This is a genomic window from Halobaculum halobium (assembly GCF_030127145.1).
In the GTDB taxonomy this organism is placed as follows: domain Archaea; phylum Halobacteriota; class Halobacteria; order Halobacteriales; family Haloferacaceae; genus Halobaculum; species Halobaculum halobium.
Window position 1 is genome coordinate 230,686 of sequence record NZ_CP126159.1, and the last position, 57,671, is coordinate 288,356.

The following is a 57,671-nucleotide window of genomic DNA, read 5'->3' on the forward strand; positions in this document are numbered from 1 at the left end:
GAACGACGTGACAAGTTCATACTGTTGATGTATGCGATCTCACGGATAAACTGTGTCAAACCTACTGGATTTTTGCGACCGGCAGTTTCAGCCCATTTCGTGCCCGAAGAATCGTATTTCAACAGAGTCGGGGAGGGAGACCTTTTGAGAAAGGGCTTTAGTCGATGATCGAAACACATAGGTATGCATATTCTCTGCGTCGATGACGACGCGAATTTCTTGGATCTCACGACAACATTTTTACAACGTAACCTTCCTGCGGCAACGATACACACTGCCACCCGCGTCGGAGACGCACAGACGCTCATCGAAACAGAGCCGATCGTGTGCGTCGTGAGTGATTACGAGATGCCGGACCAGAACGGGCTGGAGTTCTTACAGTCCGTCCGTGAGACGCATGCGGAGCTGCCGTTTATTCTCTTCACTGGAAAGGGCTCAGAAGAGATCGCCAGCGACGCCATCTCTGTCGGAGTAACTGATTACCTCCAGAAACGTGGCCCCGAACAGTACGAGCGGCTTGCCGAGCGCATTCGTCATGCGGTTACCGAGTACCAAACCCAGCACGAACTTCAAGAACGAGTGAAGGAACTCACTGCGATTCAAACCATTAGCGATCTACTCACCGCCAGTGACGATCAGTCGGACGAGCAACTCCAGCAAATCGCAACCTACCTTCCAAAGGCGCTGCAGTTCCCTGAGGCGGCAGTTTCTTCGATCTCCCTCGATGAGACTGAATTCAGGTCTCCCGAGTACGAAGCACCGGTGGATCAACTCACCGTCCAAGACGTGACCACCGCTGGCAACGAACTCGAACTTACGATCGGCTACACGGATCACTCCGTGGCTGAGACCGACGGTGACGCGTTTCTGCCTGAAGAACGTGAGCTACTCACAACGATTCTGCAGCTCATCACGGGGTACCTTGACCGCAAACACGTCCTCTCGGATCTCCAAGAGGCGGACCGCCGTCTCAACCTCATTCTCAACAATACGACTGCAGTGATGTATCTGAAAGATACTGATGGGCGATACGTGTTCGTGAATGCCGAATACGAGCGCTTAGTAGACGCGGACAACACGGAGATCGTTGGAAGCAGTGATGAGGACATTCACCCACCGGACGTCGCTGCGGCTGTCCAAGCGAACGACCGCCGCGTCGTTGAGACGGGCGAACCGATCGAGGTCGAAGAGCGACTCACGGTGAACGGTGCTGAGCGAACGTATCTCTCATTAAAAGTTCCCGCACTGGGTGGCGCTGGCAACGTGGAAGGCGTGTTCGGCGTGTCTACAGAAATAACACAGCGAAAAGAACGCGAACGGCAACTCGAAGCGCTCAACCGGGAGATCTCACAGTTCTTGTCTGCCGAGACGGCTGAGGACGTCGCCGAACGAGGGGTCGTCGCCGCTCGTGAGATATTGGACTTACAGGCGAACTCCATCCATTTGTACGACGCCGAAACCGATGAGTTGGTGCCTGCTGCGTACACTGATGCTGTGCTGGAGCTTATCGGTACCCCCCCGTCGTTTCATGACGGAGAGAGTATCGCGTGGCGGGTGTTCGAGGACGGAACTGCAACGGCGATCGATGATGTCCAGACTGACCCGGATATCTATAACCCGGAGACGCCGATCCGCAGCGAGTTGCATCTCCCGCTGGGCGAGTACGGGACGCTGCTAGCCGGATCACCAACCCCCTCGCAGTTCGATTCACAAGACGTCGTGATCGGTGAACTACTCGCTACGCATCTAACCACTGCGCTTTCAAAAGTCAATACCGAGCAAGCGTTACGGGAGCGAGAAGCGGAGTTAGAGTCTCAAAATGAGCGGCTTGAACAGTTCGCCAGTATGGTTTCACACGATCTTCGCAATCCGCTCTCAGTCGCGTCCGGGCATCTCGAACGCTATCAGCAAACCGGCGAGGAATCACACCTCGACACGATCGACACCTCCCTTACTCGAATCCAGGAACTCATCACTGACCTCACGACGCTCGCACGTCACGGCATCCCTGACGAAAACCACGAGCCGGTTTCGGTCGCTGAGGTGGCCCACGACGCATGGGAACTGGTCGACACACGGTCGGCAACCCTGTCGACGGATCCGTGTACAGTGAATGGAGACGAAAGCCAGATCTTGGCACTCTTCGAGAATCTCTTCCGGAACGCGGTCGGGCACGGCGGCGACGACGTCACTGTTCGCGTCGGGCCACTTGAGGACGGCTTCTACGTCGAAGACACCGGCGACGGTATTCCGGCTGACGAACGTGACTCCGTGTTCGAGCACGGCTACACGACAGGCTACAGCGGGAGCGGTATCGGCCTCACGATTGTCTCTCGCATCGCCCAAGGTCACGATTGGGACGTTACCCTCACAGACAGCACTGAAGGCGGTGCACGCTTTGAGTTCCGAGAGACAGGGTCAGCAGAACCTGCCGATTGTTGACTCGCAACAGCAGCTATTGTCCGATGTGGAGGCTTTCAACGGAGCTCACGAACTGCGACCGAATCAGTTCCTCTGGTGGATACTTCGAGACAACCTCTCTCGTTCCGAAGGACGAGGGGGCGGTACCCCCGACAACGCATCCACCTACGACACCCTCGCTGTGGATGTAACACACCACAGCTCGTTATCGTACGTGTGCCCACGCCGACTTGCTGCCAAGACGGATTTGATCATCCCTTGCAACACACGGTTCGAAAGAGCGGTCGAAACATGTTCGCCAGCGTCCCCGAGGAGCCGGAACCGCGGACGGACTAACCCGGCTGACGGGAGTATCGCCGACCGGCATGAAGGTAACCAGACGAACCCTGGCGAAGGCGCTCGTCGTGGCCTTCGTCGTGAACCTCGTCGTGATGGGCGCCGGCGCCGCGTTGGCCTACGAGGAGGCGCCGCCCATCCCCGACCGGATCGTCGGGCCGGACGGGGAGACGATCGCCACGGGCGACGACGTACAGGCCGGCAAGGCGGCGTTCCAGCGTGACGGGCTCATGAATCACGGGTCGATCCTGGGCAACGGGGCGTACTTCGGCCCCGACTACACCGCCGACGCGCTCGACCTGAAGACCGAGGCGATGCGCGAGTACTACGCCGAGAAGCGCTATGGCGACGCGTACGACGACCTCTCAGAGGCGGAGCGCGCCGCCGTCGACGCGCGCGTGAAGTCCGACCTCGACGACGGATCGCCCGGCGACGGCGTCATCGAGTACTCCGCCGCGGAGGCGTACGCCCACGAGCAGGTCCGTGAGACGTACGTCGAGCGCTACCACGAGGGCTCCGACGCGCGCGGCGTTCCGGTGGACATGATCGACTCGGAGGAGGACGCGCGGCGCTTCGCGGACTTCGCGCTGTGGACCGCGTGGTTCTCACACACCGATCGGCCGGGCGCGGAACACAGCTACACGAACGACTGGCCGCCCGCCCCCGCCGCCGGAAACACCCCCGGCGCGTCCGCGATGACGTGGAGCGTTATCGCGATGGTGCTGCTCGTCGCGGGCGCCGGCGTCGGCATCTGGCTGTACTCGTCGATCGATCTCCCCGAGCCGTCGGCCGAGGGCGTCGACGTGCCCCACCCTGACGACATCGACCTCCTCCCGAGTCAGTCGGCCGCGCTGTGGTTCGTTCCCGTCGCGGCGCTGCTGTTCCTCGCGCAGACGCTGCTCGGGGGACTGCTCGCCCACTACTACATCGAGCGACACGCGTTCTTCGGGCTGGAGACGATACCCGGGTTGGGCGTCGACGTCCTCCAGGTGCTGCCGTTCGCGATGGCGAAGACGTGGCACATCGACCTTGGGATCCTCTGGATCGCCACGCTGTGGCTCGGCGCGGGGCTGTTCCTCCCGCCGCTACTCACCGGATACGAGCCCGATAACCAAGCGCAGTACGTGAAGGGACTACTCGTCGCGCTCGTCGTCGTCGTGGTCGGCGGACTCTCGGGCATTTGGCTCGGCGCCCACGGTTACTTCGACGGCGACCTGTGGTGGATCCTCGGCAACGAGGGACTGGAGTACTTGGAAGTCGGGAAGCTCTGGCAGGCCGGCCTGCTCGCCGGCTTCATTGGGTGGGCCGCGCTCGCCGCGCGCGGACTGAAGCCGCTGTTGAAGCGGGAGACGCCGTACGGGCTCGCGCACATGATCCTCTATGCGGGCGGATCCATCGCGCTGCTGTTCACCGCGGGGTTCATGTTCACGCCGCAGACGAACATCGCGGTGACGGAGTTCTGGCGCTGGTGGGTCGTCCACATGTGGGTCGAGGGCGCCTTCGAGTTCTTCATCGTCGCCGTCGTCGCGATGACGCTGGTGTCGATGAACCTCCTGCGGCGACGCTCGGCGGAGAAGGCGGTCTTGCTGGAGGCGCTACTCGTGATGGGTACGGGTGTCATCGGCGTCAGCCACCACTACTGGTGGATCGGGATGCCCGACATCTGGGTGCCCATCGGGAGCGTGTTCTCGACGCTGGAGCTGATCCCGCTCGTCTTCATCCTCTTCGAGGCGATCAACGAGTACCGGGCGCTCGCCGGCAGCGGCGAGTCGTTCCCGTACACGCTGCCGTTCATGTTCATCATCGCCTCCGGCGTGTGGAACTTCGTCGGCGCGGGCGTGCTCGGCTTCTTCATCAACCTCCCGCTGATCAACTACTACGAGCACGGCACCTACCTCACGGTCGGTCACGCCCACGCCGCGATGTTCGGCGCGTTCGGCTTCCTCGCCATCGGCATGGCAACCTACGTCCTCCGGTTCACCGTCTCGGACTGGAGCGGTCGACGCCTCCGGTGGGCGTTCTGGCTGTGGAACGTCGGCCTCGCGCTGATGGTGTTCGTCTCCGTCCTCCCGGTCGGGTTCGTCCAACTGGAGGTGTCGTTCACCGAGGGGTACGACGCCGCGCGCTCGCTGGCGTTCTACAACCGGCCGCTCATCCAGTCGCTGTTCTGGGCGCGGCTCCCCGGCGACACGCTCATCATCCTCGGGACGGCGCTGTTCACCTACGACGTGGCCGCGAAGCTGACCGCGCGCCGCGTCGCCGACGACCCCGAGCGCGTCCCCAGCGGGGCGGTTCGGCCGTTCCTCGAAGACGACGACTAACCGGGAGCCTCCCGGATTCGCTGGTTCTCTTTTACCTCCCACGCGAACCAGTTCGGTCGAGTCCCGCACCGTCGGGAACCACGAACTCGGTTGATGTGGTGTCCACCCATACGTGCAACTGCGAGGTGCCCACTGATGCCCACGACGCGACGCACGACGCTGAAGGCGCTCGGAACCGGTGCGGGCGGGGCTGCCCTCGCCGGGTGTGCGGCCGACGCGCCGACCGACGAACAGACTGAGACTGCGCGGCAGACGACGGAGAAGGCGAGCGGAAAGCCGACGTCGAGCCGCGTCGCGGCCGACCCGACCGATGTCCCGGCGCCGATCGACCGTGACACCTCGGAGACGGTCGAGGTCGACCTGACCGCGAGGGAGGTGCGCGCCGAGATCGAAGACGGCGTCGTCTACGACTACATGACGTTCGACGGGCAGATCCCCGGGCCGATGATCCGGGTCCGCCGCGGCGACACCGTCCGGGTGACCTTGACGAACGCCGAGGAGAACGCGATGCCGCACAACGTCGACTTCCACGCGTGTTACGGGCCCGGCGGCGGCGCCGAAGACACCACCGTCGCGCCCGGCGAGTCGGCGACGATCCAGTTCCGCGCGGAGTACCCGGGCGCGTTCATCTACCACTGCGCCGTCGCGAACATGGACTACCACATCGCTTCGGGGATGTTCGGCATGATCCTCGTCGAGCCGGAGGGCGGGCTCCCCGAGGTCGACCGGGAGTTCTACGTCGGTCAACACGAGATCTACACGGACAAACCCGCAGGCGAGAAGGGGCGACACAGCTTCGACCTCGCGTCGATGAAGGCGGAAGACCCCACGTACGTCGTACTCAACGGCCAGAAATACGGGCTCACGCCCGACCGATTCGGTGCGATGAGCGCCGAGACCGGCGAGACCGCACGCGTGTTCATGGTCACGGGCGGACCGAACCTCAACAGTAACTTCCACCCGATCGGCAACGTCTGGACCGACGCCTATCGAGACGGCGCGCTCGCGAGTGACCCCGAGCACTTCGTCCAGACGATGAACGTCCCGCCGGGCAGCTGTATGGTCGGCACGATGGACTTCCCGGTGCCCGAGAACATCAAACTCGTCGACCACGCGCTCTCGCGCGTCGCGCGCAAGGGCATGCTCGGAATCGTCTCGGTCGACGGCGAAGAGAACCCCGAGGTGTTCGATCCCTCGCCGTAGCGCCGCAACACCGGCAGTTACGAACGCGCCGCAGGAAGTCTGACCGTCGCCTCGCCGTCGCCGTCGGGACTCGTTCCGACGGTCAGCGAGCCGCCGTGAAACTCGATCACCCACTTCGAGAGCCACAGTCCGAGGCCGCTGCTGTGGCGCAGTTGCGTCTCGATCTCGTCGCCGTTGATCAGCGTGCGCTCGTCGTCCGGGAACCCGTCCCCGTCGTCGAGCACGCGGAGTTCGACTTCGTCGCCGACACGGCGTTCCGAGACCCGCACGTCTCCCGGGTCGCCGCCGTGCTCTATCGCGTTCTCGACCAGCTCGACGACCGCGTTCACGACGTAGTCGCCGCCGCGGACCGCTGGCTCGCCGTCCGAGTCGATCCGCAGCGAGGCGTCCGGATACTCGTCGCGCAGTGACCCCCGGCGGTCGTCGAGCGCGGCGCTCACCACCACCGAGGAGTCGGTGTCGGCATCGCCCTCAAGTAGCTCGTCGATGACTTTGACCCGCGACTGCGTCTCGCTCAGCTCCCGCCCGATCGACGCGATTTGCGCTGCCACCTCGTCGTTGCTCTCGGGGGTGTTCCCCGCGCCGGTCCCTCCGTCTCGGATGCGATCGCTGTACCCGACCAGCATCTGCGCGGCGTGGCGGAGGTCGTGACGGACGAACCGGTTCACGACGGCCGCCTTCCGCTGCTGGTCGGCGACCGTCCGCGCGCGGATCCGCCGCACGTCGTTGACCCCGATCAACACGTGAGCGAAGGCGCTCACGCCGACGATCACCGCGCCCGACAGCAGCGGCGCGGCGACGCGTCCGCCCTCGGCGAGTTGAAACGCGCTGACCAGCGCGAGCACGGCGACCGTCACTACCACGCCGAGCGTGTTCCAGGCGGCGACCCGAAGGAGGTGGTCGGAGGTAACCGAACTCCGATACAGCGCCGGTCCCGAAACCGCGAACGCGACGCCGAGCACGAGCACAGCACCGACGATGATTCCGCTCGAGATGCCTGACACGCCCCGAGACAAGTACGTTCCGCCGACTCCGACCAGGCCGAATCCAGTGACGCTGATCAACGCCGCCGCCATCCCCCGTCGCAAATCCATTAGACTGGGCACTCCAGCGAGCGTAAAAACGGCGTTGGTTTCGGTAGTCGAGACTGCGCGAACGAACACATTCGGGGATAGACCGACCCGAACGCCGCCAGTACTATTTCCCGATGAGCGTCGACACCGACCAGAGGGACGAGGAGACAGAGGGTGACACGGCGACAGCTTCCACCGAAACGGACGACGATGTCCACGACACCTCGTGGTCCGCGAAGCTGGAGGAGCCGAGGCACGCCGACGACAGAGCCGTCGTGGTGGCGGAGGCGATCGACGCCGTCGAACGGACGGCCGACGGCGTCCACGTGAATCTCGTCACGCACGGCGACCACGGCCACCCCGAGACGTACCTGTTCCCCGCGCTGGCCGAGCGGTTCGGCGACACCGCCGACTGTGAGTTCGTCGACCGCTGCGGGTGCGGCGGCTACGTCACGCGCGTCCGACGGTAACCGAGCAGTCGCGTTCGGCGGTTCGATAGCGTTCAACCTCAGCCGCTTCCGTACGCCGGGTAGTGTCCAGGATGACGGGTTCTCAACTGAGCGATCGGGTACCACCGATATCGTGAGCTACCCTTGGCGTCCTCGTTGACAGAATCCACCAGAGAGCGGCTGACCAGCGCGCTGCTCAGTCTTCGGTGGCCGCGAGTGGGGAGCGTTCGGGGTCGACGTCGAGCGTGTCTTCCGCGAACCGCTTGATCACCTTCCCCTCGGCGCGGTGGAGCCGCTCGCTCGCGGTCGACTTCGCGATCCCTTGCTTGTCAGCCAGTTCGGTCAGCGTCGTTTCCCGCGGGGTGTCGTAGTAGCCCGTCCGGATCGCCGCGGCGAGCAGCGTTCGCTGGCCCTCCGTGAGGAGGTCTTCTGCGTCGATGGCGTCGTGGACGTAGTCGACGACGTAGTCCATCCCCATCGTCTCCAAGGCGGTCGCGAACGCCGAGAGCCGGTCGCGCGATCCGGCGACGGTGAGCCGGGCGGTCCCGCCCGTGACCTCGACGGGATACTCGACGGGAAGCCGTGAGTCACGGAGCGGCAACAGGAGCCTGGGATCGGTCGTCTCGACTCGGATGATCGCCTCACGGACGTCCTCGGCCGCCCGCTGGAGTTCGACCTCCCCGACGCTATCGGCGGCTTCGATGTCGCGAACGACCGTCGGGGCGTCGTCGTCACGAAGCGCGACGAGCGCGACCCCGCCCTGTTCGGTCGGCAGGACCGATAGCACCGACAGCGTCGCATCCGGATGCGAACGGGTCACCTCAGCGACCCACACGTCCTCCGGGAGCGTCACCTCAAGCCGCGCGCGAGCCACACCGGATCACCTCTCCCCGTCGTGTTGCGTCGATGCCGGTCGACTCCCGCCGTCGGTTCGATATCCGACCTGCCCGGGTCCGTCGTCATCCTCGCCGAACAGGAGGACGAACAGCCCGAACACGAGCGGCGACAGCGCCGCGCCGATCCCCCCACCGAGCAGCAGCAGCGCGGGAGCGTCACCGGCGCCTCCGCCCCCGTCGGATCCGCCGCTCGCACCGCCGGCTGCCGACTCGTTCGTCTCGCCGCCAGCGTCCGTCGCGGTCGACGTCTCGGTACCGCCTGTCTCGGTGGCTCCGCCGTCGTCGCCCGATGCGCCGACCTCCGCGTCGCCGACGACGATGGCGCCCTTCATGCCCAGCGCCTTGTGCGGGGTACAGGCGTATCGGTAGACGCCCGCCTCCTCGGCGGTGTACTCGAACGTGTGCCCGGCCTCACCGACCAGCTCCGATTCGAAGGAGGCGTCGCCCTCGGCGACGACGTTGTGCGAACCGCCGTTCCCGGTCCACTCGAACGTGACGGTCGCTCCGGGGTCGACGCGGACTGCCGCAGGGCCGAAGCCGTACGCCCCGCCGTTGGCCTCCGTCCCGACTTCGACGGTCACTGCGTCGGCACCCGTCTCGTCGACGACGCCGTCGTAGTTGCTCACGTTCGAGAACCACTCCTCGAGTTCCCCCGACGATTGCGCGGCCGCCGGCGTCGTGGCGGCCCCGCCGACCGCTGCCGCGGTTCCGCCAGCGAGTGCGGTTCGAAGGACAGTCCGCCGTGACACCGAGCATGTTCCGGAGTCTGCCATACATGTTCGGCTTGTGCTCCGGTGGTAAAGTGGGGCCACGCTGGATCCCAACGACTGGGAACAACCGGTACGGGGCCCCGCTAACTCAGATTCGCCACGACGCCGCCCGGACGTCGCCGCGATCGCGACTCGCCGACCCGCCCCCTCGAGCGAGGCGAGTACACACGAGTTTAAACCCGTAGGCCGATCAGAACAGGTATGCGTGGAAACGATCCCGAGCGACGGGACCGACCAGCGGGAAGCGGCTCCGAACACGACGGACCGGCGGCAACGAGGTCGGGCCGATGAATCCGAACCGCGTCGACTCCTTCGTCGACTTGACGTACGGCCTCCTGATCGCGTTGGCTGTCGGGCTCATTCTCGTGCTCGGCACGGAGGTGGGTGTCGCGTTCGGACTGGGCGTTATCGTCTCGTTCGTCATTCACATCGCCTGGAAGATGGCCCGGTTCGACCCTCAGTGGATGACCACCGAAGTCCAGCAGACGGTGGAGAAGACGGTCGCGGACACCGTTGACGAGACCGTCCAAGAGGTCGAGCAGTCGGTCGCCGAGACCGTCGACGAGTCCGTCGGCGAGACGGTCGAGCAGACGGTCGCGGACACGGTAGACAAGACGGTAGAGGAGAAGGTCGGAGAGACGGTGGAGAAGACGGTCGGCGAAACCGTCGAGGAGACGGTCGAAAAGACGGTCGGAGAGACGGTGGAGAAGACGGTGGAAGAGAAGGTCGGAGAGACGGTGGAGAAGACGGTCGACGAGACGGTCGACGAGACGGTGGAGGAGAAGGTCGGAGAGACGGTGGAGAAGACGGTCGAGGAGACAGTCGACGAAACGGTCGGTGAGACGGTGGAGAAGACCGTGGAGAAGACGATGGAGGAGAAGGTCGGAGAGACGGTTGAAGAGGCGGTCGAACGCTCCGTCGGCGAACAACTCGGCGAGGGTGGAGAGGGTACGGACCCCGACGCCGAATCCGATGGCAACGTCACCGCGGTGAGCGGCGACTTCGATCGCGACCCTGATGATGACTCCGAGGGCGATTCCGAGAGCGACTCCGAGGAAGACGAAGACGATCAGTCGGCCGACGCCTGACCACGAGAGAACAAGGTCTTAGGGGTGGGCACAGTAGTATAGATACCTATGGTCGAGCTACTCCTTCTCATCGGTGTGGTCGTTTCGATGTTCGTCGGCTACAATATCGGGGGGTCAACGACGGGCCCCGCATTCGGACCGGCGGTCGGCGCCGGCGCGGTGTCGAAGTCGACCGCGGCCGCGCTGATGACGACGTTCTTCTTCATTGGCGCGTGGACGATCGGCAGACGAGTCGTCGATACGCTCGGCTCCGACCTAGTCACGTCGTCGGGCGTGTTCACGTTGGAGACGAGTATCGGCGTCCTGTTTTTCATCGGATTGGCGCTGTTCGTAGGCAACGTCTTCGGGGTCCCCGCGTCGACATCGATGACCGCCGTGGGAGCGATCGCCGGGTTGGGCGTCGCGAACAACGCGCTCGACTGGGCGGTCATGGGCGGGATCGTGATCTGGTGGGTCGTTGCGCCGGTCATCGGCTTCTGGGTGTCGCTGATCATCGGCCGCTACTTCTACGCTCGACTCGACGGCATGCTGGCGATGGGCCAAACCGAGGGCGCGGTACTCGACGTCGACCGAACGGACGGAGTCATCCCGAGCGTGTCTATCAACGACGACGCGAGTCGCCGGGAAGCGATCGGGGTCGCGGCAGTCATCGTGATCGGCTGTCTGATGGCGTTCAGTTCGGGGACGAGCAACATTGCCAACGCCATCGCGCCGCTGGTCGGCGCAGGTGCGCTGGAAATGAACCCCGGTATCATCATCGGCGGGTTGGCCGTCGGGGTCGGCTCGTTCACGATCGCCCGCCGAACGCTCGACACGATGGGCAGCGACATCACCGAGCTCCCGCTGACGGCAGCCATCATCGTGGCGACGGTGTCGGCGGCGCTTGTCGTGTTCCTCTCGTTCATCGGCATTCCCGCGAGCTTCGTGGTCATCGCCACGATGTCGATCATCGGGCTGGGGTGGGGACGCGCGACCCGACCGATCACCGTCTCGGACGCCGTTAGGGGTGAGGCCGACGAGACGCCGCCGGTGTCCGTCCACGCCCTCGCTGCCGACGGCGACGGGGAGTCCGCCCCGCCGATCGGCGAGGAGGACCCGGCGGACATCCCGTCACCCGGCGAGCTATTCGATCCCGCGACGACCGCTCGCGTCGTCGTCATGCAGAACGTCGTCCCGCTCATCTCGACGGTCGGCGCCTTCCTCACCTTCCGGTACGCGCCGTTCTTCTGACCGGAACCGCCAGCTTTCGGCAAGCCTAAAAACCTCCGGCGATAGCGACTGGTATGGACCAACGGTCGTACGACTTGGACGACGTGAGTGTCGTCATGGGGGCGTACAACGAAGCGGAGGCGATCGGCCCGGTGCTCGACGACATCGAGGCGGCGACGGACGGCCGCGCCGAGGTCGTCGTGGTCGACAGTTCCGACGACGGAACCGGCGACATCGCCCGGGAGAGCGGCGCCCGTGTCGTCGACCAGCCCCCCAGCGGCTACGGTGCGGCGGTTCGGCGCGCGCTGTACGAGGCGAGCAACCCTGTCCGGATCACCACCGACTGCGACGGCACTTACCCGATGGATCGGATCCCGGACTTCCTCGCGCTCATCAACGACGGGTACGACGTAGTCAGCGGGGACCGCCTGTACCACGGCGCAGACACGATGCCGGCGATGAACCGGCTCGGCAACCGCGCGTTCGCCGCGGTCGCGAGCGCGCTCGGCGGCCACACCCTCCACGACGTGACGACCGGCATGCGCGCGTACCACGAGGACGTGATACAGTCGATCCAGTGGACGGAGAACACCGGCCTGTCCGCGGAACTGCTGATCCGCCCCGCGATGCGCGGCTACCGGATCCGTCAAGAGCCCATCGAGTACGACGAGCGACTCGGCGAGACGAAACTCGACCCCTTCTCCGGCGGCGCCGAGATCGGCAAGTCGATCCTGAAGTGTTGTCTCGAGGAGCGGGTCCGGAACCGTCGATAACGGGGAGGAACCTGACAGTCGGCTTCCTCACTCGCAGGTGGAACCGGGGCGGCCGTGTCGCCATCCGAGAGAAACGTTGTTGCCGCTGTGAATCCATAGTGCACGCAGCGATAGGTATCTTCGTGTTGTCGGCCCGATAGGTGAACCCGAGTGCCCCTGCACGCGGTCGAAGACGTGGACGACGCGTACCGAGCGACGAAGGCCCTGCTGTGGCCCGTCGATCGCAGCGTGTGGCTGAAACTCGCCGTCGTGGTCCTGTTCGCCGCCGGCCCCGGCGGTGGATTCTCCGGCGCACAAACGTCCGCACCGATCGAGGGCGGCGGATCGGGGGGGTCCCCGGGAATGGGGCTTCCCGGCGGGATCCAGTCGCCGGGGGCGATCGGCGGCGCGGAGTGGCTCGTCATCGCCGCGATCGTCGGCATCATCTCGATCATCGTGCTCGGATCGCTGTTCGTCGGGTCGGTCATGGAGTTCGTCCTCGTCGAGTCGATACGCACGGAGACGGTCTCCCTGCGCGAGTACTGGGGACGCCGGTGGCCACAGGGGGTACGGCTGTTCGGCTTCCGGCTGCTGCTCGGTCTGGTGGGACTCGGCGGCCTCGCGCTCGTCGCGGCGCTGATCGTCGTCCCGCTGGTCCTCGATGTCGGAGGCGGAATCGGAGCCCCGATCCTCTCGCTGCTTGCGGTGTTGCCACTCCTCGCGGTGTTGGCACTTCTCACCGGCCTGATCGACGGCTTCACGACCGTGTTCGTGGTCCCGATCATGATCCGCGAAGAGCGAACGCTGCTCGGCGCCTGGGGTCGACTCTGGCCGACGATCACCGCCGAGCCGTGGCAGTACCTCGCGTACGTCGCGGTGAGCGTCGTGTTGTCCGTCGTCGGCGGGATCGTCTCTGCGCTGGCCGTCGGCGTCGGCGCGGTGGCGCTGTTGGTCCCCTTCGGGCTGCTCGCGGCGGGTGGCGTGTTCGTCGCGACGGCGGTCGAGCCGCTGGGCATCGGGATCGTCGTGTTCGCCGCGCTGTTGTTCGGACTCGCCCTGATCGCGGTCGCGGCTCTCGTGCAAGTGCCGATCGTCGTCTATCTCAGATACTACGCGCTGTTCGTCCTCGGGGACATCGAGGGGTCGCTCGACCTGATCACCGACCGCCGCGCGGCCGTTCGAGTCGCCGACGGCGGCACTGCTGGCGAGCGCCCCGGGAATGCCGCCGCCGACACAGACGACGGAGGGGCTGACACAGACGAGACTGAGTAAGCGTCGCGGTCGGCGACGCCGAAGCGATCACTCACGCCTCCGACGACAGCGTCACCTCGGCACCGCGGTCGACCGGCTGCTCGCCGACGCCGACCGGGACACAGCGAGTGGGGACGGGACACCGCTCGACGGTCGCCGTCAGCGCACGCGCGGTCCCGTCGATCCGCTCGTACGGGAACGACAGGCGGTAGCTGTACCCGCTCGCGGGGCCGGTGGAGACGAACACCTCCACGTCTATCTCGTCGCCGTCGTCCAGCGACAGGACGGCGCCACCGCCGTCACCCTGCCCGCCGCCGACGGTGAGGTTCTCCCCGCGGACCCGGAGTTCACCGTCGTCGACGACCATCGACAGCGACAGCGGGCCGCCGGAGTCGGTCGCAACGAGGTACGTCGACCCGCGGTCCCCGGTCACGCGGACGGTCGTTGACTCGACGGACTCCGGACGTTCCAGCGTCGCGTTCAGATAGATCCGCTCGCCGGCGACCCGTTCGACGGGCCGCACCACTCCACGGACCGTGGAATCGTCCGTCGGCACCCACGATCCGGCGTACACGTAGCGGTACAGATCTCGGTCTGGGTACGTGCGTGCGACCTCCAGTTCCCGCGTGCCCGCCAGGGCGTACACCCGGGGGCCGTCGTGGCGGGGGTCGTTGCGAAGCGCCTGGAACGGGTGGTTGAGCCACGGGCCGTACGGCGTGGGGACGAACACGACCGAGCCCGGGGGCACCGCCGCGCCGGGGTCGCCGTCGGCGACGAGCGGCCCGTAGCCGGCGCGTAGTTCCTCCGTCACTGCCTCGTTGCGTTCGACGGTGTCACCGACGGCGCCGGTGGCGACGCCGCCCGCGGCCGCGCCGGCGACGAGGAGCGTGGCCGTCGCGACCGCACGCGCGTGGCGCGGGTCGATTTCGTCCGCGCGCTCCGCGAGGAGGCCGCGCCCCCGCGCAGTCCGTCCGCGAGCGCGACGCACGCGACCGCCGCGAACACCGCCGTCGGGACGATGAGATCGTAGTGGTAGTACGGACCGAGGTAGTAGATCAGGCCGTCGGTGCGCACCTCCAGCGCGCCGAGGACGTTGAAGTTCCCCCAGAAGGCGACGTTGCCGGCGGCGACCGTGAGGAACGTCCCCGCCAGCAGCCCGCGGCGGACGCGCCTGCCGTGGAGCGCGCCGGCTTCGCGATGCGTGTCGGCGTCGCCGCCCGCGTTGCGGGCGCCCGGGACTCCACGACCGACGAGCGCGAGCCCCACGCCGGCGGCGGCCACAGTCGCGCCAAGCGACCCCGCGACGACCCAGTCGGTGAACAGCGTCTCCAGCACCAGCCGGTTCGCCTCGATTCCCAGTTCCGGCGTGTAGTCGACCTCGTGTCCGAGAATCGCGCGCTCGCCGAAGCCGATTCCGTCCTCGGGAGCGAACGCGAGATACGGGAACACGAACGGGTCGCCGGTGACGAACGCGTTGTACCCGAGCGCGGCGAGCACGCCCGCGGTTCCCAGTGTTGCGGTGATCAGACGGCGGGCGAACAGTCGACGGGCGGGTTCGGCGGCCGGTCCGTTCACGAGTCCCGCGATCGCCGGCGGAACCCGCCACGCCCCGGACCGGCTGAGCGTGACGACCGCGTGCCCGACGAACGGGAGCGCGAACAACACCGCGGTGTACGGCCGAGAAAAGAAGGCGAGGCCGACGGCCGCGCCCGCGAGCGTCGCGTCGCGGCGGCTCTCGCGTCGCTCTCCCCGCAGATACCAGACGGCGAACGCGACGTTCAGCGCTGCCGTGAGCGCGTACGGGAGGAAGACGCCGCTGTGGACGACGAACAGCGGCGTCGCGAGCAGCAGCACCCCCGCGAGCGCCCCGACGCGCGCGTCGAACAGTTCGCGGCCCAGCGCGACGGTGCCAGCGACCAATCCGGCGGCGATCCCCGCGAGCGCGACCGTGTACCCGCCCAGCAGCTTCCCGAGCGCGAACACCGTCGACGGGACGGGCGCGTACTTCGAGTAGAGGCCGCGCTCGCTCTCGACGAAGAACCACGGTCGGAACGCGTCCTCGACCGGTGGCCGGAGGAAGACCTGCCCGGACAGGAGCATGTCAGCCTGCTGGAGGTAGACGCCCTCGTCGTGGTTGAGCGAGCGAAACGGGAACACGCCGGCTGCGACCGCGAACGCGACGGCGGCGCCGACGAACGCGAGGACGATCGCGGCGACGCGGCCGGCGTCGAATCGATCTCGGAGTGTCGGCGCGTCGGTCATCTACTCGGCGGGATACCACGCGAGCGCGTGGTCGGCGACGAGCGTCACCGCGACGGGTTCGCCCACGTCGAACTCCTCAGTGTGGTTGTGGAGGCAGCGCAGGACAGTCCCGTCGTTGAGCTTCACGTGGTACACGAACGATGGGCCGGTGTACTGTCGGCGGACCACCTCGCCGTCGGCGTCGCCGTCGGCGACCGGGGTGGCGCGGAGGTCGTCCGGTCGAACCAGCACGTCGACGTGGCTGCCGACGTAGCCGTCGCCCAGTCCCTTCAGCAGGTCGCTGTCGTACGATCCGACGGTCGTCTCGATCTGGCGTTCGCCGACCCGTGCGGGGAGGAAACTCGCCTGTCCGAGGAACGAGGCGACGAACCGGGAGGTCGGGTGTTCGAACACCTCGCCCGGGTCGCCGACCTGCTCGACCGTACCGTCGTTGACGACGGCGACGCGGTCGGAGATTGACAGCGCCTCCTCCTGATCGTGGGTGACCGAGACGGCGGTCACGCCCGTCTCGTCGAGGATCCGTTTCACCTCCTCGCGCATCCGAACCCGAAGGCTCACGTCGAGGTTCGAGAACGGTTCGTCGAGCAGCAACACGTCCGGCTCCGGGGCGAGCGACCGCGCGAGGGCAACCCGCTGGCGTTGCCCGCCCGACAGATCTGTCACCGAGCGATCGCCGTAGTCACCGAGCCCGACCAGATCCAGTAGGTCCGCCACCCGATCGTCGGCGGTCTCGGAGTCCGGGTCGTCGAGCCCGAACGCGATATTCTCGGCGACAGTGAGGTGCGGGAACAGCGCGAACTCTTGGAACACGAGTCCCACGTCGCGCTCCTCGGGCGGGGTCGCCGCCCCGTCGCCCGCCACCACGTCGCCGGCGACGGAGATTGTGCCGTCGGAGGGCGTCTCCAGCCCGGCGATCATTCGCAGCGTCGTCGTCTTGCCACAGCCGGACGGGCCAAGCAGGGTGACAAGTTCGCCCTCACGGACGGTCAGATCGAGGCCCGAGACCGCCGTCTCTGAGCCGTACCGCTTGACAACGTTCTCGAGTTCCAAGACCGGCTTTCCCGTCGGTCCGGCCGCGTCGCTGACGGCGTCACCGACGACGGGGTCTGACGATTCGTCGCCGCTCGAACTCGGTGCAGCGCCGTCGGGCGCGCCCACGGCCGTCCCGCCGTCGGCTCGCTCGGGTCGGCTGGCGTCTCGATCGGCGTCGTGTGTGTCGTCATGCATCGTCTGAACGGGTGAGCAGCGGTACCATCGAAAGGCCGGAGACGGCCACTAACACGAGCGCCGGCAGGGCGGCGCGACCGTAGTACCCGGCTTCCTGAACACGCCAGATGTAGGTCACTATCGTTGTAAACCCTGTCGGATGCAGAATGAGCGTCGTGTCCAACTCCTTCATCGTCGTGAGGAACACGAGCGCGGCCCCCGCGACCAGCCCCGGGGAGATGAGCGGCAGCGTCACCCGACGGAACGCGCCGCGGGGGTCCTCGCCCAGCAATCGGGCGGCGCCGACGAGGTCGCGGTCGACGCCGAGCACGGACGACCGCGTCGACCCGACCGCCTGCGGGAGGAACCGGACGACGTACGCGAACACTAACAGCGGCAGCGACTGGTACACCACCCGGGCCGCGTTGGCGCCGAACGTCTCCAGCAGCCACCGGCTGGAGAAGAACACGAGCGCCAGCCCGAGGACGACCCCGGGCATCGCGTACCCGAGGTACGTCGCGCGATCGACCGCCTTCGCCAACAGCGAGTTCGACCGCCCGGCGTAGTAGGCGACCGGAAGCGCGAGCACCACCGTAGCGGCCGCCGTCAGGACGGCGACGTACGCCGAGTTCGTCGCGAACTCGGGCCGGAACGCGAGGCCACCCCCGCTGTACCCCGGCCCGGAGCGCACGAGCCACATCGTGAGGATGCCTACCGGGAGCGCCAGCGTGAACAGACTCACGAACGCGGGGACGGCCGCCGCGAGCCAGCGGAACGGGCCCAGCGAGACGACCGTCTTCACCGACGAGGGCGTCCCGTACCCCGCGGCGGTGTCGCCGCTGACGCGCGATTCCAGCGAGAGGATCACCGCAGTGACGGCGAGGAGCTGTATCGACAGCATCGTCGCGTTCGACCGCCCGACGCCGAAACTGTTCAACTCGACGTAGATCACGCGGGTGAACACGTCGAGGCGCATGATCGCGGGCGTTCCGAAGTCCGAGAGCGTGTACAGCGCGACCAACAGCGCGCCCGCGGTCACCCCCGGCGCGATCTGCGGCAGGATCACCCGCCGGAACGCCTGCGGATAGCTGTGGTTGAGCGTGCGGGCCGCCTCCAGCTGCGTCGTGTCGAACGAGAGCAGCGACGCGCGCGTCGTGAGGAACACGTACGGGTACGTGAACAGCGTCAACACGAGCGTCGTGCCGCCGAGCCCGTACACCGTCGGGATGTAGGGATTCACGAACCCAAGTCCGTACTGAGCGAACAGATCCGGCAGCGCGCCGCTGGGGCCGAACGCCGAGACGTACGCGAACGCTCCGATGTAGCTGGGGACGACCAGCGGGAGCGCCGCGAGCACGGTCCAGAACCGCCTGAACGGGAGGTCGGTCTGAACCGTCAACACTGCCAGCGGCACGCCCAACGCGATCGAGGCGCCGGTCACCAGCCCGACGAGCGCGAGGCTGTTGACGAGCACCTCCGTGGTCGTCTCCGAGGTCAACAGTGAGAGGGCGTCGGCGAGGGCCAGCTCCGAGGCGCTGATGAACAGCCACAACAGCGGCGAGAGCACCGCGGCCGCGACGCCCGCAGCCAACAGGACGACCGCCACGCTGGGCTGATCGTCGTCGCTGGCGAACAGTCCGCGGACCCGACCGAAGCCCTCGCCGGGGGCCATCTCAGACCGCCTCCCGCATCACAGCACCCCGACGTCGCGCATCAGATCGAGGGTCGGCTGGATGTTCGACAGTTCGCGCAGGTCGATGCTCGGCGGGTCCAGCTCAGACACCGGCGGCAGTCCGCCCACGGGCGGGATCTCCCCGACCATCGGGTAGCCGTACGTCCGGGTGGCGAAGAACTCCTGGGCTTCGGCCGACAGCAGGTGGCGAACGAAGTTGAACGCGAGCTCCTGGTTCTGGCTCGCCGACAGCACCGACGCGCCCGCGACGTTGATCAGCCCGCCGGCGTCACCGCTCGTGAACGCGAGGTCGATCGGCGCGTTCGGCCGGGCGGCCTGCACGCGCAGCGCGTAGTAGTGGTTCGCGAACCCGCCGTTGAGCGCGCCGTCGGCGACGGCGTTCGACACGAGGAACTCGTTGTTGAACTCGGTGACGCCCGCATCGAGCATCCCCTGGAGCCACTCGCGGGTGGCCTCCTCGCCCTCGATCAGCCGCATCGCGGTGATGAACGACTGGAAGGCGCCGTAGGTGGGCGCCCACCCGATCGCGTCCTGGAACCCCTCGAACTCCGGGAACTCCATCACGTCGTCGGGAATGTCGTCCTCGGACAGTTCGTCGGTGTTGTACGGGACCGCCCGGGCACGCCCGGCAGTGCCGACCCACGTGTCGTCGGGGTGGAACTCCTCGGGGACGGGGTCGACAACCTCCGAGGGCAGTTCCGCCGCGAGCCCCTCGGCGGAGACGGCCGCCAGCGACCCCGCGTCGACCGACCAGAACACGTCCGCCGGCGTCGCCGGCCCCTCGCTGATGATCGTGTTCGCCGCGTCGGCGGTTCCCGACTCCCGCGGCGTCGCGGTGAAGTCGGGGTAGATGTTCTCGAACTTCGCGAGCAGGTCGCGGTAGAGTCCCCCCTCGCCGCCGCCGAGGTAAATCGTCAACTCGCCGCTGAGGTTCGGAAGGTCGCCGATACGGGTGCCACCGATGTCGGAGCGCCCCTGCGCCAGCGGACCGGAGCCCCGGAAGTCGTCGAACGCGGCGTTGATCCGGTCGTCGCCGCCGCCCGTTGCGCCCCCACCGCCGCCGCCACTGTCGTCGCCGCCACCGTCGCCGGCGTCACTTTCGCTGTCGCCGCCGAGGCCGCCACAGCCCGCAAGTCCGGCCGCGCCGGCCGCACCCAGCCCCGCGAGTACCTTTCGCCGCCGATACGTCCGCCGTGCGTCCGTGGTGTCGTCGTTGGTCATGTTGTCAGTCATCCGCGGGTACCTCCGGTGCCTCCGTCACAGCCCCACGTGTCGCCGCGCCCTCGACGCGGTTGAGGCACTCGATCCAGTCGCGCATGTACGCTCCGCAGTGGTTCAGGAACGCCCCGTTGTTCCATTCGTCGAAGTCGCCCTCTGCGAGGGCGTCAGCCATCTCGGCGAACGCCGCTTCGAAGGAGCCGGCGTCCTCGGCGACGCCGTCGAGCACCTCCCAGACGTGTTCGTTCAACTCCAGCCCCGCGACCTCGTTCGCCAGGTCGTCGAACGTCGACCGGGGCGCCTTGTTGTGCTCGCACAGCGGGCCGCCGTTGTACACCTGCTTGCCGAGTTCGTCCGCGGCGCGCTTGAGGAACAGCCCCGACCAGATGTCGTCGAAGCGGCCGACCTCCCACTCGTTGTCGTCCATCGGGAGCTGGTAGAACGCCGGGATCACTTCGCGCCTGAACGCGAGGTTCATCGAACAGACGGTGAGGTACTGCCCCTCGGCGGCGACGAAGTCGCGCTCGAAGTCGCTCGTCTCGGTCAGCGTCTGGGCCTGCCCCTGTAAGTCGCCGTCCATGAGGATGCGGACGGCGTCGAGGTCGGGCACGTTCGTCCACAGCCCCTGGGAGGCGACCACCTCGTCTACGTGCTCGGTGTCGGTCTCGACCGACTCGTCCATCGCGGCGTACGGGTAGCCGCGCGGGTACAGGTCGGTGTCCGACTGGTAGAGGACGTTCACCCACGACTCGTCCGAGCGGACGGACTCGATCTCTCCCTCGTGCGCGAGGTTGCGCATGTGGGTGCCGAAGAAGTCCGCCTCGGCGTGCGGGAGCGTATCGTCGTCGATGAAGACGCCGTACTCGAAGCGCTCGTGCGCCCACATGTACAGCAGCCCGAAGGATGTCTGCGCGTGGCTGGCTGCGGGGATCAGGTGCGAGAACTCCGCGGCGTCGTGCTCGGCGAACCACTTCCCGCGCTCGGTGCCGTCGAAGACGACGCCCTCGACGCCCTCCTCGTCGAGCATCGATTCCATCGCGTCGGTGTCACAGAAGTCCTCGGTGACGAGGACGAAGAACAGCCTATCCGTGTCGAAGCCGTGGTTGCGGGCGTTCGCGACGTACTCGCGGACGCACTCGTACTCCCGAATTGTCGGGATGACGACACAGATGTCCTGTGGTGAACTCATTCACTACATCGATCTGATTAGGGCGGCCTAAAGAGTGTCGATATTTCGGCCGGCCAAAAACGACGGTCGGAGAGCGCGGCGTGTCCGCTTCCGGATCGACACAACCCGCGGGTCGAGGCCGCGGGGCAGCTTGCGACGGCCTCCGGCTACGAGCCGACCCGGTCCTCGATTTGATCCTCGTGTTCTCGAAGCAGTTCCTCGCCGGCCCGTGTGGTGTAGTATCCCTTGTCGGTCTGCTGAAGGAATCCGTTGCGCGTCAACTGCCGGAGAGCGGGATCGACTCCCGCCTCGGCCGTCGGGTCGTCGTGGAGTTCGACGATTCGTTCTTTGATCTCGACCCCCGTGTTTCCCTCCCCTCGATCGATGCTGTACAGCAGAGTGAGCTGGAAGTCGTTCGGTTCGTTCGTCTGCCCGTTCGCCGTCCGCGATTGCGTGGATTCGCGAGACTGCGACGGTTCGCGTGACCGTGTCGACCCCGGGGGCTCACTCGCCCCACGTGAGTCGGTCGACCGGGATCCCGGGGCCTCGGTGTCGGGATCCAGATCTGCCTCGGGGTCGCTCTCGATGACCTTCCCGAGGGCGAGTACCGAGAGGGACGCGGTCGCGAGGAGCGCGGTCGCCGCGGGTACCACCAGCACCGTCTCGAACCCGACGTACGCGAGGAGGAGGTTCTCGTCGCCGACGGCACCCAGCACCAGCAGACTCGCGAGCCAGACGTTCGCGCCCAGTCCGACGGTCACTACGACGCCGCCCACGCGACCGAGCAGATCGCTACTCGGGACGGGTTCGGGACTCGGAAGCAGGTCGGCGAGTCCGAGCGAGGCAACCTCGGACGGTCTCCCGTCGAGGGTATTCTCCAAGAACAGCCTCCGCTGCCGGACTCGGTGATCGACGCGGGCTCCCTCGAACGCCAGTCGGCCGGCCACCCGCCTGCTCCAGAGCCCGGCCACAAGTGCGATGACGAGGAGCCCCGAGGCGGGGTCGACAGCGCCTTGGATCGTCGCTCCGACAGCCGCGACACCGAGCAGCGCCGGCGCGATGAGACCGCCGCCGTTGGACGCGGTCGAGATCCCGTCCTCGCTCGCCCCGATCCAGCGGGCGTACCACAGCGCGGCCACGGCGGTCCCCCCGACGCCGATCGCGTCTTGGAGCCCGTCCCCGATCGGGAGCAACGTCGTTGCCAGCGCAACGCCGAGAAGCACGACCGAGGCGAACAACACGCCCGCAGTGATGCGTGTGGCATCCCCCACGAGTGCCCCCGGCGCAGCGCGCACAGTCTCACCGAACGAGCGGCCGGAGTCGTACTCGAACGTCCCCGTGTCGACTGCGTGTTCGATCTGTGCGTGAATGTTCTCCGCCGGCTTCGGGGCGTCGTCATAGCGAAGGGTTCCGTCGACGATTGCGGCGTCGTACTCGCCGCCGGCGTGCCTGTAGGTGACCGTTACCGCGGGGATCTCTTCCTCCTCGATGACACGCCGGTACACACCACCGTCGGTCTCCGGGTTCTCCCGCTCTCGCTCGCTTACAGTGCCGTCCTGACTAGATATCCAGTCGCGAGGAACGCGCTCGGTGTCGACTTCGACGGCCGTGTCCACGTCGAACACGAGCTCGCCGCTCACCGCGTGAACGACCTCGCCGACGCCCTTGCACTGGTCACATGTCACCGTTCCGTGCTCGTTGCAGTCGGTACAGTGGACAACGCCGGTTTCCTCACAGGCGTCGCAGGGTTCCGTGCCCGAACCGGTACACGCGTCACACGAGAGCGTCGCGGTCCCACCGCACGCGTCGCAGCGTTCGGTTCCGGTTCCGTCGCAACTGCTACAGCCGAGCGACTCCCGGCCGCCACACCTCGAACAGTCGATCCACCTGTCGTCGACGCCGTCCCCGTCACAGCGCGGGCAGTCCACGGTCGACTCGCCACCACAGGTGTCGCATTCGCCGCCCTCGCCGTCGCAGTCCTTGCAGTTGATCCAGCCGTCGCCCTCACAGCGCGGACACTGCGCGGTTTCGGTGTGGCCGCCCGTCCCCTCACACTCCGGGCAGTCCTCGGACGCGCTTCCGCCACACGAGGAACACGGCTGTGTCCCGTCCTCGCAGGCGTCACACTCGCTGACCGGGTCACCGTCACAGACCGAACACGTCGTCTTCCCGTCGCCGTGGCACGTTCGACAGTCGGCCTCCTTGTCGCCCCCGCATCTGGTGCAGGTCGTGCGTTCGGTTCCGTCACAACCGGGACAGGTCTGGACCGGTCGACCCGTCTCGACATACGGGACACGCTTCGTCCCCATGCCCTCCGGCGCGGCGTCGTACCGGTCGGCGTACGCGACCCGCTCGTCGCACTGTCGCTTGTACGTCCCGGGCAGAATCCAGCGCCGCTTCGCGTTCCCATCGCTGGCCGTGAGAATCCGCTCTGTCCGACGCCGCGCACGTTCCCGGTGTGTCTCGACTACTGTCGCGTCCACGACGCCGTCGTCCACGCTGGTCTTGGCGGCCAACTGCTCCAGCACGTCGTCGGCATCGGGCCGCTGGTCGGCTCCCCAGTCGGCGCTGGCGGGGTCGCTAGCCATCCGAGATCACCCGACCCGACAGGGCTCTGCACAGATACATGTTGACTGTTCGCAAATTCATCAGGAAGGTAATAAAGCTACCACTCGGTGACTAACCTGTATAGAACTGATCGACAACAGGGTTGGGTAGGGGTACTTTCGCCGGCCTACAACCGCTCGGCGATGTGCTCGGCCGCCTTCAGCGACAGCGCGGCGATTGTGAGCGTCGGGTTCATCGCGCCGGCGGTGACGAACACCGAACTCCCCGCGATCGTGAGGTTCCCGAGGTCGTGGGTCCGAAGCTGCGGGTCGACGACGCTCTCGTCGGGGTCCGTCCCCATCCGGGTCGTCCCCATGTGGTGATATGCGGGCCCGGTCTCGTCGGGGCCGACGGTCCACCCGACGTCGACGCCGAGCTCCTCCAGCACCTCCCGCTGGATCTCGTTGGCGCGCTCGATAGTCCGTCGGGTCCTCGCGTCCAGACTCCACACCACGTCAGGGACGGGATTCCCGTGGTCGTCCGTGCGTGTGGGGTCGAGTCGGATCCGATTCTCCTTGCGGGGCAACTGTTCGACGAGCGCGCCCATCGCGACGTGTTGGCCGTACCCGTCTCGGATCTCCGCGAGCAACTCGTCGCCGAAGCTGTCCGCGGTGAGGGCCACGTCCGCCGGCGCCGGCCCGGCGTAGTTGAGGAACTCCAGCTTGATCGCCGTCCGGGAGTCGTCGGGTCGGTCGTAGAACTGGTGGCTCTCGGTGGTGTTGAACCCGACGTGCTTCTGGCGCGTCGGCTCGTCGAGCGTCCCGCCCATCCCCGCGAACAGGTGGTCCATGAAGTACCGCCCCACGAGTCCCGAGGAGTTGGCGAGGCCGTCCGGGTACGTCTCACTCTCTGAGAGGAGGAGCAGCCGCGGGGTCTCCACGCCGCCGGCGGCGACGACGAACTCGCGGGCCTCCTGTTTGTGTTCCTCGCCCTCGGGCGTCGCGTACACCGCGGCCGTCACCCGGTCGCCGGCATCGTCGTGTTCGAGTCGCTGAACGGGCACCCGATCCAGGACGCGCGCCCTGTTCGCCTCCGCGACGTCGACGTGGCGGGTCGCGTCGTACTTCGCGCCGGACGGACAGACGGGCTTGCAGGTGCCGTAGCCGACGCAGGCGCTCGCCTCCTCGGTCGGCTCGGAGTTGCGCGCGTTTGGAACCGAGTGGGTCGCGAGCCCGACCTCCTCGCACGCCTCCGCGAACAGCGAGTCCGAGTACGACGGCGGGAACGCCGGCAGCGGGTGCGGTTCCTCCCGCGGCGGCGCGAAGGGGTTGTCCGAGGCGCCCGAGACCGACAGCTCCTCCTCTGCGGTGGCGTAGTACGGCCGGAGGTCGTCGTAAGCGATGGGCCAGTCGTCGCCGAGTCCGACCGACGAACCCAACTCGAAGTCCTGTTCGTGCATTCGCATCACCATCCCCTGCCAGTGGAGCGTGCTCCCGCCGATCCCCTTCACGCGGGCGGCGTTGAGCGGGTAGTACCGCTCGCCGGTGCTGCTGTAGGCGTCGCGCTCGGGGTCGGTGTCCCACACCGGAGCGTCGGCACCCGGTCGGAGGTGTCGCTCCATCCGTTCGGTGCGGTCGTCGGGATCGAACCGCTCCCCGGCGTCGAGGACGACGACGTCGTGGCCGGCCGCCGACAGTTCCGCGGCGACGAGCGCGCCCGCCGGTCCCGCGCCGACGACGCACACATCGACACGAGGCGACGGGGTCCGGTCGACGTCTGCGGTCTCGGCGTCGTCAACGCGATCCGTCCCGCCCGCTCCGCCCGCGGTCATCGGTTGGGTCCCTCCCGATACGACTCGATGCCGCCGGGATGGCCCGGCGGGTTTTCCAGTCCCGCCAGCGACGCGCCGGTCGGCGAGGTGTACAGCGCGTACAGCAGTTCGTTGACGAGGAAGTGGCGCACCCGCTGGGGCGCAGTGCCAGCGGGGTCGGGGTCGACCACGTCGACGCTCATCACGTCCAACGCTTCGGCTCGGTCCGTGCCCCCGAGATCGACGTACTGTGCATCGTACAGGCCCTCCGTGTAGTCGTCGAGGGTCGCCACCGCCTCGGCGACACCGCGGGCGTACGCGTCGTCGCCGTCGACGCGGCCGCCGGTGTAGGTACGGACGAACTCAGCGATCCCGTCGACCTCGGACGGGTACACGACGTGCGCCACCGCGATCAGCGTCGACAGCTCGTGATCACCGACGGCGTCGTCGTCAGGATTCTCACTCGCAGCTTCCTCGTCTGTCATGCCGTCGTCGTCGCTGGCGGCCGGTGCCTCACAGCCGGCCAGCGCTCCGACGCCCGCAGCCGACAACGCGGCCAACGCGTCGCGACGGGAGAGATCCATTCGGAATTCGATTAGGCAAACCTAAACAAGAGCGTTGCGCTCTCGCACCGTGAGCGGCGCTCGGTCGTCTGGAGGGGACGAGCGGCAGTCGCGTGAGTCTGACGGGCGACGACTCCGCCGACTCACGGCGTTGACGTTGACAGACCGACAGCGAGTGAGACCGCGGTACCCTTCCCGTTGTAGCGGGCCCCCTGGCTCACTCGTCGACCAGCACGTCGACGAGCGACTCCGTGGAATACGACGACAACGCGCGCGCATCGTCGTACAGCGTCTCGATGACGTACGTGGAGTTCGTCCGCTCGACCGCGGGAATGCCCTCGAACTCGCGCAGCAGGCGTCCGACCGCCTTGTCATCGGGGAGGTGCGCGACGGCGACGAAGTCCGTTTCGCCCATCGTCGACAGCAGGGTCGTCACGCCCTCGATCTCGGTGATCGTTGACGCAACGTCCGCGTGCTCCCCGGCGTAGTCGGCGAGCACCTCGACGAGCACGGTCACGCCCAACCCGAGCGCGTCGAGGTCCAGGTCGTACAGGTCGTTCGTGATCACGCCGGCCTCTCGGAGGTTGTTCAGGCGGTAGTGGATGGTCGAGACGGGAATTCCGGTCTCCTCGTTGATCCGTTCCGGGCTGCCGGTCCCTAGGTCGCCGATCGCCTTGAGGATGCGAACGTCGCGCTCATCCATACGCGACTTCCCGGGGGCCGGCCTGAAAGTTCCAACTGCTCCGACTCTCGGTTATCGATCCGATCCTCGTTCGAAATTGGCGACAGTTCGTGAGAGACAACTATCGACAAAGCCGATCCGAGTAGAAGTGCTTATCAATTCTAATCCATTAACCCGGAATAGATTCAATGAACTTCAGCTCTATTTGGAGACGTGCGCCGACGACCGGCGCGTTATTCGTTCTCCTTGCGACGCTGTGGGGCGGGTCGTTCGTCGCCATCGAGGCCGGCGTGAAGGAGTGGCCGCCGTTACTGTTCGCGGCGATCAGATACGACCTCGCCGGGGTGCTCGTGCTGGCAGTCGCCGTTGTGGGTGGCGGGCGATCGCTCCCGCGGACCCGCGGTGATCTCGGGGCCGTCGCTAGCGTCGCGGTGTTCGTTATCTTCGCTCATCACGCGCTGTTGTACGTCGGACAGGAGACGGTTCCCGGCCCCGTCGCGTCGGCGGTCATCGCGCTCTCGCCGGTTGTGACCGCGCTGCTTGCCCCGTACGTGCTCGGCGCCGGCGAACTCGAACCCGTCCAGTATCTCGGCGTTGCGGTCGGGTTCCTGGGCGTCATCGCGGTGACCGATCCCGGGGGATCGGGCGGCATCCCGGTGACGGGGACGCTGTTGGTGTTCGGCGCGACAGTCGCGTTCGCGCTCGGGACGATCCTGCTGCGACGCGTCCAGACGACGGTTTCTGCCGCCGGGCTGCAGGGGTGGGGGATGGTTGCGGGCGCCGGCTTACTCCACCTGGGGAGCCGCGCGCTCGGCGAGCAGCAGGCGCTCGTCGTTTCCCCGGCCGGACTGGCGACGCTCGCGTTCCTGGTCGTGGGACCCGGTGTGATCGCGTTCGTCCTGTATTTCCGACTGCTCGATTCGGTGGGGGCAACACGCACGATGCTCGTGGGCTACCTCGAACCGATCGCCGCCGCCGGGCTCTCGTTCGCGGTATTCGGCTACGTGCCGACTGAGGGCGCCGTGCTCGGATTCCTCCTCGTGCTCGGGGGATTCACGCTCGTCGAGGGACACACCCTGCGCGCCGCCGCCGGGGATGTCCTCGGGCGGCTCCGAACTGCGCTTCCGTGATGGGTGTCCTTCGCCGGACTCCGTGGTAGGGCGACCGACGTTTTCGGCCGTCGCCACGAAACGCGTTTATAACTTTGCGTCCGCCCTGCGGGAACACGGTATGAACACTCCTGACAGCCCCACCGAGTTCGCAGACGAACCCACGGGGCTGCCGCAGCTGGAGCGATCACTCCGGCGCGCACTCGCGACTGCGGCGTCTGTCGAGGCTCGCTACCATCTTCGGACCGCGCTTCAGTACCTCGCCGTAGGTCGCGGGACGATGGGGGAGGCCACCTCGTCGGCTCGACCGTCCGAGCAACGGTAACGTTCGCCGGCGATCGAGTATGACCGACGAAACCACTGTGGTACCTCCGAGCGTGCATCAACGCACACCGGATGCTGTCGACCCGCGGAGTCGGTGGCTTCTCGTGTCCGAACAGGTACTGTTGTTGCTCGAGCGCCTCGACGTCGATTCCGAGGACCAGCTGTCCTCACTGTATGATTCGGTCGACCCGGACGCGCTAAACGCGCTCACGTCGACGGGGACCACGACGGTGTCGTTCGAGTTGTGGCGCCACTGGGTCCGAGTCACACCGGACGTTATCGAAGTGTACACACCGCCTCGCCCGTAGCGCGGTCTCGGGCGTCGTCTGCCACGACAGCGGTGTCACGGCGCAGTGAGACGTGAGGAGGTGTCCGACGTCGGTGGCAGCTGAACTGGTGCTCACCGGTCCGGCTCAGATCTGTGCCCGTGCCACCACAGCAAGAACGGTTCGCGGATGATCGGTGCAGTCGTGTCGCTGTACAGACGGCGCGGTGAGAAGTGCGCAGAAGGGTCGAGCGACGGGACTCCGTCCCGAGAACCCGACGCTGATCCGATCTATCGGTGCGACGTGACGACGAGTTCCCCGTCGGACGATGCTCGGACGGTCACGGAGTCGTACGCGAATGAGACTTCTACGCCGGCGTCAGACTCCCGCAGGAGCGTATCGAGAGCGTCTCCGTCGACATACTCGTTGAGCACCGGCAACTGATCTGTGTCGACGTCGATCGCTTCCGCGACGGCGACCACGACAGCGGTACTCGGTCGTTCGAACTCGGTCCAATCTGATCGGGTTCGCTGGGCTTCTACTTCCGTCCCCCCGGAAGCGGTATTATCAACCGTCATAGATACACAACTACTCTATGCACGGTAACTTGGTCCGGTTCATAAGTACACCGATATGCTCGCACGGTATATCAGTATAAAATCACGTTCTCGCACGCTCGGACTGGACTAATTACCGGGTAATACTCCCGGATTTCACCGCTTCCAGATTCGTCGGCGAATTCGTGGCAATAGTATTACAACCCAAATGACGACGGTGCTGACTATATAAATAAGCCGTGGATACTCTTCACTACCGCTCACAGTGTGTTCGTGTTATTTCACGGATCGCACAACGGTGGACGCTTGGATTTACCCTCGTGTGTCCGGCGTGGGCACAGGTCCTCCTTCCCGAGTAGTGAACGAGGATATCCGGACAGAGTAGATCGATCGCTGAGACGTAATAACCGACGAACCGGAAACGACCAGAGTGAGAGCGGCAATCGCTGCGCGGTACCACACTCGATTGCTAACCGCTGGCATGGTCCTGATCGTTGACCATCGATCAGCCGTGAGACGGTCTCTCTGTGAACGTTTGTCCAGCGTTGACTACCCCCAGGTCGTCAGCGTCCGTTCCGCTGTCGCGTGGGCGCGCTCATCGGTCTCGCCGCTCTTGTCCAGATCCGCAGCCCGCGAGCACTCGATGCACCGGCGGACCACGTTCCTGTTGTCTCCGAACACTCGTGTGAATTGTTCCGTGACGTGATTCCCACAGGTGGTACATTCTGGCATACACCGGCGAGGAAACGGGGAGGTCTATTGTTATGTAGTCTTGAACGAGCGGACACTCGACATCTCGTACCGTATTCCTCGCATACTCGGGGGGCGTCCGCGGGTCTCCCGTCTAACTCGCTTCGTTGACCGATCAGACCGATTGGCGCGTACGGCGTCCGAATTCCTCGCCCTACTCGCTCACCGCTGCTGCGGTTCGCCCCATGCGCGCGGGACTTCCTGGTTTCGGCGACGTGCTTTACCGAGACAGATCTATCGTCGGGGGGAGCGCGACCTCCACAGGCGTTCACCTGGATCCTCTCTGTGACTGAACGCCCCGAATGCGACAAGATCAGGTTGAGACAGAAGGCACTGTATGGGCTCGCTTGTGCATGTGTCTCTCGAACCTCCCCAACGGTTCGGCGACCTGACCATCCGAACCGGTTTGGTTCACGGGTTCACTGCTTCGACTCCACCAGATCTTGTTCTCCCGAACTCGATACCCCCGGTTCCGAGACGATAGAAAATAGCCAAAATTTATACAATAGTTGAAATAGGTAAAATAGGCATTTTAATGGCCGGCGACCCGCCCCGTCGAAGCGGAGGAGTCGACAGGCACCCACGCGAGCCGGTGACTCGGCCCCAAATAGCTGGGACGCAGTCGAGATTCTGGAGTTGTCCTCGGATATCGGCACAGTCGGTAAACGAGCGCGTCCCTCTGCGGCTGTCAGGTCTCTCTCGAGGTTCGGACGAGTAGCCGACTGATACCCAGCTAGTCGGGGTGTAACAAATTCGGCCCGTCACGGGTACCGAACGTATGTTCGGAACGAGCGGGATCAGGGGAACCGTCGGCGAGGAAGTCACGGCGGCGGTCGCGCTCGCCGTCGGCCGAGCTGTCGCCTCCGAGGGGGCCCAGCGGGTCGTCGTCGGCCGGGACCCGCGCTCGACCGGGTCGGCGCTCGTCGACGCGGCGACCGCGGGCTTGCGCGAGTGCGGCGCAGACGCCGTCTCGCTTGGGGAAGTGCCGACGCCGACGGTCGCGCGGGCGGTCGAGTGGTACGGCGCTGACGCGGGAATCGCGGTCACCGCTTCGCACAATCCAGCGAGCGACAACGGCCTGAAGCTCTGGACGGCCGACGGCGCCGCCTACGTCGGCACCGCACAGGAGGCAGTCGCCGACCGGATCCGCGAAGACGACTTCGACCTCGTCTCATGGGAGGAGTACGGACGTCGCATGCGAAGTCGACGCGCGCGGTCGCGTCACGTCGACGCGGTGGTCGACGCCGTGGACGGCGATCTGGACCTCGACGTGGTTCTCGACGTGGGTAACGGGAGCGGCCGGGTCACCGCCGACGTCCTCCGGCGACTCGGCTGCACCGTCCAGACGCTGGCGGCCGAGCCAGACGGCTCGTTTCCGACCCGGCCGAGCGAGCCGACCGCCGATAACTGCGAGACGCTGCGAAACGTTGTCGCCGCGACCGACGCCGACCTCGGAATCGCACACGACGGCGACGCAGACCGGATGCGGGCGGCGACCGCGTCGGGCGCGTTCCCCTCGGGAGACGTGCTCCTCGCGTTGTTCGCCCGCGACGTCGCCTCCGCCGGCGACCGGGTCGCAGTTCCGATCGACACGAGTATCGCGGTCGATACGACGCTGGAGGCGATCGGCGCCTCGACGTTTCACACGAAGGTCGGCGACGGCTACGTCGCCGAGCGCACCCGTGAGACGGACGTCGTCTTCGGTGGCGAACCGAGCGGCGCGTGGATCTGGCCCGACCTCGCTCGCTGTCCGGACGGGCCGCTCGCAGCCGCGAAGTTGGCGGAACTGGTCGCTCGGCGCGGACCGCTCGACGACCTCGTCGCGCAGATCGAGACCGTTCCCCTGCGGCGTGCGAACATCGAGACGACCGCGAAACACGACCTCGTCGAGCACGTCGCAGACCGCGTCGTCGATCGCTATGCGAACGTCTCTACCATCGACGGGGTCCGCGTCGACGTCGACGCCGGGTGGTTCCTTGTGCGCGCGAGCGGGACGCAGCCGCTCGTCCGCATCACTGCCGAGGCGGGCGTCGAGTCCGAGATGGCGTCGCTGTTCGAAACGGCGACCGATCTCGTTGCGGAGGCAAAACAGGTCGTCACCGTTCCGGCGACGGATTGAGTGTCGGTCTGTCTCCATACGGTGCGCCACAGCGAACGTCCGCCCGTTTGCTCGAGATCGACAACTTCGGCGCACTCGTCTACGGATTCGCAATACGAGTGGCTCGGGGGTTGACACCGAGGCGGTTGCCATAGAAGTCTCAGCGAACTGTCACCGACGCCGTCTGTAGACTACGACGAACGGGGACGTGAACGACGATGCGGACGCTCCGCAGACCGGTTTGTCAAATCCGTCAGGCGAGCTGGGCACCGGCAGGTCACGGCCGTCAACGTACCAATTCGACGTAGGGTGTGGATGCGTCCCGCTGCGAGAACGGGGTATCGTCGTAAATCGTACAGTCCCAACGCTGATCCAAACCCTTCGCGATCAGGGTATGGACGACCTCAATCGTCCGCTGTACTGGTGACGGTTCCATCTGTCAGTTCTTGCCGACCGAGATAGAACACCGCGGTGAGGAACCCGAACACCAGCAGACTCGCCAGGAGATGATACCCCATGAACTGGGTGATCCCGAAGAGCGCTCCGACTCCGATCGTCGCCGCGGCGTACGGACGCAAGTTGGCGGTCTCGTGTTCGGTCTGGTCGTCCTCCTCGACCAGGTACTCGTACAACGGTTCGGACTCTGGTGCGAGTTCGATGCGGCCCCGGCTCTGATTGAACTCGATAACTCCCGCGTCGTCCATCTTCGGGAGGTGACACTGGTACAGTCCGATGTACACGCGCTTGCGCTGTTGGGCGCCCAACGCCTTCACGTCGCAGTCGTTCTCTATCGCGGCGATGTGTTCGGCGAGCTCGCCGATCGTCGTCTCGCCGTCGACCGTCTTGAGGTGACTCAACACGAGTCGCCGCCGCTGGTTCTTCAGTATCTCGAACGTCAGATCCAGCGGCAACGGCTCCGGCTCCGCTGGTGTGGCGTCCTCCTCGGTGCTTTCGTGCTGCGTGGTTTCCTCCCGCTGCGTCTCCGGTTCGGTGGTCATCGTCGGCTCCACTGCCGTCGATGTCGCGTGGGTTGCTTTGACCATCTTTGGCGTGTTTCTGTTCCGTCCTCGTTTCGATTCGGTTCCAGTTCGTACGCGGTCGCGGAATCCGACCGCATGACTACGGCACCGCGGGTGTGACGTCCCTGCGGACGATCTCACCGGTCCCCGTCGCCGCGCTCGGCCCGGCGACGGTTTCCAGGTTCAGGCGAGTCCCGGCCCCCAGTTTCGCTCCCCCGCTGACCACCGGTCCGAACCCTCGCCTCTCGGTTCGAACGCGGCGGTCGGCGTGCGTCAGCGTCACCGCGTGCTCGTCGTGGCGGCGGTTCGCCACGACCGATCCGGCGTCCGCGTTCGCGCGCGGAAAGACGACGCTCTCGGCCCTCTCGCTCCGGTACGGATGGATCGCGCCGTCTATGATGACACTGTTCTCGGTTTCCACGGACGCTCCTAGCTTTGTGTCATTTGGAATAAAGCTATGTGTTCGCACCCCTCCAGCCGGTCGAACCGTCGCACCGGGCGTCACGGGCGCTGGACGCTCGACGAGCTCGCCAGAGCCAACGGTCGCGCCCTCACGAACCGCGGCCTGTCCGGCGGCCTCCGCGTCGGGACGTCCGTCACCGACGAAGTCGGCTCCGATACCGGCGACTCCGTTCGCCTCACGGCTGTGTGCGGGCGGTGGGTCTGTTCGCTCCGCGGTCGTCGCGAACTCCGGGTACCGCTCGAGTAAGCGTCGCCGAACCGAAGGTTTGACGCCCGCTACGCGGAGTTCGCCGACGCCGGCGCTGATCATCGATTCGGCGACGCGGACGGCGACCGATCTGCCGGCGACCGACGCCTGCGGCGTTGGCGTCGACTGCGCGTGTGCGGTCCCGACCTTCGTTCTCGATGCGAGTACCCCGACCATACCCGGGTGTTACTGTCACACCTACTGGTATTGTTATGAAGATTATACGTGTGGTTAGGTACCACAACACGCGGTCTCACGCGCAGCCATCGGGACAACCATCGGGCTTCAGCAGTTCCGATGTGCGAGGAGGCCGGGAAATTGCGTCTAACTTCCTGCAGTCGATTGTAACAGCCTAATAACAATAGATGAATGCCGGGATTAGCGCATGTTACCCCGGACACTATCCGTTCGGCCTGAACATGATCTGTACACGCAACCGCGCCGGACTGACGGCACGAAACCGGGAGAAGCACGCGCCGAGTAATCACGGTAAAACCCGAGTACACAGCCGGGCGGAACGGGATCGCTGATGTGCGGGATAACGGCCTGTGTCGGCGACGGAGATGTCGTCGACACAGTGCTTACCGGACTAAAGAACCTGGAATACCGCGGGTACGACTCCGCGGGGATCGCCACGCTCACCGACGCCGGGGTCCAGTCCCACAAGTGCGAGGGACGGATCGATGACCTCGTTGATGAGCTCGGTGGCGTCGATCTGTGCGGGACGTTCGGAGTCGGGCACACCCGCTGGAGCACCCACGGGAAGCCCACCGACGAGAACGCCCACCCGCACACTGATTGTACCGCCTCGGTCGCGGTCGTCCACAACGGGATCATCGAGAACCACGCCGAGCTCCGCGGCGAGCTCTCGGCGGCCGGTCACCTGTTCACCAGCGAGACCGACACGGAGGTTGTCCCCCACCTCATCGAGGAGGAACTGGCGGCGGGGAAGTCGCCCGAGGCGGCCTTTCGGGCGGCAATCGACCGAATCGAGGGGAGCTACGCCATCGCAGCGCTGATCGAGGGAACCGACGCGATACTCGCGACGCGTCAGGGCTCCCCGCTCGTGCTCGGCGTCGACGACGACCGTCGATTCCTCGCCAGTGACGTCCCGTCGTTCATGGAGTTCACGTCCCGCGTGGTGTACCTCCACGACGGGGACGTTGTCCGGCTCACGCTCGGGGAACACGAGATCACCGACGCGGAGGGAGAGCCCGTGTCACGGTCGATCGACACCGTCGAGTGGGAGTCCGAGGACGCCGAACGCGGCGGGTACGACCACTACATGCTCAAGGAGATCAACGAGCAACCGGAGGCGCTTGAACGCACGATCAACGGACGGATCACCGACGACGGGCGCGTCGCGCTCGCGGACTTCCCTCCGGGAACGTTCGACGAGGTGTCGGAAGTCCACTTCCTCTCGTGTGGCACCTCACACCACGCGTCGATGTACGCACAGCAACTCCTCCGCGATCGCGGCGTCCCCGCGTACGCCTTCACCGCGGGGGAGTACGCGACGACGCCGGCGCCGGTCTCTGAGGACACCCTCGTCATCGCTGTCACCCAAAGCGGCGAAACGGCGGACACGCTCGCGTCACTGCGAAGCGCGAACGAGCGCGGGGCGCGGACGCTCACCGTGACGAACGTCGTCGGCTCGACGGCGGCCCGCGAGGCCGACGAGGCGCTGTTCATCCGGGCGGGGCCCGAGATCGGCGTCGCCGCAACAAAGACGTTCACCTCCCAGGTCGCAGCGCTGTTGCTCGTCGTCGAGCGCCTCACGGTCGACATCACCGGAACGCCGAGCGAGGACAGCGAGGCGGTGCTGACGGCGCTTCGCGAGCTCCCGGACGCGGTCGATCGGCTGATCGGGTCCTCGATAGCGTCGTCGCTGGCACCCAGATACGCCGGCAGCGAGCAGCACTTCTTCATCGGTCGGGGCGTCGCCTACCCGGTTGCATGCGAAGGGGCGCTGAAGCTCAAGGAGATCTCCTACGAGCAGGCGGAGGGATTCTCCGCGGGCGAACTCAAACACGGCCCGCTCGCGCTGGTGACCCCGGAGACGCCGATCGTCGCGGTGTTCACCGGGAAACACGACACCAAGACGCTCAACAACGTCGAGGAAGTGCGTTCTCGCGGAGCGTCCGTCATCGGGGTCGCGCCGGAGTCGGCGGATCACGTCGCGGCCGCGGTCGACGAGTTCCTCCCCATTCCGGACACGAACCCGGACGTCGCGGGCGTGCTCGCGAACGTCCAACTCCAACTCGTCTCCTACCACGTAGCGAACGTCCTGAACCGCTCGATCGACAAACCTCGCAACCTGGCAAAGAGCGTGACAGTAGAGTGACGCGAGGAGAGTGTAGATGTCTGACCCCGACACGAATCGCCCCCCACGAGCGACGTCGGACGCGACTCCGTTCGCCGCACACCGACGGACGTGGCCGGCACGATCGACCGCGACTCCCGGGCAGTATCGGCTCGCCCGGGCAGGGGTGGTGAACCGCGGAGATACCCGAGTAGATGTCGAGCACAAACACAGACGCGCTAAACAGGGACGAGGTTTACGACATCCTGAGCAACGGCAGACGGCGGTTCGTCATCTACTTGCTTCGAGAGCGTGGCGAGCCGATTCCGCTCAACGACCTCTCGGACCGGGTCGCCGCTTGGGAGAACGACCTGCCCGTGGAAGAACTGACAGACCAACAGGTAAAGCGGGTGTACGTCTCGCTGTACCAGACGCACATCCCGAAACTCGAGGAATCCGGCATCGTCGAGTACGACGCCGACTCCGGGCTGGTATCGCTCACGTCGAACGTCTCGTCGCTCGACGCCTATATGCCGGAGGAAGAGCGGCGCGAGATACCCTGGCAGGCGATATACCTCGGGCTCGCCATCGTCGGCCTCGTGGTCTACGGCGTCGCAACCATGGCGAGCGGTACGATCGCGCAGCCGACGCTCAACCTCATCGGATTACTCGTGTTCGTGTCCTTCGCCGCCGCCGTCACTGCACAGTACTTGTACGAACGCTCTCGCGGATAATCCCAACCAACCAACCGTGAACACACACACCATCGCCGTCGACGCGCGCCAGGTGACTGCCCTGCGCGCGTCGCGGCCGGCTGCCGACGAACCGAACTCGGGTGACCACCGGTGACTACCGACTGGGACGTGATCGGCTACGTCATCAGCTCAGATCACCGGGTGGTCGTTCTGGGCCGTCTCGCTGAGGGACCGGCGACGCCGACCCGGATCGCCGAGGACGTGCAGTTGTCCGTGTCGCACGTCTCTCGCGCGCTCGGATCGCTCCGGGAGAAAGGACTCATCGAACTGCTCGTTCCAGAGGAGCGGCGGAAGGGACGCGTCTACGGCATCACCACTGCGGGAGAGCAGGTCTGGGAGGACATCAGTGCGAAGGACCTCACCGAGTGACGCGACCGTCGGATTTCTCGGCTCGCTATCGTGCGCTGCGTTCTGAAAAAACGAGGGAGGAGATGAGCAGGTGTTGGATTTCAGGGGATGGGGGCCGTGCTGTGTCTCCCCCGGATGTGCAAACGAACTGGGGTGACTTTGTTAGTCTATCATGTCACGCAACGGTACTGGGGGCCCGATATCCCTAGCTGAACGCTACACGCACGACGACAGCGGCGTTGTACGAGGCGATCACGAGGTTACAGCTGCAGCCGACGGCGTAGCAGAGTCCCCGCCCGGTCGTCGCGGCCGATCCGCCGAGCTCCTGGACGCTCGGCGAACCTATTCGGAACCCACCCTCGATGAGCACGATCATAGCCGCTACCGTGAGCACGCTCCCGACGACCAAGCCGGGTACGACGCCGTACTGCGCGATCATAGCGGCCGCGAGGGGGTTCCGTTCGCTGACGACCGGTGACAGCCTCAGTCCGATCACCGTCGTCGTCAGGTCGACGCCCTTCGTCACGGCGAGCCCGAGTGCGCCAACAAGCGCGATCGTAGTGATTCTCTGGCCGATCTCGGGACGCGCTTCCGCGTCATCAGATCCGGACGTGACCGGGCTGGCCTCGTCGACTTGACCCATTTAGCGACACTGTGCGTCCGTGTCAGTTCGTTATGCGGACGGATCCTCCTCCTCTCGCTCAGGCTGTCGCGCCGACTCCGTTCCGAGAGAGGTCGCCTGTGAGTGCCAGTTCCGATCGGAGTGACCCTCCACGTTTGTTGGGCGATTTGAGCGACGGCTCAGCATACGTGTCCCCGCGGCACTGGTCTGATCGTATCGCGGACGCAGCCGACCAGCGACCGACACGAGCGGTGGCCGCTCCCGGGTGTGAGCCGACCGATTACGATGACAGTGTCCACATGGAGTGACTGATCTCCAGCGCTCACGCGTCAGGAACGGTCGACGCGAACGAACTGATCACCGCGGTACAACGGGAACTATCCTTCCAAAATCGATACTCGGAATATAACCATATGGCTCGCCGCCGTGGAACCCACTGCAATGCGAAAGAAACTCCTCGCGTTTACCGTCCTGGTATCGATCACCCTGGCGATGGTTGCCATCGCAAAACGACGCACCCGCCCGGAGCCGACCGACGAGCAGAGCTGAGCGGGCGGTGTCGGGCGTTCTCGCCGCTCTGTCTCGATAAATAAGGATTGTCTTAGGAGGTGAAACGATGAGTTACTTCCTGACGATCTCGAACGATATCGCTACGAAGTGAGAATTGTTCCTGCGGTGGTGGAAAACCCATAAAACGGCGCTTTCGGCGCTCTGCAATCTGTTTAACGCCTCTATACTTCTCGGATATTCAGACTATTACTATATGAACGATGGTGCTACTACGCGTCGTGCCGAACTGGATCACAGACGAAGAGCAGGAACGGATTCGTAAGTTCGCCTCGACGCCGCGCCACCGGCGGGGGCCGCACTTTCTCGAGCCGGAGCCGGAGGAGGACGGAGACGAGGACGGGGGATCTCCATCGGAACGGTGACGACCTGAACAGGGACGATACCGCCGACTCCGCATCGCGTGTCACGACCGAATCGGCGGCGGAGCCGTCTGAGACGGTCTCTCATCGTTTTTCACCACGTCAGGGGTTGGGCCGGTTACAACTGAACGCACGCTCCACCGCAGGTGACCGCGCACTCGTGACAGCTAGTGTTCAGTTAGTCCTCGAGATCTCGCCATCGGATCGGTCGTTTTCGATCGACGAGCACAATACCCGGGGGCTGACAGTGTCAGCCCCCGGGTATGGAACGCCGATCGCTATCGGTTCTGGCCCCAACACTCCCGAAACGTCACAATACCACGGTTGTACGGGTGAATAACTAACGGGGCGCTTGGTTGATTCGGTTGTATGTGGCGTGTCACCCAGGTCACGACTCACCGTCGACCGACACTGGCCCGACGCACCGGCTCCGAGTTCGCGCTCCAGCGGGGTTCGCCGTGACCCGTTCGACCACGTCAGATCCGGCGGCAGGAATCGAGACACCGGTGGTTCACGCGTCCCCTGCGGAGACAGCGCGACTGTTCGACGCCCTCGACAGCGAGGCGTGTCGCACGGTCGTTCAAGCGCTGGAGGACGGCCCGTTGACTGCGAAGGAACTGCAGGCGGCCGGAGACATCCCGCTCTCGACGGTGTACCGGTGCGTGAACGAGTTGGTCGACACTCCGCTGGTTGAGGAGACGACCCGCGTCAGCGAGGGGGGGCACCACGCAAGCGAGTACTCACGGCCGGTCGAGACGTTAATCGTCAGCTTCGGGGCGGACCCGACGATGCACGGCGTCGACACGCCGGTGCTCAAGCTGACGTTGTGAGGTCGTGAATCGGTGACGGAGTCTGTTGGTGTGACACGCGAACCGGCTGTATCCGGTCAGTCGTCGGCCCGAGCGCGCTCGAATCGGTCGGCCGGGAGCCGGAGATCGTCGAGGCCCGGGAGGTGCTTCACGTTGTAGACCACTTGGAGCGTTTCGCTCACGGGACGACCGATGCACGAGAGGCGGAAGCCGCGGTCGACTAAGTCGTCTGTGAGGACGTTGTCGACGGTGCTGTCGAGCTCGCCTTCCACGACCGCGACGGCGCAGTTCGCGCACGCGCCACCTCGGCAGGCGAACGGCCACGCGAACCCGCGCTCTTCGGCCGCTTCGAGCAGCGTTTCTCCCGGCTCCGCGAGAAACATCCCGTAGTCGTCCGGATCGAGATCAGCATCTGACGCCCGCTCGAAGAGCGCCGGATCGTCGAACTCCCACTGGTGGTCGGCCACGACATCGTAGTTGAGGTACTCGACGCGAGTGGGTGTCGGCGGCCGGTCGCCCGCGGAGTCGGCGCTGTGTTCCTGGCTGTCCCGGTCATCAGTGTTCGCAGCCGAGTCGGCGGCCGTGGGTGAGGACGCCGTGTTCCCCCCAGCAGTGGCTGTCGCGTCGTCCTCGGCTGTGGCGTCGGCGGGCGGTGCGGCCGTCCCCGATAGCACGGCCTCGTACGCCTTGCGGACGCGCTGAAACTCCGCGGCGGACCCACCGCGGTCCGGGTGGGACTCCTTTACTCGTCGCCGATAGGCCTGCTCGATCTCCGTATCGTCGGCGTCGGCATCGAGCCCCAGTACGTCGTACGGAGAATCCACAGCGGGTTGTAGGGGCGAGCGGGTTATTTCGCTTTCGTCGCGGCGACTGGTGGTGTCGCGTGGCTGATACACTACCGCGACGGAGGTATGTCAGTCAAACGGCTACAGATGACGGGAGTAGGAGCGGAACGGATGAAATGTCAGAGGGTTCCGCTAGTTCCTCCCGTCCTGGGACGGCGTCTCGGGGACGATTCTTGCTCGACGTCGGTTAGGTGTCTGGCGTTCCTGTCGGTGTCCCCGTGTCGTTTGGCGTTCCAGTCGGCGTCCCTGTGCCCGTTTCCGTTCCGTTGGGCGCTCCTGTAGCCGTTCCGTTGGGTGTACCAGTGGCAGTTCCGTTTGGAGATCCAGTGGGCGCTCCCTCGGGTGTCCCGTCAGGGGTCGCTGTCCCGTCGCCGTCGTCTCCATCGTCATCGCCGGGTTCCCCGTCACCGCCATCGCCTCCGTCCGCTTCGTCGACCAACACCGACTGCGCCCCTTCGTAGGTGTGCGTGTAGGCGCTCTCCATCCCGCGGCGCCGGTACTCCTCCGAGAGGATCTCGTTGCCCCACGGGCCCGAGTAGCCGGCTTCACGGCAGGCGTCGACGAACCCCTGCACGTCGAAGTCGCCGTAGCCCGGGACGCGTCGCATGTTCACCGTGTTCTCGACGAAGCCGCCGCGCCCGGTGTCGGTAAACCCGTCGTCGATCTCAACGGCTGTGATGTCCTCCGGCTGCAGCGAGGCGATGTCGTCATACGAGATCGTCTCGATAGTGTTGACGTGCCAGGTGTCGAGGAACAGGCCCCCGTTCTCGGGCGGGGACACCCACTCGAGCACCTCGTCGATCGTCTCCGCGTTCGGATCCGGCGGGAGGATCTCCATCCCGACTTGCGTGTCGACCGCGGCCGCCTCGTCGCAGATCTCCGCGAACCGGTTGGCCAGCGCATCCGTCCCCACCGGGTACCCGTTGATGTTCCCGATCTTGATGTGGCGCGCGTCCATCGCATCAGCGGCATCGAGAAGGAGCTGTCTGGTCTCCTGTTCGTCCTCGCGTCGCGGGTCGTATTCCGGGAGGAGCCAGTTCACGAGAAACTCCAACTCGATGGTGTCGATCCCGGCCGCGCGGATCGTCTCGCCGATCCCCTCGAGGGTTCGGCCCTCCTCCTCGACCATATGCTTGATATCGTCGTGAAACAGGCCGATGCCGGTGAATCCGACCGCCGCCAGCATCTCCACGCGGTCCTCCAGGTCCCAGGGACTCCACTGGCGTCCCGTGAACGGTTTCACGTCGCCCGCGTGCGCCCAGTAGGAGGCGAGCACGTCGACGTCCGTCTGTTGCTGCTGTTGCTGTAGTACCTCCTGCGCCCGGTCGGTGTCCTCCTCCAGCGCGCCGTTCACTCCTGCGGCGCCCGCGCCGAGCGCGACTGTTCCCCCCGTCGCCTTGAGTACGTCTCGTCGTTTTGGTGGCATGGTGTTGTCACTCCGTGACCTCGATCGCATCGCATCACACGACGGCCGTGTGACATATCATCCACCGCGGTGAACGCGCAAAAGGGTAGTTGGCCGTTTAGTTCGTTCACTACTCGGATCGATTCCGGCCAGCTACGGCTTGTTGTCCGTCGGAAGACCGAGCTCCCAGCGAATGCAGTTCACTCGGGGCTGACAATATCTGGCTCGCGTCCGGCCATAAATGACAATATGGGATCAATTTGATATGGTGACACGTGGATAGTTGACGCGGAGCATGACATCAGCAAGCCCAGACCAACTGCGACGGATGTACGAGGACATGGTGACGGCGCGCCTGTACGAGGAGCGGCTCCAGGACGAGTACATGGAGGGGAAACGACCGGGATTCGACATCAGCGCGGGCGACATCCCCGGCGAACTCCACCTCGCGGCAGGCCAGGAGGCGGCTGCAGTAGGCGTGTGTTATCATCTCCGCGACGACGACACCGTGACCGCGCCTCACCGCCCCCACCACGTCGCCATCGCGAAGGGGGTCGACCTGAAGCGAATGACGGCGGAGATATTCGGTCGAGAAACGGGGCTGTGCCACGGGAAAGGCGGGCACATGCACCTGTTCGATCCGGACGTGAACTTCGCGTGTAGTGGAATCATCGCCGAGGGCTGTCCGCCGGCGCTGGGCGCGGCGATGGCCGCGAAGAAGCGCAACACCGATAGCGTCGCCGTCGCGTATCTCGGCGAGGGCGCCATCGATCAGGGTGGGTTCCTGGAATCGCTCAACATGGCGAGCGTCCACGACCTCCCGGTCGTGTTCGTCGTCGAGGACAACGATTGGGCGATCAGCATGCCAAAGGACCGCGTGACGCGCCCGGACGACGGCTCGAAGCGCGCCGACGGGTTCGACATGCGCGGCGTTCGCGTCGACAGCGATGACGCCCGCGCGATCTACGAGGCCGGCGGCGAGGCGGTCGCCCGCGCCCGCGACGGCAACGGGCCGACCGTGTTGGAGGTGCAGGTCCACCGGCGCATGGGTCACTTCATGGGCGACCCGGAGACGTACCGCCCTGAGGAGGACCAACAGCGTGCGGCCGACCGCGACTCGATCGAGCGGCTCGCGGCCGACATGCGGGAGTTCGGCATCGACGAGGCGGAGCTGGAGGAGATCCGCGACCGGGCGGCTGAGCGCGTCGACGAGGCGGTCACGTGGGCGAAACAGCAGCCGCTGCCCGAGCCGGAGGCGGCCCACGACCACGTGTTCACGAACCCGCCGTCCGGCGTGACCGACGAGGAGCCGGAGTTCCCGGGATCGGGTGCGGCCGCAGGAGGTGACGACTGATGAGCACCCCCACGCAGGAGGCGGTCGGCCGAACGGCCACGATGAGCGACGCGATGGTCGAGGCGGTCGCTCACGAGATGCGCGCCGACGAGGAGGTGTTCTACATGGGCGAGGACGTCGCCGATTACGGCGGCATCTTCGACTCCACGACGGGGCTGCTCGACGAGTTCGGCCGCGACCGCGTGATGGACGTGCCGATCAGCGAAACGGCGTACCTGGGTGCGGCCGTTGGGGCCGCACAGGCGGGGATGCGGCCGATCGCGGAGCTGATGTTCGTCGACTTCTTCGGCGTCGCGATGGACCAAATTTACAACCAGATGGCGAAGAACACCTACATGAGCGGGGGGTCGTTCAGCGTCCCGATGGTGCTCACCACCGCGGTCGGCGGCACGTACAACGACGCCGCCCAGCACTCCCAGACGCTGTACGGAACGTTCGCGCACCTCCCGGGCATGAAGGTGGTCGTCCCGTCGACGGCGTACGACGCCAAGGGGCTGATGCACAACGCCATCCGCGACGACGATCCGGTCGTCTACATGTTCCACAAGCGGCTGATGGGCATCGGCTGGATGCCCGCCCCCGACGGGCCGAAGACGCCGGTTCCGGAGGAGGACTACACGATCCCGTTCGGCAAGGCGGACGTGAAGCGCCAGGGCGACGACGTGACGGTCGTCACGCTCGGTCTGCACGTCCACCGGGCGCTCGATGCCGCCGAGACGCTCGCCGACGAGGGAGTCGACGCGGAAGTGATCGACCTCCGGACGCTGAAGCCACTCGACCGCGAGACGGTACTGGAGTCGGTCCGAAAGACCGGTCGGCTCGTCGTCGTCGACGAGGACTACCAGTCCTACGGTCTCACCGGCGAGATCATCTCCAGCGTGGCAGAGGCGGACCTCGACGCGCTCGAGGCGGTCGAACGCGTCGCCGTCCCAGACGTACCGATCCCGTACTCGCGGCCGATGGAGGACGCAGTGATCCCTGGCGCCGAGGATGTGGCTGAAGCGGTGCGGTCGGTCGGCAAATGAGCGGGAGCGATCCCGCCTCCGATAGCGGTGGTGAAACCGAGGGAGGCGGGGACGACAGCATCGAGAGAGCCGGCGGCGGCAGTAATGGAACAGACGGCGGGACCGACACCATCGAGACGGACGGGGGTGCCGACCGCGTTCCCGTCGACAGCGGGGCGCTGTGGCCGGGTGACACCGACGACGATGTCGGGCTGTTGCTCAACTGGTTCGTCGCCGAGGGCAGCCGCGTCACCGAGGGGAACCGGATCGCCGAATTCCAGGTCGAGAAAGTCGACGTGGACGTGCCGGCGCCAGCGACGGGCACGCTCGCGGAAATCGCCGTCGACGAGGACGGCGAGTTCGACCGCGGCGACGTGCTCGCGTACGTCGAGACAGAGGGGTGATCGAGGGTGACGCCCGATCCCCTCTCGCCGCCCGACGCTCGGCCGCAGTCCGTCTGTCGAACCGACGGCGGCAGCCGGAGCGACACCGATGGTGAGCGTCGACGTGAACCGGCTGTCCGCACGGTCACAAAAGAGGAAACGCCGGGCCCGATGCGTCGGACGATCGCCCGCCGGCTCCACGAGAGCTACAGCGAGGCCGTTCACGTCACGGCGACGCGGGTTGTCGACGCCGAGGAGCTATTCGCGGCGGTGGACGAAGCGAGCGACCGTCACGGCCTCGACCTCTCGCTGTCTGATGCGATCCTGCTGGCGGTCTCGGAGACGCTCGCTCGCCATCCGTCGTTCAACGCCACGTTCGAGGACGGCACTCACCGCGTGTACGAGGAGCACAACCTCGGCTACGGCGTCGACATCGAGGCGGGACTCGTCGCGCCGGTCCTCGCCGACGTCGGATCGCTGTCGATCGCCGAGGTCCACCGTCGGCGGACGTCCCTCGTCGACCGCGTGCTCGCCGGCGACTACGACACCGCTGACCTCCGGGGCGGAACGTTCACCGTCTCGAACCTCGGTCCGCTCGGCGTCGACTCGTTCACCCCGGTGATCAACCCGCCAGAGGTCGCAATCTTGGGCGTGAACAGCGTTCGCGAGCGGGCGGTCCGTGCCGAGGAGGGGAGCGACGACGTCGCGTTTCGACGCCACCTTCCGCTGGACCTCAGCTTCGATCACCGCGTCGTCGACGGCGCGGACGCCGGTCGGTTTCTCCGGACGCTCGCGGGCCTGATCCAAGCGCCCGAGGATCTGTTCGAGGTGTGAGGGTCGGTGGCAGCGGGGGTGTCTCCGGGGTACTGATCACCGTTCCGCCGCCGCCTTCGTCTCCACCGCCGTTCAATCGCTGTACAGCGATCGGACGCGGGCGACGCCGTCGATATCGTCGACCACGGCGGCGACGGGATCCGGAACGGCCCCCCGCCACCCACTGTCTGCTCCGTCACCCCGTTCGTGGTCTGCGGCCATCGCTTCGCGGATCGCGGTCCCGCTCACTGTCCGCTCCGCCTCGATCGTGTGCACCGCGCGCCCGTGGTCGCGGAGTCGGGCCGCTTTCACCTCGTGCCACTCCTCCAGCACCCGCAGGAGGTGCACCGCGTTCGCAGGCGCGTACTGCACCCACAGCGACGGCCGATTGATGGGGAACGGGAGCACGCGCACGGGAACACCGAGATCCGCCGACGACAGCGCCGCCGTGACCATCCGGTGTCGCTCGTGGTAGCGGAAGGGGTTGTTCCGCGGGTCGTCGCGGTCGGGGTCCGCGGCTTCGGCGGCGACGTGGGAGGGATCGGCGTTCGTGATCCCGACGATCAGCTCGTCGCACTCGCCGGCGGCCCACTCGCAGTACGCGAGGTGGCCGTCGTGAAACGGCTGAAAACGGCCGTGGACGTGGCCGATAAGCGGGTCGGCATCGTCTCTCTCCCCGGTCACCGAGCATCACCGGCCCGCGGCCACCGCGCGGCCGCCTCGACGAACCGAGAGAGGTCTGCGCCCGTTGCATCGAGAATCGGTTCGTCGGCCCGGTCGAGCGTCCCGATGCGAACCGGGTTCGCACCCGCGACGTCGCGGAGGCGTTCCGTGACGCGCGCCAGCGCGCTCGGGGTCGCGATCACCGCGAACGGGCCGTTCGTCTCGACGGTCGCGTCCGGAATCGCCCACCTGTCGGCGGTTGTCGACGCGACGGCATCGTGAAGTGGGAGTCTATCGAGCCGGAGCGATCGCCCGTCCCGAGCGGCGAGGCGTCCGACGCCGGCGATTCCCTCGCCCGACACGTCGGTGACTCGGGCGACGTGGCGCGCGGGGTCGAACGGTTCCTTGGGGTCCGGCCGGCACGCCGCAAGCGCCGCTGCGACTGGGAGAGCGTCGCGACCGAGCCTGTCGCGACCGAGCGCGCGAAGGCCGCTGTCGCCGCTCAGCGTCCCGAGGGCGAACGCGGCTAATCCACCCAGCGGTCGCGTCACGAGCACGTCACAGTCCGTCGGGAGCGACGGTTCGTCCCTGGAGGTCCGCCCGCCAGCGACGACGCTCGCGCCGAGGACCCAGCTCTCGCCCTCGTGCGTGAGGACTGACCCCGACAGTACCGTCGCGTCGGCCGGAAGCCCCGCGCGGAACCAGTCGGTCACCCGCCCCGGCGACGGACGAGCGTCCGCGGGCGCGGCGACGACCGGGCGGATGATGCGGTCTGCAGTCGCTCCGGACGCGTACACGTCGTTACAGGCGTTCAACGCGGCGATCCGCGCCTGCTCGGGCGGCGGGAGGTCTGGGAACGCGTGGACGGCGTCGAGGTTAGCTGCGACGCCGCGCGCGCCGGCATCCGTGCTGTGCGTCTCGTCTGTGGACCCCGTCGGTTCGGTCGCGCGGAGGTGTTCCAGCCAGAGGAACCCGCCGTCGATGTCGGGAATCTGCACGGCGTGACCCTTTCCGATCGTCACCTCCGGGCCGTCGAGCCCGGCGTAGGCGGTCGCGAGTGCGTCGCCGAGCCGGTCCGGGTCCGCGAAGTCGTCGCCCACGAACGCGCACGCGAGCGTCACGACCTGTCGGCCGTCCGCGTCGCCGTCGAACGGAACCGCGGGGCGCTCGTCGCCGAGCGCGACTCCCTCGACCGCGCGCTCGACCTCGGCCGGGGCGACTCCGCTGTCGAGCACCGCGGCGTCGGAGTCGGGGCCGAGACGGACGCTCGTCCCCTCGAGCGCGCTCGCGACGCGTTCGCGGGCCGGCAGCACGACCCTGTCGAGCGGCGTCTTCCCGGCACAGCCGCACCGTCGAGCGTCGGCGGCGGCGCCCGGGCCGGCGACGACTGACTCGGCCGATCGGTCGTCTTCGACGCCACCGTCCGCGACGAGGCGCCCGCGGATCACTCCCCCTGGGGCCACAGCGGTCTCACCTCCCCTGTCGGATAGTCGCGGACCGCCGGCGTCCGCCGGAGGCCGTCGAGCATGACGCGGTCGGCGGCCGCACGGGCGGCTTTCAACAACTCTCGACCACGAACGTCCCGAAATCCGCCTCGGGCTGCCGGCCGCTCGCCCACCGCCTCCACGTCGTCGACCCGGACGGGGTCGGCGACCATCGTCACCGGGACCGGTTCGCCCGAGTGAACCACGTCCTCGGTGCTCGGGGTGGTGTGATCGGCGGTGACGACCGTGACCAGGTCGGGATCGTCTCTGACGCGCTCGACAACCGGTGACAGCGACGCGTCGATCGCCGACAGCTCGTCGCGCTTCTCTGTCGGGCCGGCGGCGTGGGACACCTCGTCCGGCTCTGGGTAGTGGACGTGGACGAACTGGTGGTCCGCGAGCGCGTCGAGCGCTCGATCCGCTCGCGCGTCGTACCCCTCGGGCGGCTCGACGTGGGTCATCCCGAGTGTGCGCGCGAGCCCGGTCAACACCGGTTTGGGCGTCACGCTCGCCGCGTCGAGCCCGTGGCGCGCACGGAACGACTCGACGCGCGTCGGCGTCGCTGCCCACTTCGAGAGCACCGCGTCGGCCGGCCCTGGTACGTTCGCCAGCGCCGACCGCGTCGAACGCGTGTACGCCTGCAGCGCGTCGGCCGTCCGCCGTGCGGCCGCCGGATCGGCCGCCTCGCGCGTGGGCTCGCTCGCGACCACCGGTAGCCCCGCCTCGAAGGGGTCCACGTCGGTGACCGCCGGGGACACCACCGTGTCCGCAGTAATCGTCACCAGTCCCCGGTTCTTCCACGTGTATTCGAACTCGACCGTACATCCCTCGACGACGGGAACGTCGACCGAGGCGACGCCGGACCGCTCGGCGAGCGCGGGAAACTCCTCGGCGTCGACCGCGAGGTGACGGTCCGCGACGCGGCTCCCGGTGGCGGCGTCGAGCGACGCAAACGACGCCGAGCAGACGACGCTCCCGGCCGGCGGTTCCCGGCCGAAGCCGCGCGCCTCCAGCACGCCGCGGCCCGGAACCTCGGCTGGGTCGTAGCCGAACAGCCGGGTGTGCGCGAGATCACTCGATAGCGGCACGCCCGGGTCGGCGACGTGCATCGTGCCGTTGATCCCCGCCGCCGCGAGCCGGTCCAGGTTCGGGGTCTCGGCCGCCTCAAGCGGTGTGCTCCCGTCCAGTTCCGACGCGGGTCGGTCCGCCGCGCCGTCGAGCAGCAACAGGAGGATCGATCGGTCTCTCCCGCGCATCACTCCAGCCCGAGCGTCTTCGCGATGGTTCGTTTCTGTACCTCCGTCGTCCCTGCGGGGATCCGGAGGTTGCGGGCCACCCGGAAGACGCGCTCGACGCCGCCGGCGCGCATGAGGCCGTAGCCGCCCAGCACCTGTATCGCGCGGTCGGCCCAGTCGAACAGGCGGTCCTCGGGGTAATACTTCAGCATCGAGAGCTTCCGACGGGCGGTCGCCGACTGCTGGAGGTCGTGGAGGTTCGCCTCCGCGTCGTAGGCGCCCAGCAGTGCCGTCCCGAACTCGCGGAGAGCGTGGATCTCCGTGGCCGTCTCGACGATGGGCCACTGCACGGCCTGATTGCTCCCGATGGGCTCGCCGAACGTCTCGCGATCTTTCGCGTAGGTGAGCATCCTGTCGAGGAGGTACCGGCCCATCCCGGCGCACATCCCGGCCCGGCCGGCGCGTCGCCAGTTCACCCATGACAGCGCCAGCGGGAGGCCGTCGCCCACGTCCCCGACCAACTGGTCGCCGTCGACCCGGCAATCGCGCAGGTGGACGTCGGAGGTGATGCCGTCCATCATGATGTTCAGGTTCGGTTCGCCCACCTCGTACCCGGGGTTGTCGGTGTCGACGAGGAACATCCCCATCGTCTCGTGAGCCGAGCCGTCAGCTCCCGCGACCTTCGCGAGGATCTGCGCCGTGTCGGCGAACGGACCGTTGGTGATGTAGCGCTTGTCGCCGTTGAGCACCCAGCCGTCGCCGTCGCGCTCGGCGGTCGTCGAGATGGCCGTCACGTCAGAGCCGGCACCCGGCTCGGTGATGCCGATGCAGGCCGTCTTCCGGCCCTCGACGAGCGGCCTGAGCCACTCCTCGCGCTGGTCGTCGTCGAGGTGCAACAGCGCGGGCGATGGCCCCTCGGTCCACGCCATCATCGCCCGCGCGACACTCGACCCGTGGCCCGTCCCGTAGCGGAACACCGCCTCCTGCACGTAGAAGTGCTCGCGGTTCGAGAGGCCGCCGCCGCCAACTTCCTCAGGGAGATGGAGCGCGTACAGCCCCTCGTCGGCGCTCCGTTTGCGGATCTCCGCTTGCATCGCCCGCGTCTCGGGCTTCATCAGGCCGTCGTCGTCGAGGTAGTCCAGCGGCCCGCCGATGTGGTCGGCGTGTTCCTCCTCGTACGGCAGCACCTCCTCCTCGATGAACTCGATCACTCGGTCGACGACCGGTCGTACGTCGTCCGGAACCGCAAACTCGCCGGCGAGCGCGTCGTCCTCGGGGAACGTCGTCATACGCTATCGATTCACAGACCGACGAATAAGTGTTGGCTCGCCCGGACTCGTTCGCCGGGTCTCGGGTTCCATGGCCGCGACCCGGGGGCGGCCTCATCCCGCGCCGGCGACGAAGCGGATCAGCGCTCGGACCACTCCAGCACGGTCGCCGCCCAGGTGTAGCCGGTGCCGGCCGCGAGGAACAGCACCACGTCGCCGTCGGCGACGCGGTCGCGGTCGAGCCCCTCGCGAAGCGCGAGCGCTTGGTCGGCGCTCTGGACGTGACCGTAGTCGTCGAGGTAGTAGGCCTCCCGCTCGTCGACGCTGAGCTCGGCGCAGAGATACTCGTGGAACGACCGCTTCATGTGAGTCAGCGCCAGGAAGTCGATGTCGTCGCGATCGTACCCGGAGTCGGCGAGCGCGTCGTCGGCGACCGACAGGAACGACGGCGCCGACACGTCCGCCAGTCGTTCCTTCATGTCGTCCGGATCGGGAACCGTCAGCGTGTGTTCGCCCCCGTCGACCGTCTCGCGGCTCGGCGGCCTCGCCGACCCGCCCGCGGGCATCACCACGTCGCGGGAGAAGCTGCCGTCGGTCGTCGCCGCCGACTCGCGGACGACGGCGCGGGTGCGGTCGTCGACGGGGTCGGCCTCCAGCACTGTTGCGGCGGCGCCCGAGCCGAAGTTGAACATGAAGCTCGCGTCCTCGTCGGCGTAGTCGACGAGGTCCTCCTCGCGACTCGCCGTGACGAGCAGCGCGCAATCCACGTCGCCGACGCGGAGCTGAGCCGCGGTGTGGCGAATCGCGATAGGCGCGCCCGCACACAGCGCGTACGACTCGTGTGCGTAGGCGTCGTCCGCGCCGAGGCGTTCTGCCACGTCGGCGGCGGCAGACCAGACGACGTGGTCCTTGTACTCGCTGCCGTGGTACAAGATCAGATCGAGGTCGCCGGCGTCGAGGCCGGCGTCCGACAGCGCCTCCCGCCCCGCCGCGAGACACATGTCCGTGACGTGGTCGTCGTCCGGGGGGCAGACGCGCTTCTCGCGCATGCCCATCTTCTCGACGACGACCTCGTCGGGGATCCCGCTGATCCCGGCGATCTCCTCGCCGGTCAACACCTCGTCGGGCACGTACGTCCCGAGGCCGGTGAGGCCGACGGGTCGGCTGTCAGCCATCGAACCACCGCCGGAGCCGGCGCGGGACGGCCTTCGCGAGCGTGCCGCCCATGCGGTCGCGGGCGGTACCGAGCAGTCCGTTCGGCACGTACAACACGAACAGCACGAACAGCAGGCCGACGTACAGCGCGGCGTGGCCGTTCAGGAACGTGTCGATGGCCTCGGCGACGGTGAGTCCGTTGTAGATCTCGGTCGCCAGCGTCGCGTCGCCGACGTTCGCGCGGAGGTACGGCAGCAGGCCGCCCCCGCCGCCCTCCTTCGAGAGGAACTCGCGGACGGTCGCGTCGAACAGTTCGCCGTACAACGGGCCGGCGAGCGTGCCGAAGCCGCCGATGATTGACACCAGCAGCGCGTCGCCGGCGACGAGGAAGTAGAAGCCGTTCTCGGGCGTCACCGACCGCCGGAACCCCACGAACAGCGCGCCGGCGATCCCGGCGAAGAAGCCCGAGGCGACGAACGCCCCGAGCTTGTACGCGTAGGTGTTGTAGCCGATCGCTCTGGCGCGCTCCTCGTTCTCGCGGATCGCGATCAGCGTCCGCCCGAACGGCGAGTGGACGAGCCGCTGGAGCGCGAGATAACAGACGAGCACGACGGCGCCGACCGCGTAGAACGACACCTCCGTCGGCGAGAGGGTGATGAACCCGAACAGCCCCTCGACCGAGTCGCCGGTGAGCTGTCCGATCGCGACCGAAAGGCCGTCGACCCACGGGACGCCGATCCGGAATCCCTCCAGCGTCCCGGTGACGGCGACGCCGTCCCGGGGCGCCGAACTCACGAAGTCCCAGTCGCGGACGAACACGTACAGCACCTGCGAGAATCCGAGGGTGATCATCGCGAAGTAGACGCCCGACAGCCGGAACGACACGCTGCCGATCGCGACCGCGAGCGCCGCGGCGGCGACACCCGCGAGGACGAGCAGCAGCATGAACGGCGTCTCCGGCCCCAGCAGCGGGATCTTCCCGTTGGCCGCGAGCGCGACGAGGTAGGCGCCGGTGCCGTAGAACGCCGCGTGGCCAAAGGAGAGGTAGCCGGTGTAGCCGCTGATGAAGTCGAACGACATCGCGAACAGCGCGAAGAACAACACGACGACGAGCGTCTCGATCCGCGGCAGCACCGCGGTAACCTCCGCGGACAGCCCGGAGTTCACGAGCAGCGTGTACACGCCGGGGTACGCGGCGAACGCCAACACGACGACCAGGTGAACGAGGTGCTCCTCGGCGTACCGCCGGTACCAGGCGGTCTCGCTGCCGACGGCGCTTGCGACGTGGTCGGTCGCCGTCGGGCCGTCGTCTGTGACGGCCTCGGCAGATTCGCCGCCGTCGGTCACGTTCGTGTCGTCGGGCGCGGTCGCATCGCCGGTCGAACGGCCCTCGGAATCGTCGGCGGAATCGGGATCGCTAATGGCCCCCCACCTCCGAGACGCCGTACAGTCCCTGCGGCTTCACAATCAGCGTGAGCACGAGCACGAGAAACACCACCATCTCCGGCAGGCCGGTGAAGTCGACGAAGTTCTGGAACCACCACGTCATCGACGAGTCGACGAGGCCGACGATCAGCGCCGCGACGACGGTGCCGCGGAACGTCCCGAGCCCGCCGACGATCACGACGACGAACGCCGGGAGCAGCGTCTCGGCCGCCAGCGGCACCGATGCGCCCCACGAAGGGTCCCACGCGAGCAACACGCCGGCGGCGCCGGCGATGCCCGTTCCGAGCGCGAACACGACGGTGAAGACGCGGTTCACGTCGACACCCAGCGCCGACAACATCTCGCTGTCCTCGCCGCCGGCGCGCACGAACAGCCCGTACCGCGTCCGGGTGAGAAACAGGTACACGCCGGTGACGGTCAGCACGCCGAAGAGGATCTGGAACAGCTCCAATCCGCTCGCGGAGACGCCGGCGACCCCGACAGAGTTCGCGAGGAACGCCGGCTTCGTCCCGAGCACGTCCTGCCACACGGTCGTCGGCTGTAGCCCGTAGAAGAGCACGAGGATGCGCGCGAGCTCGTCGAGTACCAGCGTCACGCCGAAGGTGAGCAGGATCTGATACAGCGGCGGTCGATCGTATATCGGCCGAACGAGTCCGATCTCCAGCCCGCCGCCGAGCGCCGCCAGCGCGCCGAAGGCGACGACCACGGCGACCCCGAACGCGAGCAGCCGTCCGACCCCGCCGGTCGACTGCGCGACCGTCGCGACGAGCACGAGCCCGCCGAGGTACGCGCCGAGCATCGTCAGCGAGCCGTGGGCGAAGTTGAGCACGCCCATCAGCCCGAACACGAGCGTCAGCCCGGCGGCGATCATCACGTAGAGGCTCGCCTCAGCGATCCCGCGGACGATCACGTCGGCGAGCGTCGCCGGCGAGAGGAACTCGATCAACGCGTCCGCGAACTGCAGCGGGAGCGCCGCCCCGACGGGCGCGACCGGCGCCAGCGACGCGGTCGCCTGTGCGATCGCGCTCATGCCGAGAGGTACCTCCGGAGTCGCTCGCCCTCGGCGCTGACGGCGTCGGTGTCGCCCTCGTCGACGACGGTGCCGTGATCCAGCACGTAGAACCGATCCGCCACGTCGAGCGCGAGCGGGAGGTTCTGTTCGACTAACAGCATCGTCGTGTCCGCGGCCGCCTCGGTCAGCGCGTCCGCGACCGCTTCGACGATGAGCGGCGCCAGCCCCTCGCTGGGCTCGTCGACCAGCAGCAGGTCGTTGTCGCCGACGAGTCCGCGGGCGATGGCCAGCATCTGCTGTTGGCCGCCGGAGAGGTCACCCGCCTTCGCGCCCTTTCGGTCTCGGAGGTCGGGGAACGTCTCGAAAGCCAGGTCCAGCGCCGCGTCGGCGTCGTCGGAATCGGGGACCGCGACACGGACGTTTTCTTCGACCGTGAGCTGTCCGAACATCCGCCGGTCCTCGGGGATCCAGCCGAGTCCGCGGGCGGCGACCTCGTGGGTCTCCCGGCCGACGAGCTCCTCGCCGCGATACTCGATCGACCCCTCGCGGGGAGGCGTCAGTTGCAGCACCGAGCGCAGCGTCGTCGTCTTGCCGACGCCGTTGCGCCCCATCAGCGCGACGACCTCGCCCTCGTACACCTCGAGGTCGACCCCCTCGAGCACGTGGCTGTCGCCGTAGTACGTCTCGACGCCCGACAACGAGAGGAGCGGGTCACCGCGCTCCGCCGTCTGCGACGCAGTGTCGTCGTGAGCGTCTGTGTCTGCATCCGTACTCACGTCCGCGTTCGCTCCTGTACTCACGCCGCTTCACCTCCGTCCCCGGCGCTACCGGGCTCGTAACCGCCCAGATAGGCCCGTTGGACTGCGGGGTCGTCCCTGACGGCCGCGGGCTCGTCGTCCGCGATCACCGCGCCTTGGTTGAGCACGACGACGCGGTCGGACACCTCCATCACGATGTCCATGTTGTGCTCGACGAGCAGCACGGCGTGGTCGGTCGCGACGTCCTCGATCAGGTCGACGACGCGGTCGACGCTCTCGGAGGAGACGCCGGCGTTGGGCTCGTCGAGGAGGAGCACGTCCGGGTCGCCCGCGAGCGCGACGCCGACCTCTAGTTGGCGCTTGGCCCCGTGCGAGAGCGCACTGGCCGGCTCCTCGGCGCGGTCCGCCAAGTCGACGCGGTCGAGAATCCCGTACGCCTCCTCGATGTACCGGTCGAGCTGTCGGGCGTTGCGCCAGAAGTTCGCTCCGTCGCCGCCGGCGGCCTGCGCGGCGACGCGGACGTTCTCCAGCACGGTCGAGTTCGGAAACACGTTCGTCACTTGATACGACCGGTGGACGCCGAGCGACGCGATTTCGTGTGGTGCGGCGCCGGTGATGTCGCGCCAGCTGTCTGCGTCGCCCTCGTCGGATTCGTTCCTCGCGTCCGCCCCGTCGTCGGCGGTGTTGACGGGGCTGTCCTCCGCCCGGAGTTCGACGGTACCCGCTGTTGGGGTGAGGACCCCCGTGAGGAGGTTGAAGAACGTCGTCTTACCGGCGCCGTTGGGACCGATGAGCGAGCACAGTTCGTTGCTGTCGAGCGCGAAGTCCACGTCGTCGACGGCGGTGAGTCCGCCGAACCGCTTCGTGAGACCGCTCGTTCGGAGCATCTACAGCGAGCAGCCCATGTCGTCGCTGTCGGCCGGGATCGTCGTCTCGTCGGCCGAGATACGCGCGACGGGATCGCTCGGCTGAACGGCCGCCCCCCAGGCGTCGCTCCACTCGTCGGCGGTGGGGACCACGTCCGCGACAGTCATTTGCGAACGGGCCTGGTTATTGTACTCTTGGAAGGTGTACGCGTCCGTTCCCTTCGGCGTGTCGGCGACGGTCATGCCGCGCAGCGCCTCTGCAATGTCCGCGCCGTCGGTCGATCCGCTCGCCTCCACCCCCTGCACGATCGCGGAGGCGGCAGTGAACGTCCCGGACGTGAACAGGTCGGGAACCCGTCCGTACGCGTTCACGTAGCCGTCGACGAACGTCGAGTTGATCTCGTTGTCGTACTGATTCCAGTGGTAGCGGGTGGTGAAGGGTCCGACGCCGAGCCCGTCGAGCTTCTCCTGGGTGAGCGGTTCCCCTAGCTGGTTCTGGAGTAGCCCGCCGATGACGTTGTTCGTGATGGCCGTCGCGAATCCGCCGAACACCGTGAAGTCGTAGTCGCCCTGCAGGTACGTCGTGAACAGCGACGGAAGCGTCGCGACGGTGAACCCGCCGACGATTCCCTCGGCGCCCGCTTCGACGGCGTTGTCGAGCAGCCCCTCCCACTCGCTGTACCCCTGCGGGACGAAGCGCTTGCCGACGATCTCGACGCCCTCGTTCGTGAGCACCTGCTCGTAGTTGTTGACGACGGCGCGACCGAACGAGTAGTCGGCGCCGAAGAGGTACACCCGCGACACGTCCGACTCTTGGGCGACGTACTTTCCGCCCGAGCGGGCGTCCATCGCCGTGTTCTCGGACGCGCGAAACACCATGTCGCTGCAGGTTTCAGAATCGCCGGTGATCGACGCCGACGCCGCCGGCCCCGCCATGTACGGAACACCGGCCTGTTGGGCGACGGTCGTGCTCACGCGGCTAGCGGCGCCCGACGAGGCGCAGCCGAACAGCATGTCGACCTCCTCGTCCGTGACGAGGTTCGTCGCGAGCGTCTGGGACGTATCCGCAGAGAACTGGGTGTCGCGGATGTACAGCTCGTAGTCGACGTCGCCGACGGTGACGGTCTGGCTTCCGGTCTCAGCCGTCACCGACGGCTCGGCGCCGGCCTTGTACCCGAGCCCGGAGGAGAACCCCCACAGCGCCTGTTGACCGTAGTACTGAAGATCGCCCGAGATGGGCTGGAGCACGCCGATCTTCACCGTTCCCGACGCCCCGCCCGAACTCCCCGTCGTTGTCCCGTCCATGTCGTCGCTTGCCTCCGTGTCTGCCGCAGTAGTATCAGCACTGGTCTCGGTCTCGTCGCCGCCGTTGCCGCCGGCACAGCCGGCCAATCCGGCGATGCCCGTCGCACCCAGCGCGGCCAGCGTCCGCCGTCGTGTGATACGATCGCTCATACACTGCGGGACTGTGCGGTATCCGGCAAGAACTGCGTGGTTAATATGTGAACGAGCCCGGGGTCGCCGGGGTTTACGGGGAGCCTGTCACACGGGTCCTGCACGCTGTTCCGTTGCAACGTACTCGCGGGCGGCCTCCCGGATCACGTCCTCGGGGCCTTCGACGCACTCGCGACGGATGTCGGGGTACTGGCCGTCGAGTTCGCTGGCGACGTAGCCGTCGAGCTCCGCGACCTCGGCGACCGGCATCCCTTCGAGGTGCTCCGAGAGGAGGCTGGCGACGGCGCGGCTGACCGCACAGCTTTGGCTCTCGAAGGCGATCTCCTCGATGCGGTCGTCGGTGATCGTGACGTGGAACTCGCCGTCGTCGCCGCAGGTGGTCTCCTCGGAGGACTTCACGAACGTCGGGTCGGTGAGGCCGCCTTGGTTCTGCGGGTCGTAATGGTGCTCGCTGATGAGATCGTGGTAGCGGTCGGACGTGAGGTAGTCGTCGAGATCGTCGCGGGCGGTGTCCACGACGTCGAGAAGGCGGTCGATTTCCGCGCGAGTGTTGTAGACGTAGAACGAAGCGCGGGCGGATCCTGGGATATCGAGGCGATCGTGCAGCGGTTGGGTGCAGTGATCGCCGGCGCGGATGGCGATCCCGCGATCGTTGAGGAGGCTGGAGAGGTCGTGCCCGTGGACGCCCTTGACGTTGAACGAGACGAGCCCGGCGCGTTCCTCGCCGACGTCGGGGCCGTACGTCCGGACGAACTCGCGGTCGGCGAGTTCCCGCAGGAGGTACTGGGCGAGGTCGTTCTCGTGGGCGCGAACGGCTTCCATGCCGAGGTCTTCGAGGTAGTCGACGGCGGCGCCGAGTGCGATTCCCTCCGCGATGGGCGGGGTGCCGGCCTCGAACTTCCATGGGAGTTCGTTCCACGTCGAGTCGGAGAGGGTGACGTTCCGGATCATCTCCCCGCCGAACAGGAACGGGTCGAAGTCCTCCAAGATCGCTCTTTTCCCGTACAGCC

General features: G+C 66.8%; 51 protein-coding genes (2 of these 51 only partly in view). 19 read left to right on the forward strand and 32 right to left on the reverse strand.

The features are described 5' to 3' along the window. On the reverse strand, nucleotides 1–179 hold the 5' portion of the coding sequence (locus P0Y41_RS18080) for a DUF7534 family protein (RefSeq protein ID WP_432764899.1). The gene continues 154 nt to the left of window position 1, outside the view; the window shows 179 of its 333 coding nt (coding positions 1–179); it begins with the start codon at nucleotides 177–179; its stop codon lies beyond the left edge, outside the window. Nucleotides 180–183: 4 nt separating this feature from the next. Here P0Y41_RS18080 and P0Y41_RS16050 point away from each other — a divergent pair, with 4 nt between their 5' ends. The 3 genes from P0Y41_RS16050 (at nucleotide 184) to nirK (ending at nucleotide 6,281) form a co-directional block, all read left to right on the forward strand. After that, the gene (locus P0Y41_RS16050; protein WP_284063795.1) at nucleotides 184–2,442 is read left to right on the forward strand and encodes a PAS domain-containing protein; all 2,259 of its coding nucleotides are present in this window, start codon (nucleotides 184–186) and stop codon (nucleotides 2,440–2,442) included. A 344-nt stretch (nucleotides 2,443–2,786) separates the two neighbouring features. Then, nucleotides 2,787–5,078: a nitric-oxide reductase large subunit gene (locus P0Y41_RS16055; RefSeq protein WP_284063444.1), complete on the forward strand. Its 2,292-nt coding sequence runs from the start codon at nucleotides 2,787–2,789 to the stop codon at nucleotides 5,076–5,078. A 132-nt stretch (nucleotides 5,079–5,210) separates the two neighbouring features. Further along, a complete protein-coding gene (nirK, locus tag P0Y41_RS16060; protein WP_284063803.1) occupies nucleotides 5,211–6,281 on the forward strand; it encodes a copper-containing nitrite reductase in 1,071 nt (356 codons plus the stop codon). Nucleotides 6,282–6,298: 17 nt separating this feature from the next. Here nirK and P0Y41_RS16065 read toward each other — a convergent pair whose 3' ends face one another. Then, complete coding sequence (locus tag P0Y41_RS16065; RefSeq protein ID WP_284063445.1) at nucleotides 6,299–7,375, reverse strand: sensor histidine kinase; 1,077 nt, start codon at nucleotides 7,373–7,375, stop codon at nucleotides 6,299–6,301. A gap of 113 nt (nucleotides 7,376–7,488) precedes the next feature. On the opposite strand from P0Y41_RS16065, the gene P0Y41_RS16070 reads away from it, so the two are divergent. Next, nucleotides 7,489–7,824 (forward strand): CGCGG family putative rSAM-modified RiPP protein, encoded by a 336-nt coding sequence (locus P0Y41_RS16070; protein WP_284063446.1) that lies wholly within the window; start codon nucleotides 7,489–7,491, stop codon nucleotides 7,822–7,824. Between the two features lie 175 nt (nucleotides 7,825–7,999). Here P0Y41_RS16070 and P0Y41_RS16075 read toward each other — a convergent pair whose 3' ends face one another. Beyond that, a complete protein-coding gene (locus P0Y41_RS16075) occupies nucleotides 8,000–8,677 on the reverse strand; it encodes a helix-turn-helix domain-containing protein (protein WP_284063447.1) in 678 nt (225 codons plus the stop codon). A 6-nt stretch (nucleotides 8,678–8,683) separates the two neighbouring features. Then, a complete protein-coding gene (locus tag P0Y41_RS16080) occupies nucleotides 8,684–9,472 on the reverse strand; it encodes a halocyanin domain-containing protein (protein ID WP_321170867.1) in 789 nt (262 codons plus the stop codon). Between the two features lie 284 nt (nucleotides 9,473–9,756). Here P0Y41_RS16080 and P0Y41_RS16085 point away from each other — a divergent pair, with 284 nt between their 5' ends. The 4 genes from P0Y41_RS16085 to P0Y41_RS16100 all read left to right on the forward strand — a co-directional run bounded on the left by P0Y41_RS16085 (nucleotide 9,757) and on the right by P0Y41_RS16100 (nucleotide 13,790). Continuing rightward, nucleotides 9,757–10,557: a hypothetical protein gene (locus P0Y41_RS16085; protein ID WP_284063448.1), complete on the forward strand. Its 801-nt coding sequence runs from the start codon at nucleotides 9,757–9,759 to the stop codon at nucleotides 10,555–10,557. Between the two features lie 48 nt (nucleotides 10,558–10,605). After that, on the forward strand, nucleotides 10,606–11,787 hold the full coding sequence (locus P0Y41_RS16090; protein WP_284063449.1) for an inorganic phosphate transporter: 1,182 nt from the start codon (nucleotides 10,606–10,608) through the stop codon (nucleotides 11,785–11,787). A gap of 53 nt (nucleotides 11,788–11,840) precedes the next feature. Then, nucleotides 11,841–12,539 (forward strand): dolichyl-phosphate hexose transferase, encoded by a 699-nt coding sequence (locus P0Y41_RS16095; RefSeq protein ID WP_284063450.1) that lies wholly within the window; start codon nucleotides 11,841–11,843, stop codon nucleotides 12,537–12,539. Nucleotides 12,540–12,689: 150 nt separating this feature from the next. Beyond that, a complete protein-coding gene (locus P0Y41_RS16100) occupies nucleotides 12,690–13,790 on the forward strand; it encodes a DUF7544 domain-containing protein (protein ID WP_284063451.1) in 1,101 nt (366 codons plus the stop codon). Between the two features lie 31 nt (nucleotides 13,791–13,821). On the opposite strand, the gene P0Y41_RS16105 is transcribed toward P0Y41_RS16100, so the two are convergent. The 10 genes from P0Y41_RS16105 to P0Y41_RS16150 all read right to left on the reverse strand — a co-directional run bounded on the left by P0Y41_RS16105 (nucleotide 13,822) and on the right by P0Y41_RS16150 (nucleotide 26,939). After that, a complete protein-coding gene (locus P0Y41_RS16105) occupies nucleotides 13,822–14,580 on the reverse strand; it encodes a DUF7846 domain-containing protein (RefSeq protein WP_284063452.1) in 759 nt (252 codons plus the stop codon). Beyond that, nucleotides 14,577–16,031 (reverse strand): ArnT family glycosyltransferase, encoded by a 1,455-nt coding sequence (locus P0Y41_RS16110; protein WP_284063453.1) that lies wholly within the window; start codon nucleotides 16,029–16,031, stop codon nucleotides 14,577–14,579. Before P0Y41_RS16110 ends, P0Y41_RS16105 begins: the two co-directional genes overlap by 4 nt. Beyond that, nucleotides 16,032–17,258, reverse strand: coding sequence for an ABC transporter ATP-binding protein (locus P0Y41_RS16115; protein ID WP_284063454.1), 1,227 nt, complete (start codon nucleotides 17,256–17,258; stop codon nucleotides 16,032–16,034). Continuing rightward, a complete protein-coding gene (locus P0Y41_RS16120) occupies nucleotides 17,251–18,909 on the reverse strand; it encodes an ABC transporter permease (RefSeq protein ID WP_284063455.1) in 1,659 nt (552 codons plus the stop codon). Before P0Y41_RS16120 ends, P0Y41_RS16115 begins: the two co-directional genes overlap by 8 nt. A gap of 18 nt (nucleotides 18,910–18,927) precedes the next feature. Then, nucleotides 18,928–20,163, reverse strand: a complete 1,236-nt coding sequence (locus P0Y41_RS16125; RefSeq protein WP_284063456.1) for an extracellular solute-binding protein — start codon at nucleotides 20,161–20,163, stop codon at nucleotides 18,928–18,930. Then, nucleotides 20,156–21,337, reverse strand: a complete 1,182-nt coding sequence (locus tag P0Y41_RS16130) for an alpha-1 4-glucan-protein synthase (protein WP_284063457.1) — start codon at nucleotides 21,335–21,337, stop codon at nucleotides 20,156–20,158. Before P0Y41_RS16130 ends, P0Y41_RS16125 begins: the two co-directional genes overlap by 8 nt. Before the next feature lie 146 nt (nucleotides 21,338–21,483). Then, nucleotides 21,484–23,904 carry a variable surface family protein gene (locus P0Y41_RS16135; RefSeq protein WP_284063458.1) on the reverse strand — a complete coding sequence of 807 codons (2,421 nt, stop codon included), beginning with the start codon at nucleotides 23,902–23,904 and terminating at the stop codon, nucleotides 21,484–21,486. A 146-nt stretch (nucleotides 23,905–24,050) separates the two neighbouring features. After that, nucleotides 24,051–25,694 (reverse strand): GMC family oxidoreductase, encoded by a 1,644-nt coding sequence (locus P0Y41_RS16140; protein WP_284063459.1) that lies wholly within the window; start codon nucleotides 25,692–25,694, stop codon nucleotides 24,051–24,053. Next, on the reverse strand, nucleotides 25,691–26,257 hold the full coding sequence (locus P0Y41_RS16145; RefSeq protein WP_284063460.1) for a gluconate 2-dehydrogenase subunit 3 family protein: 567 nt from the start codon (nucleotides 26,255–26,257) through the stop codon (nucleotides 25,691–25,693). Before P0Y41_RS16145 ends, P0Y41_RS16140 begins: the two co-directional genes overlap by 4 nt. Nucleotides 26,258–26,453: 196 nt before the next feature. After that, entirely contained in the window at nucleotides 26,454–26,939 is a 486-nt protein-coding gene (locus P0Y41_RS16150; RefSeq protein WP_284063461.1) for an Lrp/AsnC family transcriptional regulator, read from the reverse strand. A 167-nt stretch (nucleotides 26,940–27,106) separates the two neighbouring features. Between P0Y41_RS16150 and P0Y41_RS16155 the strand changes: the two genes are divergently transcribed. Both P0Y41_RS16155 and P0Y41_RS16160 read left to right on the forward strand, forming a co-directional pair. Then, nucleotides 27,107–28,048, forward strand: coding sequence for a DMT family transporter (locus P0Y41_RS16155; protein WP_284063462.1), 942 nt, complete (start codon nucleotides 27,107–27,109; stop codon nucleotides 28,046–28,048). 407 nt (nucleotides 28,049–28,455) lie between these two features. Then, nucleotides 28,456–28,659 (forward strand): HalOD1 output domain-containing protein, encoded by a 204-nt coding sequence (locus tag P0Y41_RS16160; RefSeq protein WP_284063463.1) that lies wholly within the window; start codon nucleotides 28,456–28,458, stop codon nucleotides 28,657–28,659. Nucleotides 28,660–28,907: 248 nt separating this feature from the next. Here P0Y41_RS16160 and P0Y41_RS16165 read toward each other — a convergent pair whose 3' ends face one another. Together P0Y41_RS16165 and P0Y41_RS18085 are read right to left on the reverse strand one after the other, a co-directional pair. Further along, entirely contained in the window at nucleotides 28,908–29,195 is a 288-nt protein-coding gene (locus P0Y41_RS16165; protein WP_284063464.1) for a HalOD1 output domain-containing protein, read from the reverse strand. 528 nt (nucleotides 29,196–29,723) lie between these two features. Beyond that, nucleotides 29,724–29,906, reverse strand: a complete 183-nt coding sequence (locus P0Y41_RS18085; RefSeq protein ID WP_432764896.1) for a DUF7563 family protein — start codon at nucleotides 29,904–29,906, stop codon at nucleotides 29,724–29,726. Nucleotides 29,907–30,702: 796 nt separating this feature from the next. Here P0Y41_RS18085 and glmM point away from each other — a divergent pair. Beyond that, on the forward strand, nucleotides 30,703–32,043 hold the full coding sequence (glmM, locus tag P0Y41_RS16170; protein WP_284063465.1) for a phosphoglucosamine mutase: 1,341 nt from the start codon (nucleotides 30,703–30,705) through the stop codon (nucleotides 32,041–32,043). A 383-nt stretch (nucleotides 32,044–32,426) separates the two neighbouring features. Here the strand turns inward: glmM and P0Y41_RS16175 are convergent, their stop codons facing one another. Both P0Y41_RS16175 and P0Y41_RS16180 read right to left on the reverse strand, forming a co-directional pair. Continuing rightward, a complete protein-coding gene (locus P0Y41_RS16175; protein WP_284063466.1) occupies nucleotides 32,427–33,020 on the reverse strand; it encodes a DUF7344 domain-containing protein in 594 nt (197 codons plus the stop codon). Between the two features lie 121 nt (nucleotides 33,021–33,141). Further along, nucleotides 33,142–33,462 (reverse strand): LbetaH domain-containing protein, encoded by a 321-nt coding sequence (locus tag P0Y41_RS16180; protein WP_284063467.1) that lies wholly within the window; start codon nucleotides 33,460–33,462, stop codon nucleotides 33,142–33,144. 817 nt (nucleotides 33,463–34,279) lie between these two features. Between P0Y41_RS16180 and glmS the strand changes: the two genes are divergently transcribed. The 3 genes from glmS (at nucleotide 34,280) to P0Y41_RS16195 (ending at nucleotide 37,176) form a co-directional block, all read left to right on the forward strand. Continuing rightward, the gene (gene glmS / locus P0Y41_RS16185) at nucleotides 34,280–36,094 is read left to right on the forward strand and encodes a glutamine--fructose-6-phosphate transaminase (isomerizing) (RefSeq protein ID WP_284063468.1); all 1,815 of its coding nucleotides are present in this window, start codon (nucleotides 34,280–34,282) and stop codon (nucleotides 36,092–36,094) included. A 173-nt stretch (nucleotides 36,095–36,267) separates the two neighbouring features. Continuing rightward, on the forward strand, nucleotides 36,268–36,786 hold the full coding sequence (locus tag P0Y41_RS16190; RefSeq protein WP_284063469.1) for a DUF7344 domain-containing protein: 519 nt from the start codon (nucleotides 36,268–36,270) through the stop codon (nucleotides 36,784–36,786). Nucleotides 36,787–36,897: 111 nt separating this feature from the next. Then, complete coding sequence (locus P0Y41_RS16195; protein WP_284063470.1) at nucleotides 36,898–37,176, forward strand: winged helix-turn-helix domain-containing protein; 279 nt, start codon at nucleotides 36,898–36,900, stop codon at nucleotides 37,174–37,176. A gap of 184 nt (nucleotides 37,177–37,360) precedes the next feature. On the opposite strand, the gene P0Y41_RS16200 is transcribed toward P0Y41_RS16195, so the two are convergent. Then, nucleotides 37,361–37,681 carry a hypothetical protein gene (locus P0Y41_RS16200; RefSeq protein ID WP_284063471.1) on the reverse strand — a complete coding sequence of 107 codons (321 nt, stop codon included), beginning with the start codon at nucleotides 37,679–37,681 and terminating at the stop codon, nucleotides 37,361–37,363. Nucleotides 37,682–39,164: 1,483 nt separating this feature from the next. Here P0Y41_RS16200 and P0Y41_RS16205 point away from each other — a divergent pair. After that, nucleotides 39,165–39,536 carry a winged helix-turn-helix domain-containing protein gene (locus P0Y41_RS16205; RefSeq protein ID WP_284063472.1) on the forward strand — a complete coding sequence of 124 codons (372 nt, stop codon included), beginning with the start codon at nucleotides 39,165–39,167 and terminating at the stop codon, nucleotides 39,534–39,536. A 56-nt stretch (nucleotides 39,537–39,592) separates the two neighbouring features. On the opposite strand, the gene fer is transcribed toward P0Y41_RS16205, so the two are convergent. Both fer and P0Y41_RS16215 read right to left on the reverse strand, forming a co-directional pair. Continuing rightward, nucleotides 39,593–40,339 (reverse strand): ferredoxin Fer, encoded by a 747-nt coding sequence (gene fer / locus P0Y41_RS16210; RefSeq protein WP_284063473.1) that lies wholly within the window; start codon nucleotides 40,337–40,339, stop codon nucleotides 39,593–39,595. A gap of 208 nt (nucleotides 40,340–40,547) precedes the next feature. Further along, the gene (locus tag P0Y41_RS16215) at nucleotides 40,548–41,786 is read right to left on the reverse strand and encodes a sugar phosphate isomerase/epimerase family protein (RefSeq protein ID WP_284063474.1); all 1,239 of its coding nucleotides are present in this window, start codon (nucleotides 41,784–41,786) and stop codon (nucleotides 40,548–40,550) included. A 307-nt stretch (nucleotides 41,787–42,093) separates the two neighbouring features. On the opposite strand from P0Y41_RS16215, the gene P0Y41_RS16220 reads away from it, so the two are divergent. The 4 genes from P0Y41_RS16220 (at nucleotide 42,094) to P0Y41_RS16235 (ending at nucleotide 45,340) form a co-directional block, all read left to right on the forward strand. Then, entirely contained in the window at nucleotides 42,094–43,119 is a 1,026-nt protein-coding gene (locus tag P0Y41_RS16220; protein WP_284063804.1) for a thiamine pyrophosphate-dependent dehydrogenase E1 component subunit alpha, read from the forward strand. Next, complete coding sequence (locus tag P0Y41_RS16225; protein ID WP_284063475.1) at nucleotides 43,119–44,144, forward strand: alpha-ketoacid dehydrogenase subunit beta; 1,026 nt, start codon at nucleotides 43,119–43,121, stop codon at nucleotides 44,142–44,144. The genes P0Y41_RS16220 and P0Y41_RS16225 overlap by 1 nt, the downstream gene beginning before the upstream one ends. After that, nucleotides 44,141–44,527 carry a lipoyl domain-containing protein gene (locus P0Y41_RS16230; protein ID WP_321170868.1) on the forward strand — a complete coding sequence of 129 codons (387 nt, stop codon included), beginning with the start codon at nucleotides 44,141–44,143 and terminating at the stop codon, nucleotides 44,525–44,527. The genes P0Y41_RS16225 and P0Y41_RS16230 overlap by 4 nt, the downstream gene beginning before the upstream one ends. 150 nt (nucleotides 44,528–44,677) lie before the next feature. Beyond that, entirely contained in the window at nucleotides 44,678–45,340 is a 663-nt protein-coding gene (locus P0Y41_RS16235) for a 2-oxo acid dehydrogenase subunit E2 (protein WP_345783219.1), read from the forward strand. Between the two features lie 72 nt (nucleotides 45,341–45,412). Here the strand turns inward: P0Y41_RS16235 and P0Y41_RS16240 are convergent, their stop codons facing one another. From P0Y41_RS16240 to P0Y41_RS16290, 11 genes are all read right to left on the reverse strand, one after another. Further along, entirely contained in the window at nucleotides 45,413–46,003 is a 591-nt protein-coding gene (locus tag P0Y41_RS16240; protein ID WP_284063477.1) for an adenylyltransferase/cytidyltransferase family protein, read from the reverse strand. Next, complete coding sequence (locus P0Y41_RS16245; RefSeq protein ID WP_284063478.1) at nucleotides 46,000–47,445, reverse strand: hypothetical protein; 1,446 nt, start codon at nucleotides 47,443–47,445, stop codon at nucleotides 46,000–46,002. Before P0Y41_RS16245 ends, P0Y41_RS16240 begins: the two co-directional genes overlap by 4 nt. After that, nucleotides 47,427–48,722 (reverse strand): alkaline phosphatase family protein, encoded by a 1,296-nt coding sequence (locus tag P0Y41_RS16250; RefSeq protein WP_284063479.1) that lies wholly within the window; start codon nucleotides 48,720–48,722, stop codon nucleotides 47,427–47,429. Before P0Y41_RS16250 ends, P0Y41_RS16245 begins: the two co-directional genes overlap by 19 nt. Further along, nucleotides 48,722–49,990, reverse strand: a complete 1,269-nt coding sequence (locus tag P0Y41_RS16255; RefSeq protein ID WP_284063480.1) for an acyl-CoA dehydrogenase family protein — start codon at nucleotides 49,988–49,990, stop codon at nucleotides 48,722–48,724. The genes P0Y41_RS16250 and P0Y41_RS16255 overlap by 1 nt, the downstream gene beginning before the upstream one ends. Before the next feature lie 119 nt (nucleotides 49,991–50,109). Beyond that, nucleotides 50,110–51,144, reverse strand: a complete 1,035-nt coding sequence (locus P0Y41_RS16260) for a 3-oxoacyl-ACP synthase (RefSeq protein ID WP_284063481.1) — start codon at nucleotides 51,142–51,144, stop codon at nucleotides 50,110–50,112. Next, nucleotides 51,137–52,306 (reverse strand): branched-chain amino acid ABC transporter permease, encoded by a 1,170-nt coding sequence (locus tag P0Y41_RS16265; protein ID WP_284063806.1) that lies wholly within the window; start codon nucleotides 52,304–52,306, stop codon nucleotides 51,137–51,139. The genes P0Y41_RS16260 and P0Y41_RS16265 overlap by 8 nt, the downstream gene beginning before the upstream one ends. 235 nt (nucleotides 52,307–52,541) lie before the next feature. Continuing rightward, nucleotides 52,542–53,600, reverse strand: a complete 1,059-nt coding sequence (locus P0Y41_RS16270) for a branched-chain amino acid ABC transporter permease (RefSeq protein ID WP_284063482.1) — start codon at nucleotides 53,598–53,600, stop codon at nucleotides 52,542–52,544. Beyond that, the gene (locus P0Y41_RS16275; protein ID WP_284063807.1) at nucleotides 53,597–54,280 is read right to left on the reverse strand and encodes an ABC transporter ATP-binding protein; all 684 of its coding nucleotides are present in this window, start codon (nucleotides 54,278–54,280) and stop codon (nucleotides 53,597–53,599) included. The genes P0Y41_RS16270 and P0Y41_RS16275 overlap by 4 nt, the downstream gene beginning before the upstream one ends. Nucleotides 54,281–54,378: 98 nt before the next feature. After that, nucleotides 54,379–55,227, reverse strand: a complete 849-nt coding sequence (locus P0Y41_RS16280; RefSeq protein ID WP_284063483.1) for an ABC transporter ATP-binding protein — start codon at nucleotides 55,225–55,227, stop codon at nucleotides 54,379–54,381. Then, the gene (locus P0Y41_RS16285; protein WP_284063484.1) at nucleotides 55,228–56,661 is read right to left on the reverse strand and encodes an ABC transporter substrate-binding protein; all 1,434 of its coding nucleotides are present in this window, start codon (nucleotides 56,659–56,661) and stop codon (nucleotides 55,228–55,230) included. Between the two features lie 87 nt (nucleotides 56,662–56,748). After that, nucleotides 56,749–57,671 carry the 3' portion of a SufS family cysteine desulfurase gene (locus P0Y41_RS16290; RefSeq protein ID WP_284063485.1) on the reverse strand. Its footprint extends 700 nt past the window's final position, so the window shows 923 of its 1,623 coding nt (coding positions 701–1,623); its start codon lies off the right edge, out of view; its stop codon occupies nucleotides 56,749–56,751.

Coding starts and splice junctions, on each gene's coding strand:
- P0Y41_RS16050 (WP_284063795.1), top strand. CDS start 184: ATGCATATTCTCTGCGTCGATGACGACGCGAATTTCTTGGATCTCACG.
- P0Y41_RS16285 (WP_284063484.1), bottom strand. CDS start 56,661: ATGAGCGATCGTATCACACGACGGCGGACGCTGGCCGCGCTGGGTGCG.
- P0Y41_RS16175 (WP_284063466.1), bottom strand. CDS start 33,020: ATGACCACCGAACCGGAGACGCAGCGGGAGGAAACCACGCAGCACGAA.
- P0Y41_RS16230 (WP_321170868.1), top strand. CDS start 44,141: ATGAGCGGGAGCGATCCCGCCTCCGATAGCGGTGGTGAAACCGAGGGA.
- P0Y41_RS16250 (WP_284063479.1), bottom strand. CDS start 48,722: ATGCGCGGGAGAGACCGATCGATCCTCCTGTTGCTGCTCGACGGCGCG.
- P0Y41_RS16055 (WP_284063444.1), top strand. CDS start 2,787: ATGAAGGTAACCAGACGAACCCTGGCGAAGGCGCTCGTCGTGGCCTTC.
- glmM (WP_284063465.1), top strand. CDS start 30,703: ATGTTCGGAACGAGCGGGATCAGGGGAACCGTCGGCGAGGAAGTCACG.
- P0Y41_RS16235 (WP_345783219.1), top strand. CDS start 44,678: ATGCGTCGGACGATCGCCCGCCGGCTCCACGAGAGCTACAGCGAGGCC.
- P0Y41_RS16190 (WP_284063469.1), top strand. CDS start 36,268: ATGTCGAGCACAAACACAGACGCGCTAAACAGGGACGAGGTTTACGAC.
- P0Y41_RS16120 (WP_284063455.1), bottom strand. CDS start 18,909: ATGGCCCCCGGCGAGGGCTTCGGTCGGGTCCGCGGACTGTTCGCCAGC.
- glmS (WP_284063468.1), top strand. CDS start 34,280: ATGTGCGGGATAACGGCCTGTGTCGGCGACGGAGATGTCGTCGACACA.
- P0Y41_RS16270 (WP_284063482.1), bottom strand. CDS start 53,600: ATGAGCGCGATCGCACAGGCGACCGCGTCGCTGGCGCCGGTCGCGCCC.
- P0Y41_RS16090 (WP_284063449.1), top strand. CDS start 10,606: ATGGTCGAGCTACTCCTTCTCATCGGTGTGGTCGTTTCGATGTTCGTC.
- P0Y41_RS16110 (WP_284063453.1), bottom strand. CDS start 16,031: ATGACCGACGCGCCGACACTCCGAGATCGATTCGACGCCGGCCGCGTC.
- P0Y41_RS16260 (WP_284063481.1), bottom strand. CDS start 51,144: ATGGCTGACAGCCGACCCGTCGGCCTCACCGGCCTCGGGACGTACGTG.
- P0Y41_RS16225 (WP_284063475.1), top strand. CDS start 43,119: ATGAGCACCCCCACGCAGGAGGCGGTCGGCCGAACGGCCACGATGAGC.
- P0Y41_RS16085 (WP_284063448.1), top strand. CDS start 9,757: ATGAATCCGAACCGCGTCGACTCCTTCGTCGACTTGACGTACGGCCTC.
- P0Y41_RS16080 (WP_321170867.1), bottom strand. CDS start 9,472: ATGGCAGACTCCGGAACATGCTCGGTGTCACGGCGGACTGTCCTTCGA.
- P0Y41_RS16145 (WP_284063460.1), bottom strand. CDS start 26,257: ATGGATCTCTCCCGTCGCGACGCGTTGGCCGCGTTGTCGGCTGCGGGC.
- P0Y41_RS16140 (WP_284063459.1), bottom strand. CDS start 25,694: ATGACCGCGGGCGGAGCGGGCGGGACGGATCGCGTTGACGACGCCGAG.
- P0Y41_RS16135 (WP_284063458.1), bottom strand. CDS start 23,904: ATGGCTAGCGACCCCGCCAGCGCCGACTGGGGAGCCGACCAGCGGCCC.
- P0Y41_RS16155 (WP_284063462.1), top strand. CDS start 27,107: ATGAACTTCAGCTCTATTTGGAGACGTGCGCCGACGACCGGCGCGTTA.
- P0Y41_RS16095 (WP_284063450.1), top strand. CDS start 11,841: ATGGACCAACGGTCGTACGACTTGGACGACGTGAGTGTCGTCATGGGG.
- P0Y41_RS16165 (WP_284063464.1), bottom strand. CDS start 29,195: ATGACGGTTGATAATACCGCTTCCGGGGGGACGGAAGTAGAAGCCCAG.
- P0Y41_RS16070 (WP_284063446.1), top strand. CDS start 7,489: ATGAGCGTCGACACCGACCAGAGGGACGAGGAGACAGAGGGTGACACG.
- P0Y41_RS16125 (WP_284063456.1), bottom strand. CDS start 20,163: ATGACTGACAACATGACCAACGACGACACCACGGACGCACGGCGGACG.
- P0Y41_RS18085 (WP_432764896.1), bottom strand. CDS start 29,906: ATGCCAGAATGTACCACCTGTGGGAATCACGTCACGGAACAATTCACA.
- P0Y41_RS16065 (WP_284063445.1), bottom strand. CDS start 7,375: ATGGATTTGCGACGGGGGATGGCGGCGGCGTTGATCAGCGTCACTGGA.
- P0Y41_RS16280 (WP_284063483.1), bottom strand. CDS start 55,227: ATGCTCCGAACGAGCGGTCTCACGAAGCGGTTCGGCGGACTCACCGCC.
- P0Y41_RS16255 (WP_284063480.1), bottom strand. CDS start 49,990: ATGACGACGTTCCCCGAGGACGACGCGCTCGCCGGCGAGTTTGCGGTT.
- P0Y41_RS16115 (WP_284063454.1), bottom strand. CDS start 17,258: ATGCATGACGACACACACGACGCCGATCGAGACGCCAGCCGACCCGAG.
- P0Y41_RS16215 (WP_284063474.1), bottom strand. CDS start 41,786: ATGCCACCAAAACGACGAGACGTACTCAAGGCGACGGGGGGAACAGTC.
- P0Y41_RS16150 (WP_284063461.1), bottom strand. CDS start 26,939: ATGGATGAGCGCGACGTTCGCATCCTCAAGGCGATCGGCGACCTAGGG.
- P0Y41_RS16130 (WP_284063457.1), bottom strand. CDS start 21,337: ATGAGTTCACCACAGGACATCTGTGTCGTCATCCCGACAATTCGGGAG.
- P0Y41_RS16220 (WP_284063804.1), top strand. CDS start 42,094: ATGTACGAGGACATGGTGACGGCGCGCCTGTACGAGGAGCGGCTCCAG.